This window comes from Bacillus sp. SIMBA_005, assembly GCF_046535585.1.
Classification (GTDB): domain Bacteria; phylum Bacillota; class Bacilli; order Bacillales; family Bacillaceae; genus Bacillus; species Bacillus pumilus.
Genome location: NZ_JAWRWI010000007.1, coordinates 173015 through 230685 on the forward strand (window position 1 = coordinate 173015; position 57671 = coordinate 230685).

The 57671-nt window shown below is 41.6% G+C and carries 55 protein-coding genes, 1 riboswitch and 1 other annotated feature (2 of these 57 running past the window's edge); of the genes, 43 read left to right on the plus strand and 12 right to left on the minus strand.

What is annotated here, in order from left to right; all coding sequences use genetic code 11:
- The 3 genes from SB660_RS13480 to SB660_RS13490 all read left to right on the plus strand — a co-directional run.
- Positions 1-12, plus strand: partial view of a GNAT family N-acetyltransferase gene (locus SB660_RS13480; protein WP_339165459.1) — the final stretch only. The gene continues 549 nt to the left of window position 1, outside the view; only the last 12 of its 561 coding nucleotides appear in the window; its start codon lies beyond the left edge, outside the window; its stop codon occupies positions 10-12.
- A gap of 68 nt (positions 13-80) precedes the next feature.
- Complete coding sequence (locus tag SB660_RS13485) at positions 81-347, plus strand: hypothetical protein (protein ID WP_339165461.1); 267 nt, start codon at positions 81-83, stop codon at positions 345-347.
- Between the two features lie 36 nt (positions 348-383).
- Positions 384-644 carry a hypothetical protein gene (locus tag SB660_RS13490; protein WP_081042294.1) on the plus strand — a complete coding sequence of 87 codons (261 nt, stop codon included), beginning with the start codon at positions 384-386 and terminating at the stop codon, positions 642-644.
- On the opposite strand, the gene SB660_RS13495 is transcribed toward SB660_RS13490, so the two are convergent.
- Positions 639-1178, minus strand: coding sequence for a serine O-acetyltransferase (locus SB660_RS13495; RefSeq protein ID WP_235567023.1), 540 nt, complete (start codon positions 1176-1178; stop codon positions 639-641). The two genes, SB660_RS13490 and SB660_RS13495, sit on opposite strands and share 6 nt — an antisense overlap.
- Before the next feature lie 383 nt (positions 1179-1561).
- Here SB660_RS13495 and SB660_RS13500 point away from each other — a divergent pair, with 383 nt between their 5' ends.
- From SB660_RS13500 to SB660_RS13525, 6 genes are read left to right on the plus strand one after another with little or no spacing between them, the layout of a single operon-like run.
- A complete protein-coding gene (locus SB660_RS13500) occupies positions 1562-2908 on the plus strand; it encodes an aspartate aminotransferase family protein (RefSeq protein WP_058014339.1) in 1347 nt (448 codons plus the stop codon).
- Complete coding sequence (locus SB660_RS13505) at positions 2895-4391, plus strand: pyridoxal phosphate-dependent decarboxylase family protein (protein WP_306011972.1); 1497 nt, start codon at positions 2895-2897, stop codon at positions 4389-4391. Before SB660_RS13500 ends, SB660_RS13505 begins: the two co-directional genes overlap by 14 nt.
- On the plus strand, positions 4388-6169 hold the full coding sequence (locus SB660_RS13510) for an IucA/IucC family protein (protein WP_323640128.1): 1782 nt from the start codon (positions 4388-4390) through the stop codon (positions 6167-6169). The genes SB660_RS13505 and SB660_RS13510 overlap by 4 nt, the downstream gene beginning before the upstream one ends.
- On the plus strand, positions 6166-6720 hold the full coding sequence (locus SB660_RS13515; protein WP_410582904.1) for a GNAT family N-acetyltransferase: 555 nt from the start codon (positions 6166-6168) through the stop codon (positions 6718-6720). Before SB660_RS13510 ends, SB660_RS13515 begins: the two co-directional genes overlap by 4 nt.
- A complete protein-coding gene (locus SB660_RS13520) occupies positions 6695-8044 on the plus strand; it encodes a lysine N(6)-hydroxylase/L-ornithine N(5)-oxygenase family protein (protein ID WP_410582906.1) in 1350 nt (449 codons plus the stop codon). Before SB660_RS13515 ends, SB660_RS13520 begins: the two co-directional genes overlap by 26 nt.
- A 13-nt stretch (positions 8045-8057) precedes the next feature.
- Positions 8058-9872: an IucA/IucC family protein gene (locus SB660_RS13525; protein ID WP_410582908.1), complete on the plus strand. Its 1815-nt coding sequence runs from the start codon at positions 8058-8060 to the stop codon at positions 9870-9872.
- A 41-nt stretch (positions 9873-9913) separates the two neighbouring features.
- Here SB660_RS13525 and SB660_RS13530 read toward each other — a convergent pair whose 3' ends face one another.
- From SB660_RS13530 to SB660_RS13545, 4 genes are all read right to left on the minus strand, one after another.
- Positions 9914-10771 (minus strand): GNAT family N-acetyltransferase, encoded by an 858-nt coding sequence (locus SB660_RS13530; RefSeq protein ID WP_410582910.1) that lies wholly within the window; start codon positions 10769-10771, stop codon positions 9914-9916.
- Positions 10772-10896: 125 nt separating this feature from the next.
- Complete coding sequence (gene metH, locus SB660_RS13535; RefSeq protein ID WP_410582912.1) at positions 10897-14325, minus strand: methionine synthase; 3429 nt, start codon at positions 14323-14325, stop codon at positions 10897-10899.
- Positions 14309-16150 carry a bifunctional homocysteine S-methyltransferase/methylenetetrahydrofolate reductase gene (locus SB660_RS13540; protein WP_268498106.1) on the minus strand — a complete coding sequence of 614 codons (1842 nt, stop codon included), beginning with the start codon at positions 16148-16150 and terminating at the stop codon, positions 14309-14311. The genes metH and SB660_RS13540 overlap by 17 nt, the downstream gene beginning before the upstream one ends.
- Before the next feature lie 78 nt (positions 16151-16228).
- A riboswitch (SAM riboswitch) is annotated at positions 16229-16347 on the minus strand.
- 81 nt (positions 16348-16428) lie between these two features.
- Positions 16429-16920, minus strand: a complete 492-nt coding sequence (locus SB660_RS13545) for a YajQ family cyclic di-GMP-binding protein (protein WP_003211707.1) — start codon at positions 16918-16920, stop codon at positions 16429-16431.
- A 237-nt stretch (positions 16921-17157) separates the two neighbouring features.
- Here SB660_RS13545 and SB660_RS13550 point away from each other — a divergent pair, with 237 nt between their 5' ends.
- The 3 genes from SB660_RS13550 to SB660_RS13560 all read left to right on the plus strand — a co-directional run bounded on the left by SB660_RS13550 (position 17158) and on the right by SB660_RS13560 (position 20861).
- On the plus strand, positions 17158-18006 hold the full coding sequence (locus SB660_RS13550; protein WP_410582915.1) for a CvfB family protein: 849 nt from the start codon (positions 17158-17160) through the stop codon (positions 18004-18006).
- Between the two features lie 231 nt (positions 18007-18237).
- Positions 18238-19215 carry a BMP family lipoprotein gene (locus tag SB660_RS13555; protein WP_306011979.1) on the plus strand — a complete coding sequence of 326 codons (978 nt, stop codon included), beginning with the start codon at positions 18238-18240 and terminating at the stop codon, positions 19213-19215.
- A complete protein-coding gene (locus SB660_RS13560; protein WP_410582917.1) occupies positions 19212-20861 on the plus strand; it encodes a methyl-accepting chemotaxis protein in 1650 nt (549 codons plus the stop codon). Before SB660_RS13555 ends, SB660_RS13560 begins: the two co-directional genes overlap by 4 nt.
- A 48-nt stretch (positions 20862-20909) precedes the next feature.
- Here SB660_RS13560 and SB660_RS13565 read toward each other — a convergent pair whose 3' ends face one another.
- On the minus strand, positions 20910-21767 hold the full coding sequence (locus tag SB660_RS13565; RefSeq protein WP_061407345.1) for a DegV family protein: 858 nt from the start codon (positions 21765-21767) through the stop codon (positions 20910-20912).
- Positions 21768-21907: 140 nt separating this feature from the next.
- On the opposite strand from SB660_RS13565, the gene SB660_RS13570 reads away from it, so the two are divergent.
- Both SB660_RS13570 and SB660_RS13575 read left to right on the plus strand, forming a co-directional pair.
- Positions 21908-22750: a YitT family protein gene (locus tag SB660_RS13570; RefSeq protein ID WP_003211320.1), complete on the plus strand. Its 843-nt coding sequence runs from the start codon at positions 21908-21910 to the stop codon at positions 22748-22750.
- Between the two features lie 14 nt (positions 22751-22764).
- On the plus strand, positions 22765-23220 hold the full coding sequence (locus SB660_RS13575) for a BsuPI-related putative proteinase inhibitor (protein ID WP_058014326.1): 456 nt from the start codon (positions 22765-22767) through the stop codon (positions 23218-23220).
- Positions 23221-23279: 59 nt separating this feature from the next.
- On the opposite strand, the gene SB660_RS13580 is transcribed toward SB660_RS13575, so the two are convergent.
- From SB660_RS13580 to SB660_RS13590, 3 genes are all read right to left on the minus strand, one after another.
- Positions 23280-23471, minus strand: coding sequence for a DUF3813 domain-containing protein (locus SB660_RS13580; protein WP_024425070.1), 192 nt, complete (start codon positions 23469-23471; stop codon positions 23280-23282).
- Complete coding sequence (locus SB660_RS13585; RefSeq protein ID WP_058014325.1) at positions 23468-23617, minus strand: hypothetical protein; 150 nt, start codon at positions 23615-23617, stop codon at positions 23468-23470. The genes SB660_RS13580 and SB660_RS13585 overlap by 4 nt, the downstream gene beginning before the upstream one ends.
- 88 nt (positions 23618-23705) lie before the next feature.
- Positions 23706-24518 carry a Cof-type HAD-IIB family hydrolase gene (locus tag SB660_RS13590; RefSeq protein ID WP_117729925.1) on the minus strand — a complete coding sequence of 271 codons (813 nt, stop codon included), beginning with the start codon at positions 24516-24518 and terminating at the stop codon, positions 23706-23708.
- A 136-nt stretch (positions 24519-24654) separates the two neighbouring features.
- Between SB660_RS13590 and SB660_RS13595 the strand changes: the two genes are divergently transcribed.
- From SB660_RS13595 to SB660_RS13655, 13 genes are all read left to right on the plus strand, one after another.
- Complete coding sequence (locus SB660_RS13595; RefSeq protein WP_058014323.1) at positions 24655-25440, plus strand: alpha/beta fold hydrolase; 786 nt, start codon at positions 24655-24657, stop codon at positions 25438-25440.
- Between the two features lie 45 nt (positions 25441-25485).
- A complete protein-coding gene (locus tag SB660_RS13600) occupies positions 25486-25794 on the plus strand; it encodes a metal-sulfur cluster assembly factor (protein ID WP_003211530.1) in 309 nt (102 codons plus the stop codon).
- Between the two features lie 122 nt (positions 25795-25916).
- A complete protein-coding gene (locus SB660_RS13605; RefSeq protein ID WP_410582922.1) occupies positions 25917-27362 on the plus strand; it encodes an FAD-binding protein in 1446 nt (481 codons plus the stop codon).
- On the plus strand, positions 27359-27907 hold the full coding sequence (locus tag SB660_RS13610; RefSeq protein ID WP_012009539.1) for an MFS transporter: 549 nt from the start codon (positions 27359-27361) through the stop codon (positions 27905-27907). Before SB660_RS13605 ends, SB660_RS13610 begins: the two co-directional genes overlap by 4 nt.
- A gap of 137 nt (positions 27908-28044) precedes the next feature.
- Complete coding sequence (gene argC, locus SB660_RS13615) at positions 28045-29082, plus strand: N-acetyl-gamma-glutamyl-phosphate reductase (RefSeq protein ID WP_410582924.1); 1038 nt, start codon at positions 28045-28047, stop codon at positions 29080-29082.
- A 20-nt stretch (positions 29083-29102) separates the two neighbouring features.
- Complete coding sequence (gene argJ / locus SB660_RS13620) at positions 29103-30323, plus strand: bifunctional ornithine acetyltransferase/N-acetylglutamate synthase (protein ID WP_410582926.1); 1221 nt, start codon at positions 29103-29105, stop codon at positions 30321-30323.
- A 14-nt stretch (positions 30324-30337) separates the two neighbouring features.
- Positions 30338-31114: an acetylglutamate kinase gene (argB, locus tag SB660_RS13625; RefSeq protein ID WP_180309245.1), complete on the plus strand. Its 777-nt coding sequence runs from the start codon at positions 30338-30340 to the stop codon at positions 31112-31114.
- Positions 31111-32262 (plus strand): acetylornithine transaminase, encoded by a 1152-nt coding sequence (argD, locus tag SB660_RS13630; RefSeq protein ID WP_180309244.1) that lies wholly within the window; start codon positions 31111-31113, stop codon positions 32260-32262. Before argB ends, argD begins: the two co-directional genes overlap by 4 nt.
- Positions 32263-32331: 69 nt before the next feature.
- A complete protein-coding gene (locus tag SB660_RS13635) occupies positions 32332-33393 on the plus strand; it encodes a carbamoyl phosphate synthase small subunit (RefSeq protein WP_180309243.1) in 1062 nt (353 codons plus the stop codon).
- Positions 33386-36466, plus strand: a complete 3081-nt coding sequence (gene carB, locus SB660_RS13640) for a carbamoyl-phosphate synthase (glutamine-hydrolyzing) large subunit (RefSeq protein ID WP_410582928.1) — start codon at positions 33386-33388, stop codon at positions 36464-36466. Before SB660_RS13635 ends, carB begins: the two co-directional genes overlap by 8 nt.
- The gene (argF, locus tag SB660_RS13645; RefSeq protein ID WP_410582930.1) at positions 36463-37413 is read left to right on the plus strand and encodes an ornithine carbamoyltransferase; all 951 of its coding nucleotides are present in this window, start codon (positions 36463-36465) and stop codon (positions 37411-37413) included. The genes carB and argF overlap by 4 nt, the downstream gene beginning before the upstream one ends.
- 102 nt (positions 37414-37515) lie before the next feature.
- Positions 37516-37695 carry a YjzC family protein gene (locus SB660_RS13650; RefSeq protein WP_410582932.1) on the plus strand — a complete coding sequence of 60 codons (180 nt, stop codon included), beginning with the start codon at positions 37516-37518 and terminating at the stop codon, positions 37693-37695.
- 169 nt (positions 37696-37864) lie between these two features.
- Entirely contained in the window at positions 37865-39130 is a 1266-nt protein-coding gene (locus SB660_RS13655; RefSeq protein ID WP_058014315.1) for an MFS transporter, read from the plus strand.
- Positions 39131-39244: 114 nt separating this feature from the next.
- Here the strand turns inward: SB660_RS13655 and SB660_RS13660 are convergent, their stop codons facing one another.
- Positions 39245-39439 carry a YjzD family protein gene (locus tag SB660_RS13660; protein WP_003211779.1) on the minus strand — a complete coding sequence of 65 codons (195 nt, stop codon included), beginning with the start codon at positions 39437-39439 and terminating at the stop codon, positions 39245-39247.
- 211 nt (positions 39440-39650) lie between these two features.
- Between SB660_RS13660 and SB660_RS13665 the strand changes: the two genes are divergently transcribed.
- The 4 genes from SB660_RS13665 (at position 39651) to SB660_RS13680 (ending at position 42303) form a co-directional block, all read left to right on the plus strand.
- On the plus strand, positions 39651-40391 hold the full coding sequence (locus SB660_RS13665; RefSeq protein ID WP_058014314.1) for an alpha/beta fold hydrolase: 741 nt from the start codon (positions 39651-39653) through the stop codon (positions 40389-40391).
- Positions 40392-40466: 75 nt separating this feature from the next.
- Complete coding sequence (locus tag SB660_RS13670; RefSeq protein WP_410582934.1) at positions 40467-41042, plus strand: nad binding enzyme; 576 nt, start codon at positions 40467-40469, stop codon at positions 41040-41042.
- A gap of 90 nt (positions 41043-41132) precedes the next feature.
- Entirely contained in the window at positions 41133-42095 is a 963-nt protein-coding gene (locus tag SB660_RS13675; RefSeq protein ID WP_058014312.1) for a BMP family ABC transporter substrate-binding protein, read from the plus strand.
- 10 nt (positions 42096-42105) lie between these two features.
- A complete protein-coding gene (locus SB660_RS13680) occupies positions 42106-42303 on the plus strand; it encodes a ComZ family protein (protein WP_169056285.1) in 198 nt (65 codons plus the stop codon).
- Between the two features lie 10 nt (positions 42304-42313).
- Here SB660_RS13680 and SB660_RS13685 read toward each other — a convergent pair whose 3' ends face one another.
- Positions 42314-42547, minus strand: a complete 234-nt coding sequence (locus SB660_RS13685) for a hypothetical protein (RefSeq protein WP_058014311.1) — start codon at positions 42545-42547, stop codon at positions 42314-42316.
- A gap of 169 nt (positions 42548-42716) precedes the next feature.
- Between SB660_RS13685 and SB660_RS13690 the strand changes: the two genes are divergently transcribed.
- The 11 genes from SB660_RS13690 (at position 42717) to SB660_RS13740 (ending at position 54899) form a co-directional block, all read left to right on the plus strand.
- Entirely contained in the window at positions 42717-43655 is a 939-nt protein-coding gene (locus SB660_RS13690) for a beta-ketoacyl-ACP synthase III (RefSeq protein ID WP_012009552.1), read from the plus strand.
- Between the two features lie 21 nt (positions 43656-43676).
- Complete coding sequence (fabF, locus tag SB660_RS13695) at positions 43677-44918, plus strand: beta-ketoacyl-ACP synthase II (protein WP_012009553.1); 1242 nt, start codon at positions 43677-43679, stop codon at positions 44916-44918.
- Between the two features lie 76 nt (positions 44919-44994).
- A complete protein-coding gene (locus SB660_RS13700) occupies positions 44995-45798 on the plus strand; it encodes a DUF2268 domain-containing putative Zn-dependent protease (RefSeq protein ID WP_410582937.1) in 804 nt (267 codons plus the stop codon).
- A gap of 160 nt (positions 45799-45958) precedes the next feature.
- Complete coding sequence (locus SB660_RS13705) at positions 45959-46939, plus strand: ABC transporter ATP-binding protein (RefSeq protein WP_180309236.1); 981 nt, start codon at positions 45959-45961, stop codon at positions 46937-46939.
- The gene (locus SB660_RS13710) at positions 46936-47958 is read left to right on the plus strand and encodes an ABC transporter ATP-binding protein (RefSeq protein WP_169056289.1); all 1023 of its coding nucleotides are present in this window, start codon (positions 46936-46938) and stop codon (positions 47956-47958) included. The genes SB660_RS13705 and SB660_RS13710 overlap by 4 nt, the downstream gene beginning before the upstream one ends.
- An 83-nt stretch (positions 47959-48041) precedes the next feature.
- On the plus strand, positions 48042-49676 hold the full coding sequence (locus SB660_RS13715; RefSeq protein ID WP_058014306.1) for a peptide-binding protein: 1635 nt from the start codon (positions 48042-48044) through the stop codon (positions 49674-49676).
- A gap of 214 nt (positions 49677-49890) precedes the next feature.
- The gene (locus SB660_RS13720) at positions 49891-50841 is read left to right on the plus strand and encodes an ABC transporter permease (RefSeq protein ID WP_044139928.1); all 951 of its coding nucleotides are present in this window, start codon (positions 49891-49893) and stop codon (positions 50839-50841) included.
- A gap of 33 nt (positions 50842-50874) precedes the next feature.
- Positions 50875-51774: an oligopeptide ABC transporter permease gene (gene opp4C, locus SB660_RS13725; RefSeq protein WP_180310816.1), complete on the plus strand. Its 900-nt coding sequence runs from the start codon at positions 50875-50877 to the stop codon at positions 51772-51774.
- A 117-nt stretch (positions 51775-51891) separates the two neighbouring features.
- Entirely contained in the window at positions 51892-52644 is a 753-nt protein-coding gene (locus SB660_RS13730) for an SAM-dependent methyltransferase (RefSeq protein ID WP_180309234.1), read from the plus strand.
- A 143-nt stretch (positions 52645-52787) separates the two neighbouring features.
- Entirely contained in the window at positions 52788-54074 is a 1287-nt protein-coding gene (locus tag SB660_RS13735; protein ID WP_410582940.1) for an MFS transporter, read from the plus strand.
- A 72-nt stretch (positions 54075-54146) separates the two neighbouring features.
- On the plus strand, positions 54147-54899 hold the full coding sequence (locus tag SB660_RS13740; protein ID WP_169056292.1) for a YjbA family protein: 753 nt from the start codon (positions 54147-54149) through the stop codon (positions 54897-54899).
- Positions 54900-54934: 35 nt separating this feature from the next.
- Here SB660_RS13740 and trpS read toward each other — a convergent pair whose 3' ends face one another.
- Entirely contained in the window at positions 54935-55930 is a 996-nt protein-coding gene (gene trpS, locus SB660_RS13745) for a tryptophan--tRNA ligase (protein WP_410582943.1), read from the minus strand.
- A gap of 53 nt (positions 55931-55983) precedes the next feature.
- Positions 55984-56202, minus strand: a binding site (T-box leader).
- A 482-nt stretch (positions 56203-56684) separates the two neighbouring features.
- Between trpS and SB660_RS13750 the strand changes: the two genes are divergently transcribed.
- Positions 56685-57671, plus strand: the 5' portion of a protein-coding gene (locus SB660_RS13750; protein WP_106072468.1) for a peptide ABC transporter substrate-binding protein. It continues 651 nt past the right edge of the window; only the first 987 of its 1638 coding nucleotides appear in the window; the start codon lies at positions 56685-56687; its stop codon lies beyond the right edge, outside the window.

Genomic DNA, 57671 nt, shown 5'->3' on the forward strand with positions numbered 1-57671 from the left:
TCAACAGAATAATTCCTTTTCTTTTTAGTACAAAAGTAGCTTATGATTGAATAATCTAAAAAAGAAGGGCGGCGAATGAGTTGCGTTGGATTACCGGATGGTTTGTGTCGATCATAGTGGGCGCTTACCTATTTGTAGATGCGCCTAAACAAGGAAAGAATAAATGGCTGTGGGCGATTTTAGGCCTTTTATTCGGGCTCTTTACATTTGGAATATACCTGATCAAAACAGGAAGAAAAGGATTGGGCTGGACGGTTCTGATCGTGTCCATTATCATCTATTCTATTTTCATTCTAGTCTATGTTTTTTATTTCTTATTGCTGATTATCGGATATTCAAACGCATAATAGAAAGCACGAGTGTACATAAGGAGGAGTTTGGACGTGAGACTTACAGGGTTATTCGTTTCACTTGCTGTTGCCATTTATTTATGGTTTGATGCGCCAAAGCATGATAAAGACAAATGGCTGTGGGCCATTTTAGGTATATTATTTAGTACGATCGTTCTCGGTATTTATTTGATCAAGACAGAGAGGAAGGGACTTGGCTGGACCATTCTTATTTTAACGATTTTGTTTTACCTCATGCTGCTCATCTCTGTTTTGATCGGTATCATTCTTTTTTATCAGGTAGGTCCTTCATGATGAAGGGCTTTTTTCTTTTACCTTTTGCGCCGGCACACCTGCAATCACAATTTTCTCCTCGTGGAAGGAACGGTTTACCACAGCATTTGCTCCAATTGAAATATGATCTGCAATATAGATATCCCCAAACAGCTTAGCACCTGGGCCGATCCACACATGATCCCCAATGGTTGGTACATCTTTTTCATGATGATTCTGACCAATATTCACCCCTTGATGAATATCACAAAATGCCCCAATTTTTGCATGCTTGTTCACAATTAAGAGACCCGTATGATTGATTCTAAGACCGGGGCCGAAGACACCAATCGGGATATCAAAACCAAGCTGCATGCCTTTCTTTTTATGTAAATAGCGATAAAGCCATTTGCGAATTGTAGCACCACTATTAGAATAGTATTCATATTTTCGTAAAATCCTTTGATATTTCCATATATCATCTCCAAACCGCTTAGGTCGTTTGCGCTTAATGGCTAATGCTTTCTTGTCCTGAGCTAAGTAGTGGTGAAGATCATGCTTTGTTAAAATCATCATATCCCTCTCCATCCCCTTTTGTTTCAGAGAAATTATACCATTATAACCATTTATATCAATTTAGAATGACGTTTCTTTTTTTCCTTTTCTACATCACTTTCATCCACTTTCCCATATAAAATAAGTGCTTTGTCATGAATAGAACAAAAGAACCAGGAAAAATGATTTGTAATTTTTTTCTACATTATTCCGTCTCACGCGTTTATTCTCCTTATAGCAGTAGAGGTTTGTCAAAATGACACGAAATTACTCGTTAAATAGAGAATATAGCATTCATATGCTTTTAGAATCATCTTTTTGAATACAATTGACTTTCATATCTCACATCCTCTAGGCTAGTAAATGAAAATGATAATCTTTATCAATTGGAGGAGTGTTTTATTATGTCCATCAAAACCGTTTCTAAAAATCAGCAATTTTTGGAGCAGCAAAGTCAAAGAGAATCGAATGCAAGGTCTTATCCGAGACGGTTCCCATTAGCCATGCAAAAAGCCGAAGGTATGATCGTGACAGATGCGGATGGTAGAGAGTTTTACGACTGTCTGGCAGGCGCAGGAACACTTGCACTTGGTCACAATCATCCAGTTGTTATAGATGCAATTGAACGTATGCTTCATGAAAAAAGACCATTGCATACGCTGGACATAACCTCAGAAATTAAAGAAGAATTTGTGAATGAAATTTTTTCTCACTTGCCAGAAGAGTTTGCAAAAAGAGCCAAAATTCAATTTTGTGGACCAACTGGTGGTGATGCCATAGAAGCAGCGATTAAATTAGTCAAAACAGCGACAGGGAATCGAAGCATTCTATCATTCCATGGTGCGTATCACGGTGCGACACATGCCACGATGTCATTAAGTGGGAATTTATCTCCGAAGGAAAGAGTGCAAGGGTTAATACCTGATGTTCATTTTATGCCTTACCCATATGAATATCGCTGCCCATTTGGCATTGGTGGGAGGGATTCGCACCGCATTTCAAGTTCGTATATTGAGCGCGTATTAAATGATCCTGAAAGTGGTATTCTTCCGCCAGCCGGCATGATCTTTGAAGCAGTGCAAGGCGAGGGGGGCTCCATTCCAGCATCGATTGAATGGATGAAAGAAATGAGAAGAATCACAAAAGAAAAAGGGATCCCACTCATTATTGATGAGGTTCAATCAGGCATCGGCCGAACAGGGAAGATGTTTGCCTTTGAACATGCAGGAATTGTACCTGACGTTATTGTGCTGTCAAAAGCCATTGGTGGAAGCCTGCCGCTTTCAGTGGTGATTTATGATCAAGATTTAGATCAATGGAATCCAGGTGCACATATCGGAACATTTAGAGGAAATCAAATGGCAATGGCTGCTGGAACCGCTACGCTTAAATTTATCAAAGAAAATAACCTGCTTGATCATGTAGAACGGTTAGGAGATCGTATGCAGGCGCATCTCAAAGACATCCAAAAACAAGTCCCTGCTCTCGGTGATGTTCGAGGAAGAGGTTTAATGATTGGCGTTGAAGTAGTCAATCCAAATGAGAAACAGGATGTTGACGGAAGCTATCCAGCGAATCCAGAGCTGGCCAGTCTTATTCAAAAGAATTGCTTCGACAAAGGGTTAATTGTGGAGACAGGAGGCCGTTTCGGAAGTGTCATTCGATTCCTGCCACCACTCATTATGACAGAAGAACAGCTTGAAAAAGTCATCGCTATTTTTAAAGAGGCCGTGTACGATGCAATCAACTAAGGCTTCAGTGGATTCATTATTTATTAATCAAAGCCAGCTTGGAAGAGAGTCCTTCCAAGCGGCTCTTCATACATCTATCGACAGCTTACTGGATCAATGGCAAAAAGACACAGGACCATATAGTGGAATATTGCCTGGGAAATTAGCGGCTAGTGTCGAATCACTATTTCGATTTCAACCGTCTGGTGAATCCATTGAATCTGTCTTTCAAGATATAAAAGAACATCTTTTGCCGCATTTGATTGATGTATCGCATCCTAAATGCTTGGCACATCTGCATTGTCCACCGCTCATTCCTGCACTTGCCGCAGAGGTGATGGTAAGTTCCTTTAACCAATCAATGGATTCCTTTGATCAAAGCGGTATTGCTTCTTTGGTTGAGGAAGAAATTCTCGAGTGGCTATGTGCGAAGTTTTCTTATGGCGGGCAAGCAGATGGGACATTTACAAGCGGTGGAACCCAATCTAACTACATGGGGCTGCTTCTGGCGAGAGATGCCTTTTGTGAAAACACATGGCAGTGGAATGTTCAGCAGAAAGGCTTACCAAGTGAATCTTACCGCCTGAGAATCCTTTGCTCAAAGAATGCTCACTTCACTGTGAAAAAATCTGCCTCCCAGTTAGGTTTAGGAGAACAGGCAGTCGTACTAGTCGAGACAGATGAGCATCATCGAATGGACCTCAATGATTTGAAAAAGAAGCTGGCTGAGTTGAAGGAGCAGAACTTGCTGCCTTTTGCGGTAGTAGCCACTTGCGGGACAACGGATTTTGGCAGTATTGACCCAGTTCGAGAGGTATATGACCTCGTCAAGCCATACGGTCTTTGGATTCACGCAGATGCTGCCTACGGCGGAGCACTTGTATTAAGCGAAACCTACCGTAAGAAGTTAGAAGGTATTGAGCTTGCTGATTCAATCACGATTGACTTTCACAAACAATTTTATCAGCCGATATCCTGCGGGGCATTTTTGCTAAAGGATAAGAGACATTTTGGTTTGATCAATTATCATGCCGATTATCTTAATCCAAAGGAAGACGAGCTCGATGGTATTCTACATCTCGTCAATAAATCTGTCCAAACGACGCGCCGGTTTGATGCTCTGAAATTACTTCTTTCTCTTCGTTTAATTGGAGAAGAAGGCTTTGGGGACATCATTGACCATACCATTCATTTTGCAAAGGATGTGGCTGCGCTTATTGAGAGAAATGATGACCTTGAAGTGATCAATCCTGAGCCAGAAATCAATGCAGTTGTGTTCCGGTTTAAGGACGACGACCAAGCAGATGACGTCAATAAAATCATTCATCGGACATTATTCAAAACAGGAACTGCTGTCATTGCAAAAACAGTGGTTAATGACCGAACATGCTTAAAATTCACTTTGTTAAATCCGAGAACGACAATCACACATATTGAGGAAATCCTTTCTGACATCGTTGATATCGGGATTGCTCATATTCAATCCGGGAGGGTACTACGTTGAGTCAATATAAACAAATGGCTGAAAATGCAACCATGCAAAGCTTTTTAAACTGTTTTTTACGCGAAACAGGAATCGATCGATCTGCTAAAAAAGAGGTGAGAGCAGATGGCTCGCTTGTCTTTATCGCAGAACTAGCAAAACAAGATCTAGAGCTTGTGATTCCGATCCGATATGTTTCATCTGTTGGCCGTCATCTCTTTGATTTTCCGATTCGCTTTCGCCCGCAAGGCAGTGAACAAGAGGGCGCAATCGTCGATTACACGACACTTGTTGCTTTATGTTCAAAGGAGCTTCTCATTGAATATGGCCGTACAGATGCAGAGGATGAATTCATGCTTCGCATCATTTTAAGCTGCCGAAATATTGAACGGTTCTTAAAGGAGCGAGAAAGTGATCGATCCGCTCTTTCTGAAGCCGATTTTGAGTATATCGAGGCTGAGCAGTCACTTCTACTTGGTCATTTAACGCATCCTACCCCAAAAAGCAGACAAGGAATGACAGAGGAGGAGGAAGCAATCTATTCTCCTGAGCTGAAAGGGACTTTCCAGCTTCATTACTTTAAAGCGCATCATTCGATTGTGCTTCAGGATTCGTCTATTACACAGTCTGCGGCTAGTCTCATGCTAGAGGAGCTCTTGCGCCAAGTGCCAGAAGAAAAAGAGAGACTGAATACGTTAGTAGAAAACGGAGAATATGTGCTCATTCCGATTCATCCGCTTCAAGTGAAGGTGGTCATGGAGAAAGCGTTCGTGAACCGTTATATAGAGGAAGGGAAACTCTCTTATTTAGGACCGATGGGATCTGAATACACAGCGACCTCATCTTTCAGAACCGTCTATCAAAAGGATTCTGCTTACATGCTCAAATTCTCTGTTCCTGTGAAAATTACAAACTCCTTACGTGTTAATAAACAAAAGGAACTGGATCGCGGTGTAGAGATGTCGCGCATTTTAAAAACAGAATTAGGCGTTTCTTTATACGACAAATTTTCTGGATTCCGGGTCATTGAAGATCCCGCCTATTTATCCATTCAAGGAGAAGAGGCGGAATCTGGCTTTGAAGTAGTCATTCGTCAAAATCCATTTTTACATCGTGAAAAAGGGGCAAGCTTAATTGCTGGATTGTGTCAGGATCATGCGTATGGTGGAAAATCGCGATTAGCAGGGATCATTCATGACCTTGCAGACGCAGAAGGTCGATCAACGAATGATGTAAGCCAAGATTGGTTTAAGCAATATTTAACCATTTCGTTAGAACCGATGCTTTGGCTGTTTGAAACGTATGGTCTTGCGCTTGAAGCCCATCAGCAAAACGCTGTTGTGCAAATGAAGGATGGTTACCCGCACACCTTCTATTATCGTGACAACCAAGGCTACTATTATAGTGAATCGAAAAAGGATAAACTCGCAAATCTTGTTCAAAACCTGAGCGTGAGAAGTGAAACGATTTGTGCAGATGAAGTAGCCGTTGAGAGACTGCGTTATTATTTCTTCTTTAATCATATATTTGGTCTTATTAACGGCTTTGGTACAGAAGGTCTGGCGAAAGAAGAAGACTTGCTCGCGCTTGTGAGAGACACATTGCTCGCTCATGAGGAAACATACGGTGCATCTGAACTGACAAACAGCCTACTTCGCTCAAAGGAACTCCCTTCAAAAGCGAATTTGCTGACACGGTTTGAAGATATGGATGAGCTGACAGGATCTCTGGAAACACAGTCTCGTTACACAGCTGTCTTGAATCCGCTCTTTTTACATAAGGAGGCGCTGATTGGATGAGGCATCGTATTCATTTTATTCGGGCTGAATATGAAAGGGACGTCCGGCTTGTCCACAAGTGGATGCAAGAGGAGTATGTTCACCCATTTTGGCATTTGAATATTCCGTTTCCTGCTTTTGAAAAGCATTTTTATCAGGCAATTCATGATCCGCATCAAACCCTTTATTTAGGCACAATTGATGGGACACCCATGAGTTATTTTGAGGCGTACAACGTCAAAGGTGACATCATTGAATCCTACTATGAGCCTTCTCCGCATGATCAAGGAATCCATCTATTAATAGGGGAGCCGGATTATGTGGGAAAAGGTTTTGCTGCTCCGCTGCTTCAGGCCATGACAGCATTCCAATTTGAGCAGAACAAACGAACAGAAAAAATCGTCGCTGAGCCGGATATTCGCAATGAAAAAATGATCCATGTATTTGAAAAATGCGGCTTTGAACGTGTAAAACCAGTCAAATTACCCGATAAAACCGGTCTTTTGATGTTTTGTGATCGAGAACGATTCGAAAGGAAGTATAACCATGACGCGGTTCAACAAGCAAAATAATGTAGTGGATGTAATAGGAATCGGCATTGGTCCGTTTAACTTAGGTCTTGCCGCATTATCTGAAGAGGTAAATGAAATTGACGCTTTGTTTTTTGAAAGAAGTGAAGCCTTTCATTGGCACCCAGGGATGCTTATTGAGGGGACAACACTGCAGGTTCCCTTTTTAGCGGACCTTGTCAGTATGGCAGATGTGAAAAGTAAATATAGCTTTCTTAACTACTTACAGGAACAAAACCGTTTGTATTCATTTTACTTTCTAGAGGATTTTCATATCCCGCGCAAGGAATATAGTCATTATTGCCGCTGGGTCGCAGACCAGTTAGACTCTTGCCGATTTGGCATGAATGTCGAATCTGTCTCATTGATCGAGAAAGCAGGAGAAAAGCGTTATGAAGTGCATGTTCGTCATGTGAAAGACAAAACGGTAGAGGTGTTTGAAAGTAAGCATCTCGTCTTAGGAATTGGTACACAGCCGGCGATACCAGCATCGCTCCAGCCAGCTTTAGGAGAGAAGGTTTTTCATTCCGCCGACTATTTAAAACGAAAAAAAGAAGGCTGTTTCAAAGGGAAATCTGTGACAGTGATCGGCTCTGGTCAAAGTGCGGCAGAAGTGTTCTATGATATTTTATCAGATGATGAGGCGAAGGATATTCACTGGTTCACACGCTCTAAAGGATTTTTCCCAATGGAATATTCAAACCTTGGTCTTGAATATTTCTCTCCAGATTATATTGATTTTTTTTATGAGCTTCCGCAAACAAAAAAGGATGCGTTGTTAAAGCAGCAGGACTTGCTGTATAAGGGCATCAGCTCTGCAATGATCCGTGATATTTATCATTTGCTATATGAACGTTCTGCCTGCGGAAAGCAGTTGAACACAGTGCTTCAAGCGATGACAGAGGTTAACTTGATTGAGGAAACATCTCGCGGCTTGTCTCTTTCATGCACGCAATGGGTCAAGGAGGATACCTTTACCCATGAGACAGATATTGTCGTGCTGGCGACGGGCTATCAATCGGTACTGCCCCCGTTTATCAACCCAATTTCTCATCACATTCAATGGGACGATCAAGGGCGGTTCCAAGTTGAACGTGAATATCGCTTGAAAACAAATACAATGGGTGAAAATGATATTTTTGTCCAAAATGCAGAGCTTCATACACATGGCGTTGGCGCTCCGGATTTAGGGCTTGGTGCTTACCGAAATAGTGTGATTATCAATGAACTTGCTCGTCAAACTGTGTATCCACTTTATCAAAAGCACGTCTTCCAGACATTTGGTACACATATGAACGTCAACACATTTGAAGCAATCAAAGGTTAAGGAGGATGAAGCGATGAGTGTACAAGATGAATTGAAAAAAGCGGTGAATCCTGCTGCTTGGAAAAAGGCAAACCAGCGAATGGTGGCAAAAATGCTGTCTGAATATATGTATGAGGATATGCTTCATCCCGTGCAGCTAGATCATAAGGATGGCATTGCTCAGTATGAATTAATCATTCACGAACAGAAGAAATATCGCTATCTTGCAAAACCTCGTTTGTTTGATAGTTTTGATACAATCGCTGAATCAATCGAGTGCTGTCAAGATGGAAAATGGTCAAAGGATGTCAGTGCAATCGTGTTTTTACTAGACATTCAGCCGCTCATTCCAATGTCTTCTGAGACAACAGGACATCTTATAAAAGAGCTTCACCATACCCTGTTAGCGGATGTCCATTTGCTTTCGAAAAAAGCACTTAGTGCGGATGAGTTAACAGATACTGATTATGCATGGATTGAAGGAGAGATGACAGGCCATCCTTGGATTGTGTATAACAAAGGACGCATTGGATTCAGTTACGATGACTACCTAGCCTATGCACCTGAAAGGCAAGAAAGTGTGCAGCTGTCTTGGATTGCTGTTCACCGGGACCTTGCGACATTCCATGCAGTCGATCATGAAAACTATGAGCAGGTAATCGCCAAAGAGTTAGATGAAGTCACGATCCGTCAATTTCACCGCGTGCTAAAGGATGAAGGATTGATTGCAGCTGATTATTATTTGATGCCTGTTCATAAGTGGCAGTGGACACACATGATTATTCAGCATTTCCCGGAAGATTTGGCGATGCGCCGGATTGTGTATGTAGGAGAGGGACTGGACCAATATATCCCGCAGCAGTCGATCAGAACCTTTACGAACATCTCAAATAAAGGCAAGCATCATATTAAACTGCCAATGAGTATTTTAAATACGCTTGTGTACCGGGGACTTCCGTCAGAACGGACAGTCATTGCTCCTCGTATTACAGCGCATATTAAAGGGATTGCGGACCAAGATTCATTTTTATCTGATGTTTGCCGCGTGATATTACCTGGTGAGAATGCAAGTATTAATGTCGATCATCCTTACTATAGCAAACTCCCTGGTGCGCCGTATCAATATCTTGAGATGCTCGGTGTGATTTTTAGAGAAAGCATTTACTCGTACTTAGATGAAGGAGAGACCCCTGTTACACTTGCGGCACTCACCTATGAGGATCATGAAGGTGAGCCATATGTGAAACAGCTGATTGAAAAATCAGGTCTCTCAGCTAAAGAGTGGATGGCGAAATTTTTCCATGTGGTCATGCCGCCGCTGCTGCATTTTATGTATCAATACGGCACCGTCTTTTCACCGCACGGACAAAATACGATTCTTGTGTTAAAAGATCATCAGCCTCATCGTTTGGCGATCAAAGATTTTGTTGACGATGTGAACATTAGTGATCAGCCGCTGCCTGAATTGGCTTCTCTAGGAGACGATTTAAAAGAAGTGCTGCGGAGTGAACCGCCGGAAGGCTTAGTGCAGTTTATCTTTACAGGATTGTTTATTTGCAACCTGCGTTACGTATCAAACGTGTTAGAGAACCATCAGCTATTAGATGAAGTGACACTTTGGAGCTTGCTTGCCGAAGAAATTCAGCAGTATCAAAAGCAATTCCCACAGCTGAAGGACCGTTTTGAACTATTTGATCTATTCCAGCCGAAGCTGACAAAGCTGTGCTTAAATCGTAATCGAATGATTGATTATGGGTATGGAGACGGAGATGACCGCCCGCATGCATCAGAGCATGGAAAGGTCACAAATGCACTCGCGCATGTTCTTTCGTCCACCTGTGAGAAGTAATAGAAAAGCTGTAGACACAAGTGTCTACAGCTTTTTATATATTACGAAAATGCTTGAGAGGCAAGGAAATAAAGAAGGGAGGGATCGTTCAGCTTTTCTTTTCCGCGAATCATCATAAAATGAGCTTTGTTTGTTTTCGTAAAACCTGCTTCAACAAGTGATTCATGGAGGCGCTCAGCTGTTTCTTCCTGCATATCTAAACGAATCGGACCCGAATAAGACGAAATGAGCGAACGAATCAGCGAGAGAGCTGTAAGTTCATCATTTGCAGCAAGCGGTCCAATCATTAAATTGGCAGGTGTTTTAACGCCAAACGCAAAGCCCGTTGTTTCATGATGTTTATTCTTTGCAATGATACGCTGCGCTGCCCGATTCATCCGGTTTTTTAAAAAGCTTGAACGATTTGTGCCCGCGGCTTTTTCATCAAGTGCTTCCATACACGGAAGGTGCGATTCATCGGCAGGAGACAGGTAAATGTCATCTGACACACGAAGCGGCTCTTGGTTGGGGTTTTGTGCTTTGTAAGTCGTAATGTAACCAGCCGTGTGAAATCCGATTTTTTCGTAAACAGGCCGCCCCTGAACAGTCGCGGTTAAAACGACTGGAATGCTTTCATCACATTGATCTAGCAGAGTGTCAATCATTTTCCTTGCAAGACCTAAGCCGCGATGTGTCCTAGATACAATGACGGCGCCAATTGATGCCATTCGTTCATATTGGAAAAGTCCTGCACATGAGATGACTTGTCCATCCGCCGTTGAAAAACCTGTGAAATACCCACTTGTTAAAAGAGATGTGAGCTCTTCCGCATTGTAATCAGGCCAGTCTACCTCTTGTGACAATGCGATAAGATCTGGTATGTCATCGAGTGTTAATGCTCGTTGAACAACGTTTGTCATGACATGCAACTCCTTCTTAGCTGAATTCATCTATGTGTATCGTACCATAAGAAGGTATACTGTAAAAATTGAAGTTTATCTAATCTTCCCATCAAAAAAGGACCTCCAATTTCGGAGGTCCTGCATTAATGAACATTAAAATATCGAGCTTCAGGATGAGAAACGACGATTGCTGAAACAGATGCTTCAGGTTCCATCATAAATCCTTCTGTCAGATGGATGCCGATTTTTTCAGGCTGAAGCAGCTTGAACAGCTTTTCTTGGTCTTCAAGATTTGGGCAAGCGGGATAACCAAAGGAATAGCGCTGCCCTTGATATTTCGCTTGGAATCGTTTTTCCATTGTGAAATCGACCGGGTCAGGGAAGCCCCATTTGTCACGAATCACTTGGTGGGTTCTTTCGGCTAATCCTTCTGCAAGCTCAAGCGCCAGAGCTTGAACCGCATGCATTTTTAAATAATCTCCTTCTTGCTTAAATTGCTGCGCGACTTCACGTATACGCGCTCCGGTTGTGACAGCAAATAAGGCAATATAATCTTTCTCCTTTTCACCGCTTCCCCGCACATAATCAGAAATGGAGCGATATGGAAGCTTCTCCTGTCTTGGGAATTGGAACGTTTCAATGATACGGTCAGGCGCTTTGGGATCATAAATATGCAGATCATTTCCGTTAGAACTGGCAGGATAAAATTGATAGACAAATGCAGGCGCAAACCAGTTTTTCTCTCTGCCTTCGTTTAGAAGATCTGTGACAAGCTGCTTTAATTCCAATGCTTTTGGATGCTGTTCGGCCAACAGCTTTTTCACCTTTCCTTTTAATCCAAGGTGGTGGCCAATGAGCATTTGTTCATTCACATAAGGCATAATGTGATGCAGGTCGATGTCTCTTACATAATGACGTGCCGTATTTTCTGGTGTGAAAATAGGTGCCTCAGGGAGTGCCGCACGTTTTTCTAGTAATTCAATGACAGCTTGTGGCTGCTTTGTTTCTTTCTCTTTGACAGGAGCCACAGGCTCTTCATCTGGCTTTATTTGAAACTGAAGAGGATTTGCTTTTAACTCATTGGCTAAAGATAAGCCGTCCATCGCATCTTTTGCGTAAAGGACCGGTCCGTCATAATGAGGCGAAATCTTCATTTTCGTAAATTTCCGAGAAAGTGCAGCACCGCCGACCAAAATGGGCACTGAAATATTCGCCTTTTGTAAATCCTGAGCGGTGAGGACCATTTGCTGGGCTGACTTCACGAGTAATCCTGATAATCCAATCATATCTGGCTTTTCTTTTTGCACAGCTTCGATCAATGTTTGCGGTGTCACCTTGATTCCGAGGTCGACCACTTGAAAGCCGTTATTACTCAAAATGATGTCGACAAGGTTTTTCCCAATATCATGGACATCTCCTTTTACAGTGGCAAGTAGAATTTTACCTTTCCCGCTTGCATGCTGCTTTTCCATATATTGTTCGAGATACGATACAGAAGCCTTCATGACCTCTGCCGATTGAAGCACTTCCGCCACAATCAGTTCGTTTTGATTAAAAAGACGACCAACCTCAGCCATTCCCTGCATTAACGGACCATTGATGATATGAAGTGGTGATTCAAATTGCTGTAGAGCAAGGGATAAATCATCGATAAGACCTTCTTTTGTTCCTTCGACGACATAGAGTGCCAGCCTTTCATCAAGTGATAAGGAGATCTTTGGTTTTTTCTCCGTTTTCTTTTTGCCGCGGTAAAATTGGGTGAATTCAGCAAGGGTTTGATCATTTGTTTCATAGAGCAACATTTCAGCGAGCTTGATTTCTTCCTTTGGAATAGAAGCGAAGCGTTCAAGCTTTTCTGTATTCACAATGGCGTAGTCAAGTCCTGCTTGGACGCAGTGATACAAGTAGACAGCATTCAAGATTTCTCTCCCAAGAGGCGGGAGTCCAAAAGACACGTTGCTGATGCCTAAAATCGTCAGACACTCAGGCAGTTTTTCCTTGATCATTTTGATGCCTTTGATCGTTTCTTCGGCAGCGCCAATATACTGCTCGTCTCCAGTCCCCACTGGAAAGACAAGTGGATCAAAAATGATGTCACTTGCGGGAATGCCATATTTCTTCGTTAATAGATCATGAGAGCGTACCGCAATCTCGAGCTTTCGTTCTGCTGTTACAGCCATCCCTGTTTCATCGATCGTGCCGACAACAAGTGCACCACCGTACAGCTTCACAAGTGGAAGAATTTCTTCAAAGCGTTCTTCGCCATCCTCAAGGTTAATAGAATTGATGATGGCTTTCCCTTGGGAATATGTCAGCGCCTTTTCGATCACGTGTTTATCCGTTGAATCAATGACAAAAGGGGCTTTGACTTTTTTCATAGCCTCTTGTAAAAAACCTTCCATGTCTGCCGCCTCATCGCGGTCTGGATCAGCGAGACACACATCAATCACGTGAGCACCGTTTTTTACCTGTGCACGAGCAACTTCTGACGCTTCTTCAAACTTTTGTTCCGCAATGAGTCGTTTGAATTTGCGTGAACCAATCACGTTGGTCCGTTCTCCTACAAAAAGAGGTCGCATTGATTCCTCATATAGTAGGGGCTCAATTCCTGATACAGTATGCTGAGACGATTCATGCGTGATGTGACGCGGCTGAATCGTGCGTACTTCATCTGACAATGCCTGTATATGTGCAGGTGTTGTTCCGCAGCAGCCGCCAACAATATTTAACCAGCCTTCCTTGGCAAAGGCGGAAATTTTTTTAGCAAGTGAAGCTGGGGATTCATGATATTGACCTTCTTCATCTGGGAGACCAGCATTTGGATAGCAGCTAACCGCTGACTTGGCGATGGAGGATAGCGTGCGGATATGGTCTGTCATAAATTCAGGACCCGTCGCACAGTTCAGACCGACACTCATCGGTTTCATATGCTCAAGAGAAATATAAAAGGCTTCAATATCCTGACCAGCAAGGGTCGTGCCCATCGGTTCAATCGTACCTGATACCATGAGAGGCAGCTCAATACCTGTCTGCTTGAAGGCTTCCTGAATGCCTTTGAAACCAGCTTTTACATTCAGCATGTCTTGACTTGTTTCTAAAAGAAGGGCATCACATTTGCCATCAATCAGGGCGCGTGCTTGCTCTTCATAGTTTCTGACGAGCTCATCGAAGGTTGTGCCGCCTGTCACAGATAATGTTTTCGTAGTGGGACCCATCGCACCTACAACAAATCGAGGCTGCTCCGGCGTGGAGAAACGGTCAGCTTCTTCCTTTGCCAGCTGGGCAGCCCGTGCATTGAGTTCATAGGCAAGGTGGCCAAGCCCGTATTCGTCAAGGACAAGCTTTGTAGCCCCGAACGTATTTGTTTCAATGAGATCGGCGCTTGCCTCAAGGTATTCTCTATGAATCGTGCGGATGATGTGAGGGGCTGTCACATTCAAATACTCGTTACAGCCCTCATACTCCTCGCCGCCAAAGTCTTCTGCTGTGAGATTGGCATTTTGAATCATGGTCCCCATTGCACCATCAAGGACGAGGATGCGTTTCTTCAGCTGTTCAGTGATAGTTGACATGGATGTTTGACTCCTTTTCTTTCTGATGAATGTAGGTGGTTAGTTCTGCTGTTAAGTCTGATCGAAGGAAAGGGGTAATTAAATAAATGCCATTAAACAATTCACAGGCTGTATCTAATAAAGAGCGGGCAATCGCTAAGCCTTCTGCTCGCTGCTTTTCTTTATCCTCACCAGCCCTCGCCATAATGTCACGAATGGAATCAGATAATTTGATGCCTGGAATTTCATGATGAATAAACTCCGCATTTCGACTGCTTGTTAACGGCATAATGCCAATATAAATCGGTTTATCTAAATGACGGCTCTCCTCATGAATTTTCACAAGCTGTTCCTCAGAATAAACAGGCTGTGAAATAAAATAATCAGCACCGTATTCGATTTTTTTCTCAAGACGTTTGACCGCTTTATCAATGTGACGAACATTCGGATTAAACGCGCCAGCTACTGAAAAATTGGTCTTTTTGCCAAGCGGTTTCCCTGAGAAAGAAAGGCCTTCGTTAAACTGCTTGATCAGCCGGATTAAATCAAAGGAGGTTAAATCATAAACCGACGTTGCACCTGGGAAATCCCCAATCTTAGAAGGATCGCCTGTAATGGCTAAAATATCAGTTAAACCAAGGGTGTCAAGACCCATCAAATGGGATTGAAGCCCAATTAAATTACGATCACGGCATGTGATATGGACGAGTGAACGCATATCAAGCTGCTGTTTCAATAATGCCCCGCAAGCCACATTGCTAATGCGCGGGGTTGCAAGAGAATTATCAGCTAATGTCAAGGCATCAATGCCTGCATTCTTTAACTCATTTGCCGCGACGAGAAATTTTTCGAAGTTCAGCTTCTTCGGCGGATCAAGCTCTACAATAATCGTCCGTTTTTTCGTAGCGAGCTCATCAAGACCTGGTTCAGTCCGCTGATCTTGAATCGAAATGATTTCTTCTTTTAAAACTTTCACTTCTTTTTCAGTGATCGGTGCTAAATCCTTGACCGCTTCAGCCATTGCTTGAATATGCTGAGGCGTTGTTCCGCAGCAGCCGCCGATAATACGTGCGCCTTGATTTCTAAATTCAAGTGCACTTTTTCGGAAATAATCGTTATCTGTATCATAGACGAGTCTGCCTTCTTCAAGAGAGGGAAGACTGCTGTTAGGATAGACTGATAAATGGGAATTTTCTAAAATTGGAACGCCTTCGAGTGCCTGAATCATATGATAAGGGCCCAGCCGGCAGTTGATGCCAACGACGTCTGCACCAAGAGAAGACAATTCAGATAAACTATCCTTGAGCGGTGTTCCATCCTGCAACACACCTTGTTCATGCATGGAGACGTTCATGACAATTGGGAGAGTCGTTTCTTTACGTGCAATTTGGAGAACGGCCTTCGCTTCTTCCATGTCATAATACGTTTCTAGCAATAATCCATCAGGCTGCTCGTTTAATAGAATGTATAGCTGCTCTCTAAAGCTTCGTTTAATTTCTTCAATCGTGTAGGCATTTTTGTTAAACGTTCGAATACCGCCGATCGTTCCAAGGACATAAGCGGAGCCTGCGGCTGCTTTTGCGATTTGTACCGCCTTTGTATTGATACGCTTTGTTTCTTCCTCTAAGCCGTAGCGGGATAGTTTAATATAATTTGCGCCGTACGTATTTGTTTGAATGATGTCTGCACCAGCCTGCACATATGCTTCGTGCACGCGCTTTACCTCATCTTCTTTCGATAAATTTAATTCTTCAAAGCAGCGGTCAATGCCGTAAGAGTATAAAAGTGTTCCCATTGCACCGTCAGCAATCAGTACGCGGTTTTGTAAATCTTGTAATAGGCCCATTGGTTTCCTCCTTATTTCTATGTAACAAAAAAAGCCTTCTGATAAGAAGAAGACTTTTTGGCTGTATCGTTATTCTTCTTCTTATCTTCCAAGCAGTTGCTTGCTGGATTTAGCACCTTGGTCATAGAAAATATTTTTCTACTACACCGGTTGCTGAGGCTTCACAGGGCCAGTCCCTCTGCCTCTCTTGATAAGAAAGCGATATGAACATGTCAATGAATTGAACTTCCATCCACTGTATCGAAAAAATCGGAAATAATCAATGGAAAATTTGAAATTTATCGAAAATTTATAAATTGAACGTCAATCGGTAAATCTGCCTTGCGCATAAGAGAGATAACCTCTTGTAAATCATCTTTATTTTTCCCTGTTACACGCACTTGGTCATCTTGAAATTGTGACTTCACTTTGATGCCAGATTGCTTAATGAGTGCATTGATCTTTTTAGCGTTGTCTTGATCAATTCCGCTGATCAGCTTCGCGCGCTGGCGCACTGTTCCGCCAAGGGCATGCTCAGTTTTTCCGTAATCGATGTTTTTAGTTGGAACGTTTCGTTTAATCAGCTTTGACACAAGGACATCTTTTAGCTGCTCCAGCTTGAAGTCATCATCAGAGATGAGAACGAGCTCTTCTTTTTCAAGAGAAATATCACTTTTACTTCCTTTAAAATCATAACGGTTTTTAATTTCCTTGAGCGCTGCTTGAACGGCGTTTTGCACCTCTGGCAGTTCCACCTTCGATACAATGTCAAATGAGCTTTCTTTTGCCATAACACATGACCTCCATGTATAGATATTGCGTTTATTTTATCATGCAACGTGGAGAAGAAGAAACTTTATCGAAGAGACGAGTCAAAGAGTTCTGCCAGTAGCGGTATAAATCGTGTTCGGTTTGTCCACTTTAGCTAACAGAACTAGAGATGTTCATGTGAGGAGAAGTATAGTAGAATAAAGTGAATCAAAAGATGAACGAACGCTCTTTTAAGAGCAGATAGGAAGGAAGAGAACATGAGACCAGGTGAGCAACTGACCTTGCAAATAGAGAACGAGATGGAATACGGTTACTTTTTGACAGATGGTGAAGATTCGGTCCTTTTGCACCGCAGTGAAATGACAGAAGATATTGGTGACCAGGATGAAGTAGAGGTCTACTTATACGTAGATCATGAAGAAAGACTAGCTGCGACGATGAAAATACCTACAATCAATGCGCATACATATGGCTGGGTAGAAGTCGTAGACGTCGTAGAAGACATGGGTGCATTTGTGGATGTCGGGCTTTCAAAGGATGCACTTGTTGCAACAGAACATCTACCGCCTTTTGAGGAAGCATGGCCGAAAAAAGGAGACAAACTTTACTGTATGCTGAAAGTCACAAGCTACGGCAGAATGTTCGCAAAGCCAGCCACTGAAGATGTGATCAGTGAATTGTTTACTGAGGCATCTGAAACCTTAATGAACAAAGAAATCACTGGAACGATTTACCGCTTAATTGCGACAGGCTCGTTTATGCTGACAGATACAGGCGTGCGAGGGTTTATCCACCGTACGGAACGAAAGGAAGAACCAAGATTAGGATCGACCGTGACAGGACGCGTCATTGCAGTGAAAGAGGATGGAACTGTAAACGTGTCTCTGCTTCCTAGAAAACAGGAAGCGTTATCTGTCGATGCAGAAGAAATCTTAACCTATATGCGAACGAGAAATGGCGCTATGCCTTATGGAGACAAAAGTGATCCAGAAGACATCCGCGAACGATTCCAAATGAGCAAGGCAGCCTTTAAACGAGCATTAGGTCATTTGATGAAAAACGGCCTAGTCTACCAAAAAGAGGGCTGGACATACGAGAAAAAATGAGCAGCGTGAAAGAGAACTCTAACCTCATGGGTTTTCACATTACACTGAAATGAAGAAAAAGGGATAAAATCATGATGATTTTATCCCTTTTTTTATATTTGTTATAAATAATGGTTTTTTTCAGTGAAAAAAGTCATAAAAAATCTGGAAAACCTTCACATAATCATTGAAACAACGCCTCTCAAATCCGATAAGAAAGGAGTAAGGATGATAAAAGGAGTGTGTGTTTGGATGAAAGTGAAAATTTCATTACTTCTGTTGGTAGCCATGCTTATGGTGTTAGCTGCATGCAGCAATCAACAAGGGAAACCACCAGCATCAAATGCGAAGCATATTGGCGTTATGCTCACAGATGATGGTCTTGGTGATCAATCATTTAACGATTCGTCATTTAAAGGATTAGAAAAAGCACGTGATGACCTAGGAATTGAATTTGATTATAGAGAAATTGCAGAAACCGATACATATGAAAAAGGGCTGACCGAGCTCGTAAAAGCTGGCAATGACCTCGTCATCGGGGTAGGCTTTAGTATGCAAGAAGACTTAGAAAAAGTCGCAAAGAAATATCCGAAGAAGCAGTTCTTGCTCATTGATGCTGTATCTGAGCTAAAAAACGTAACCTCCGTGACGTTTAAAGAAGAGCAGGGCAGCTATTTAGCAGGCGCACTTGCTGCGATGACAACGAAAAGTGATGTCATTGGATTTGTTGGCGGTGTCGATGCGGATGTGATTCATCGTTTTGAAAAGGGGTTCCAAAAAGGCGCCAAATCAGTGAATCCGAAAATTAAGATCTTATCCACCTATGCCAATACGTTTAGTGATGCGGGCAAAGGCAGTAAAATAGCCAAAGACATGATCAAAAAGAAAGCAGATGTTTTATATGCCGCAGCAGGCTATACAGGTGTTGGTGTATTAAAAGAAGCACAATCAGAGGGCAAGTATGCCATTGGTGTAGATAGTGATCAGTACTACACCGCTGAAAAAGCGGTGATTTCGTCCATGGTAAAAAATGTCGACGAAGTGGTCTATCAATTCAGCGAACAGCTCGTCAAGAGCAACAAAATCAAAAATGGGCATGTTATTTACGACTTAAGCAATGACGGAATCGATATGGCAAGAATTCGGGTGCTGAAGAATGCTGAAGCATTGACCAAAAAAGTAAATGAACTGAAGCAGAAATTGCTAAAAGAAGAGGGGGACGCATCATGAGCTTGCGCATCAAAATTTTACTCAACTCACTCGTCTCACTTCTTTTAGCAGTTGGCGTCATCGCCTTTATCATAGTGAGTATGACAAAGATCCAATCATCAAATGAAACAGAAGTTCAAACCTTATTAAACGTTCAAAAAACAAAAGCAAGCTTTGAAAGTGTCGAACAAGCCATGACCAATTACTCAATGACACTGTCTGATGAACAGCTAGAAGTTGTTCAAACCGATATTTCTACAGCAAAAAAACAGCTGCAATCGTTAAACAAAAACGCAGGTAATATGAGCAAAGATGCATTAACAAGGTTAAATGCAAAATATGATACGTGGACCAAGGAAGCGAATGGTGCCATTGGTGAAAAAAATGCATCCGATGCAAGACGGGTAGCAGCAAGAATTGATGGCGTCTTAAACGACGTGCATACAATGAATAAAAGAGCGGAAGAAGCGTATAAACAAAATCTAGAGAATACAGCGGATAATGTGCAATGGATCATCACAAGTGCACTCGTCGCAGCCCTTACACTGATTGTCATTGCTGTCTTTTTAAATATTGGATTAACAAGATCCATCGTGACACCGATTAAATCACTTTCCTACAGAGCGAAGCAGATTGCAGAAGGCAACCTTGCTGTCGAGCGGATGGACATTCAGCGTAAGGATGAAATCGGCGGCTTGAATGAATCCTTTAATCAAATGACAGATCAGCTGATTAGTTTGATTAAAGAAATCAGTAATGTCTCAAGTCAAGTAGAGACATTCTCGATCCAGTTAGATGATGAAAACAAAAAGCTGATGGAATCTGCAAATCAAGTTTCTGTCTCGACAGACGAAATGGCAAATGGGTCACAAGCCATTTCAGAGGATCTCCAGCATGGCGTCAGCTTGATTGAAAAGATGGATCAACATGGACGTAAAAATTCCGAACGTTCACAAACAGTCATCCAAAGTACAGAGGATGCGATAGAAGCAGTAGAAAGTGGAAAGCACACGTTAACAGAAACCAAAACGGCGATTGAAAAAAACACACATGCCACAAGACAAATCGAACAGTCGGCAGGAGAATTCACGCAATATGCCAGCGGGATCTCGGCTATGGCCAAAACAGTTTCTGACATTGCGGATCAGACAAACTTACTTTCGCTAAATGCGGCGATCGAAGCGGCAAGAGCAGGTGAGGCTGGAAAAGGCTTTGCCGTTGTCGCAGATGAAATTCGTAAGCTTGCCGACGAATCATCTAACGCTACAAGACAAATCTTTGATATGGTCAGTCATATTGAAAGAGGCATTCAATCCATTAGTCAAACTGTTAAAGAAGGAGTCAAACTTTCACTTCAGCAGCAGGATGCGATGGACAAAACCTCACACTCCTTTGAAGATATAGAAACAAAAGCGCAGCACATTAAACAAGAAATGGCGGTCTTAAATGACCAAATTGTTCAATCAACAGAGCTTGGCGGACAAGTGCTCAACTCGATTGAAAATATTAGTGCGGTTGTAGAAGAAACAGCAGCTGGCAGTGAAGAAATTTCTGCCTCTGCCAATGAACAGCTGCAATCATTCCATCAAATGAACAAACAAGTAGAAGAACTCATGAGTATGACGGCAAGGCTAAATGAAACCGTCCACCGTTTTAAACTTTCATAAGTCATAAGAAAAGCACCCTTCCCGTGATGTGTCAGGGAAGGGTGCTTTTTATGATGGTTTGCCTGTAAAGAAGATGGCAAGCGTGCCTGGTCCTGAATGGGACCCAACAGCTGCGCCGACAATCTGAATATCAATTTCCTTTGGATGAAATTCGGCTTCAATCAATTCTCTCATGTCTTCTGCAAGTGCAGGATCATCACCATGACTAATGCCAACAGTTTGATTTGACCAATCCGTTCCACGTTCTTTCATCAGTTCAATAATGCGTTTCAACAGCTTTTTACGTCCGCGGATTTTCTCAAGGGGGATGAGCTTTCCGTCCTCGACGTGTAAAATGGGCTTAATACTCAATAAACCACCAACAAATGCGGACGCTTTACTGATTCTTCCGCCTCTTGCTAAATACGATAAATCGTCTACAGTAAAAATATGTTGTAAAGATTCGCAAAAATGCTTTACAGACGTTTCAATTTCTTGTATTGTATTTCCGTCAATGGCAAGTGATTGAGCGTGTTTGACAGCAAGCCCATAGCCGAGTGAAGCACATTTAGAATCAATGATTCGTAAATCAAAATCAGGGTATTCTTCCTTCACTTCGTTTGCCATCATCACAGCCGTTTGGTATGTACCGGAAAGCTCTGATGAAAAGGCAACATAGATTGCAGATGTATGGTTTTGTGCGAGAGAAACAAAGGCTTCTTTGATTCGGTTTGGTGAAGCTTGTGACGTTTTTGGGCTGGCGCCTTGTCTCATCGCATCAAATACTTGTTTTGGTTCAATGGTGATCAAATCTTCAAATTCCTCTTCGCCAAGCAATACACGGAGCGGAATAAGCGTCATGTTATGTTCATCATAATAAGAAAGAGGCAGATCAGCAGCACTGTCTGCTATGATATGAACAGTCATCAAAATCCCTTCTTTCTAAAAAAATCAGCCATATTTTGCAACTTTTTAGCCTAACTATATCACAGAAATCACTTTTTCGTGTTCAAATTCTAAATTTTAGGGAAAACCATAGAGAGAATGGTAAGTGGAGGAATGACAATATGTTCATCGGAGAAGCAAAAAAACTCATTGTCGTCGTCATTGGTGCACTGCTCAATGCGATTGGACTGAATCTATTCTTAATCCCAGCTGATGTATACGCGAGCGGGTTTACAGGGGTAGCCCAGCTGTTATCCAGCTTAATGGATCAATATGCCCCATTTTATGTATCCACAGGAATTCTATTATTTATTTTAAATATTCCAGTCGGCATTTTAGGCTGGATGAAAGTGGGCCGTTCCTTTACGTTTTACAGCATCATCAGTGTTGCCCTGACGACCATTTTCCTCGGCATCTTACCAGAAACGAGTGTTTCACATGATATTTTACTAAATGCTGTGTTTGGCGGCGTGATATCTGCAGTAGGGATTGGGATCACGCTCAAATTTGGGGCATCGACAGGCGGACTCGACATCATAGCCATGATCTTGGCGAAGTGGAAGGATAAACCAGTCGGTACGTATTTCTTCATTTTAAATGGTATCATCATTTTTACAGCAGGATTATTACAAGGTTGGGAGAAAGCATTATATACCCTTGTCACATTATATGTGACCACAAGGGTCATTGATGCCATCCATACAAGACATGAGAAGCTGACCGCGATGATTGTGACAAAGAAGGCTGATGAAATTAAGGAAGCCATTTATGGAAAAATGGTCAGAGGCATTACGACGGTACCTGCAAAGGGGGCTTTTACCAACGAGCCAAAAGAAATGATGGTGATCGTCATTACAAGGTATGAGCTGTATGAACTTGAACAAATTATTAAAGAAGTCGATCCAAAAGCTTTTACAAATATTGTGCAAACAACTAATATTCTTGGATTTTTCAGACGAGATTAAAAGGTGGGTAGCGTATGAAAAAAGGGTTGGTGCTTCTTCTCGTTGTATTGATTTTAACCGCTTGTGGACAACAAAAAAAGGATGAACCAGACAAGGAGGTATCCGGTCAAATGGGAGAAAAAACGGTTGTACTCACAGTAGACCCCGTCCAGAAAGGTTCTTCGGTTCAATTTAACATGTCACTGAAAAATGAATCAGATCGAGATATTGAATTTACCTTTAACACAAGCCAAAAATTCGAGCTCAGTGTGTATGACGAAAACGGAAATGAACAATACCGCTATTCAAAAGACCGTATGTTCACTCAGGCCATCCAATCGTTTGTGCTAAAGAAAGGCGAAGCCTATGATTTTCAAGATACGTGGTCAAATGGTGTCAAGCCGGGAACGTATGAAGCGGTCGTCACATTTAAAGGAAAAGCAGAAGGGCTGAAGCAAATCACGGAAAAGAAAACATTCCAAGTGAAATAAGTGCTTTCAGCTTCATGAGAATCAGAAAAAGCTGTCCTTAATGGACAGCTTCTTTTATGTTAGAGATCATCGAGCAAGTCTTGGAAGGTGTGTAGCTGGTTTCTTTCTGCATCTGTCGAATTGGCAAATGCAGAAGATACGGCATTTTTGGCTCGTTTGACCGCCTGTTGACGCTCTAACCCAGATGAAAATGAAGAAGTAAGGGCTTCTTCAGTAAATGATTTGGCTTGATCAAAAAGTTCGTTTCTCACAATGAACCTCCAGAAGCATCAGTCTTCATATTTTCTTTGTCTGACACTTCTTCAAGTGTAGAACGATAAGGAAAACGTGCATCATGCAGACTGACTGAATCTTTACCTTGTTGTATAAAGCGTTTCGATTTGCTTCTTTTACCCATTCGGAATCCGCCCCTTTACACAAGCTGACAGGACAACCTGTCTAACGGTAGTATGCCCGCTTCCATCTGCTATGTATGAATGGAAAAATTAAAGCGAGAAGTAATTCGTTAGAAACTTTGCAATCCCATCTTGTTCATTCGTATCAGTGACTTCATTTGAGACACGTTTCACGGCATCAATTCCGTTGCCCATTGCCACACCGCATCCGGCAAATTCAAGCATTTCTAAATCATTGTCTTCATCTCCGAATGCCACAATCCGCTCCTGTGGAACGCCGTAATAATCACTGATCTTTTGCAGTCCAACGGCCTTGTTCATGCCTGTTTTAATGATCTCAATCACGTGCCACGGGGCAGCCCATCGCCTATGATCAATCACTTCTGCATGAACATCTGATAAATAGCTTCGAATAGCTCCAACGTCCTCTTCTTTTGCGTGAATTAACACGCTCGTCACATTCTCTCCAAGGTTGTCCCGAAGGTCTCCAACAGTCACTTTATTTGCATTCATATTAAATATATCAATGAGTTTCTCATCATGATAATGGAAATACAAATCGTCTAACACTTCAGCTAGCACATTGTGTACTTTATACTCCTCACTAATGTCTACAAGCTGTTTAACGACTTGAAGATCAAGTGACGTATGAAATCTGCCCCATTTTTCATCAAGAGGATGATGGACAAACGCTCCATTAAAATTCACAATGGGTGAATCAAGCTGTAATTGCTGATAATAAGGAGAGCTGGAACGAAATGGCCGGCCGGTTGAAATACAGACATGATGCCCGCTGTCTTTCACTTTTTGAATGACGTCAAGTGTATGCGCAGAGATGGTTTTATCATCTTTTAATAACGTGCCATCCAGGTCAAGTGCGATTAGATAAGGTTTAGTCTCCATAAAATCTCCTTTGATCTGTAAGTGATAGGAGGCAGTTCGTGCGGCGCCTCTACCTATAGTGTATCTTTATCACATCTTTGTTGTCTACATGTTAAAATAAACAAAGACGGGAATGATAAAGGAGGATTCATAGGTTGTGATCACCATTGATGAGCAAATTACGCGCGATATTCCATTTTTACATATCGTAAAAGCTGAAAATAAAGACAAACCGCTGCCGCTTGTATTTTTTATACACGGATTTACAAGTGCACGCGAGCACAATTTACACTTCGCCTTTCATTTGGCGGAAAAAGGCATGAGAGTCATTTTGCCTGACTGTGCTTATCATGGTGTAAGATCAGAAAACCTCAGCTTAGAGGAACTGGCGTCAAGGTTCTGGGAAATTGTCCTGAACGAAATACGTGAAATCGATATACTCAAAACATACTTTCAAGAAAAACATTTGATTGAAGCCGATCTGATCGGTGTTGCAGGTACTTCCATGGGCGGCATCACGACCTTTGGTGCACTCGCAAAACATGATTGGATTAAAGCGGCAGTCAGCTTGATGGGCAGTCCGAAATATACGACATTCCTACAAGCACAAATTATGGACATGCGGCACAAAGGGTTGATGAAAGAGATTACAGACGAAGAGGTTCATCAGCAATTAGACGCGCTGCGTCCTTATGATTTAACGCTGCAAACAGATCGATTAAACAAAAGACCGCTGTTATTCTGGCATGCAGAAAACGATCCAGTTGTCCCTTACAGACATGCAAAAGCTCTTTATGACGAGTTGGCAGCAACCCAATATAAAGAAGATCCGCACCTGATTCGTTTTATCACAGATGGACAGGCTGGCCATAAGGTCTCAAGACAAGCAATGTTTGAAACGATTGAGTGGTTTGTGACACATCTGAAAAGCACAAACGTTTAGTCAAAAGAAAAAGTACGTTATACTAATGGAAAAGGAGTGGATATCATGGATGAAGCATTGAAAGAAAATATTTTAGGCGCCCTAGAACAGGTGATTGACCCTGAACTGAATGTCGACATCGTCAACCTTGGACTTGTCTATGATGTCGATCTTGATGAGAATGGAAAAGCGGATATCACGATGACCTTAACATCAATGGGGTGTCCCCTTGCACCAGTTATCGTGGATGAAGTGAAAAAAGCATTAAGTGATCTTCCAGAAGTGAAAGAAACAGAAGTTCACATCGTATGGAATCCGCCTTGGACACGAGACAAAATGTCAAGATATGCAAAAATTGCGCTCGGTATTCAATAAGCACAAATAAAAATGCCTGGTATGAGTTGAACTCATGCCAGGCATTTTTTATGAAAAAATAAGGTGGAGGAAGAGAATAGTACGATATAATGGGTGTAATTTCATAGAACGGAGTACCTATAATGAAACGAAAATGGTTATGGATTGTTCTTTTCATGGGATACGCAGCTGCATTTTTTGCGTCAATCACCATTCGTGAGGAGCAAGCACACAAAAGCCAAGATCTAGAAGCTTTTACAGATGTCAGTCATCTCATGCCTGTCAAAATAAAAAAAATCGTTCAAGGAAAAGAAATAGATACTTTAAAAGAAGTATTAAAAGAAGCGAAAGCAAAAAGCCTGCCGATATCAATTGCAGGGAAACAGCATAGCATGGGTGGCCACACGTATTATGAAAATGGCATCGTGCTCGATATGACCAAATTCCGTCAGATTTTAGCATTTGATGAAAAAAAGAAAACGATTAGGGTCCAAAGCGGCGTTACATGGGATGATATACAAAAATATGTGAACCCATATGGCCTTGCCGTGAAGGTCATGCAATCACAGAATATCTTCACGATTGGCGGTTCTCTCAGTGCAAACGCACATGGACGTGACATTCGCTACGGCTCACTCATAGACACAGTTCGTTCCTTCAGGCTGCTTCAGGCAGATGGGGACATCGTTACAGTGAAGCCGGGCGATGATTTGTTTACTGCCGTGATTGGCGGATATGGTTTGTTCGGCGTCATTTTAGATGTTGAGCTTTCGTTAACGAAAGATGAGTTATACAAAATGGAGACAACCTCTCTTGATTATCGCGAATACAGCAATTATTTTCAAAAACATGTCAAACAAAATAAAGAAGTACGCATGCATCTTGCCAGAATCTCAACAGCGAAAACAAACTTTTTGAAAGAGATGTATGTAACGAATTATTCCCTCACTTCACAACAAGAGATCGAATCATATCAAGAGCTGAAAGAGGATCAACTCGTCATGCCACTCAAATTTATGCTCGGCCTTTCAAGAAGATTTGACATGGGGAAAGATCTGCTCTGGCATTTACAAAAGAAGTATTTCCAAAGTCAAAATGATCAGTTGATCACAAGAAACAATGTGATGCGCTCAGATTCTGCTTTTTTAGAATATGAAAATGAGTCAGATACAGATGTGCTTCAGGAATATTTCGTCCCAGTGGACCGCTTTCGTGCGTACATTGATGACATGAGAAGCTATTTACAACAGGAAGAATTGAATTTAATGAACATTACGATACGATACGTACAAAAAAATGAAAAAGCGGATCTCTCATATGCGAAAGAAGATATGTTTGCCCTTGTTCTTTTAGTGAATTATGGTTTTGAGAAAGAAAAGAAGGCAGAAGCAGAGCGGATCATCCGGCAAATGACAGATATCACGCTTCGGCACCATGGAAGCTATTACTTACCGTACATGCCTTATCAAACGAAAGCGCAAATGAAGCGGGCCTATCCTAAAACCGATGTATTCTTCCAAAAGAAACAGCAAGCAGATCCAGATGGCAGATTTATCAATTACTTTTATGAAAGGTACAATACACAATGAATGCAAAAGCAATGAAATGGTTCGTCTACTCACAAAGCCTGCTGTTTTTCGCCAGCAGTTTGATTTTCCCTTTTTACATTCTTTTTATTAAAAATGTTGGTTCAAGCTATTCACAGTTTGGTCTTGCCTATGGCTTGTTTGGTTTAAGCGGAGCGTTTATTCATTTACTCTTAGGAAAACTGCCCGAAACTACTGACAGGCGGCTCTTTTTAATTATTCATTCGTTCGGTATGGCATTTCTTTTACTGCTATTTCCGCATATAACAGAAGTGGAGCAGGTGTATATGATTCAGCTTGCACTTGGTGCGCTTGGCGGCTTTCAAAAGCACGGGGAAAAACTGCTTGTCACGGAACTGACAACAGAGAACAAAAGAATGAAAGAGGTCGGCCGCTATCATTTTTGGACAGCTCTTTTTTCATCGATAGCCATTATGCTTGGCGGCCTGTTTGCAGATTTCTTCACCGTTTATTTCATTTTTTATGCAAGCTCCATATTATATTTATGCAGTGCTCTCATAGTCATCATGATGAAATATGAAAGATAAATCCGCATGTCTCATGAAGATATGTGGATTTTTTTATGAAAAAAAATGACAAGAAATATTAAATATACAATTGAATTAATTTTTATACATGTTATAATGTTAAATAATTTCACAAAGATCAAGAGGGTGTATTGACGTTGAAAATAGGTATTATAGGTGCTACGGGATACGGTGGTGCGGAATTAGTTCGTATCTTCAAGCAGCATCCACATGTCGATGAATGTATATTGTATTCATCGAGTGGTGATGGGCAATTATACAGTCAATCTTATCCGCATCTAACAACGATTACTGATCAAACATTAAAAGCCATTGATCCTGCTGCCATTGTGCGAGAAACAGATGCTGTGTTTTTAGCGACACCAGCAGGCGTATCAAGTGAACTCACACCGAAGCTCATGAACCAAGGAGTGCCTATCATTGATTTATCAGGTGATTTGCGTATTCAAGACGGTGCAACCTATGAAGCTTGGTATAAACGAAGGGCAGCTGATCAAGCATCTGTTCAACAAGCTGTGTATGGGTTATCGGAATTGAATCGTGAAACGATTGAGCAGGCTGAAGTCATTGCAAACCCAGGGTGCTTCCCTACCGCAGTTCTTCTCGGTTTAGCACCGCTGATGAAACAGAATCTAATCGATGAATCTATGATCATCATAGATGCAAAAACAGGAGTGTCCGGTGCAGGACGATCTGCCTCAGTTGGAACGCATTTTTCAGAGCTAAACGACAACTTCAAAATTTATAAGGTAAATGAACATCAACATACACCTGAAATAGAGCAAATATTAAGAGAATGGAATCCGCAAACGGCGAACATCACATTTTCAACGCACCTTGTCCCGATGACAAGGGGGATTATGGCGACGATGTATACTCAGCTGAAATCAGATATCACAAAAGAGGAATTGATGAAGCATATGAAAGGCTTTTATGAAGATTCCTATTTTGTCAGAGTGAGAGATCACGAAGTATATCCGCAAACAAGGGAAGTATACGGCAGTAATTTCTGTGACATTGGCTTTCATTTAGATGAACGTACAGGCAGACTCACAATTGTGTCTGTGATCGACAATCTCATGAAGGGCGCAGCCGGTCAAGCGGTTCAAAACTTCAACATCATCAAAGGCTTAGATGAAGAGGCGGGCCTCACAATGACACCTCTCTATCCATAAGAACAAGGGAGACAACAAACATGATCGAATTGAATGAAAAAAGCATTGTTAAAATAGACGGTGACGTATCATCACCAAAAGGCTTTGAAGCAAAGGGGATTCATATTGGATTACGTTATTCAAAAAAAGACCTTGGACTGATCGTCAGTGAAGTGCCAGCAGCGAGTGCAGCGGTATACACACAAAGTCACTTTCAAGCTGCGCCTCTACAAGTCACTCAGAAAAGCTTAAAAAAGACAGGGCAATTAAAAGGTGTCATTGTCAATAGTGCCATCGCCAATGCATGTACCGGTGAGCAAGGGTTGAAAGACGCATACGAAATGCAGGCAGCCTGCGCAGATATGTTAGGGATAGAACCTGATTACATTGCTGTTTCTTCTACTGGTGTCATTGGAGAGTATCTGGATATGGATAAAATCAAAAAAGGCATCACTCAGCTGAAAGAAGCAAAAGCAGAGAATGGTCATTTTGAAGAGGCCATCTTAACGACAGATACAGTCATTAAAAACACAACATACACCCTGACGATAAACGGAAAAGAGATTCTCATTTCAGGTGCAGCGAAAGGCTCTGGCATGATTCATCCGAACATGGCAACAATGCTTGGCTTCGTGACAACAGATGCAAATGTCGAACAAGAAGCTCTGCAAAACGCACTTCGTGATATTACAGATGTAACCTTTAATCAAATTACCGTCGACGGAGAAACATCGACAAACGATATGGTACTCGTGATGGCAAATGGCATGGCAGAAAATGAAATTCTAAATGAAGAGCATCCAGAATGGCCATTGTTCAAAGAAGGATTAAAGCTGGCTTGTGAGGATCTTGCCAAAGATATTGCTAGAGACGGAGAAGGTGCAACGAAATTAATTGAAGCGCAAGTCACTGGCGCTAAAAATCATTTAGAAGCCGGCATCATAGCGAAGAAAATCGTCGGTTCAAGTCTAGTGAAAACAGCCGTATATGGCACCGACGCCAACTGGGGGCGTATCATCGGAGCGATTGGTCATAGCGCAGCGTCCGTCACACCTCAAGAGGTAGAAGTGTATTTAGGCGGGCAATGTCTGTTTAAACATAATGAACCGCAGCCATTCTCAGAAGAGGAAGCAAAAGCGTATCTAGAGCAGGATGAGATCACGATTTTAATTCAAATGAATGAGGGAAATAGTGAAGCAGCGGCATGGGGCTGTGACCTTACTTATGATTATGTGAAAATTAACGCGAGCTATCGCACATAATGAAGGAGATAGACATGGATAAAACGATCGTATTCAAGTGTGGCGGCAGTGTCATTCGAGAACTTTCAGATACCTTTTATGAAAATGTCCGCTCACTTCAAGCTGCTGGGTTTAAGCTGGCTATCGTCCATGGCGGAGGCCCTGAAATCACGAACATGCTTCAAAAATTAGAAGTGAAAACAGAATTTGTTGACGGGCAGCGCAAAACAACGAAGCCAGTATTAGAGGTAGCCGAAATGGTCCTTTCAGGAACGGTCAATAAATACTTTGTATCAGAGCTCGCAAAGCATGATATCTCATCTGTTGGCGTGTCTGGCAAAGATGGACGGATGCTTGTCGCTGATTTTCTTGATCAAGACGTCTACGGGTACGTTGGTGAAATCAAAGAAGTGCATCCAGAAATGGCAGAAGCATTAATGGAGAAACAATTTATTCCTGTGATTGCACCACTGTCTATGACAGAAGAATGCCAAACGTTAAACGTAAACGCTGATTTAGCAGCATCAGCTGTCGCAGGAGCGATGAAAGCTGATAAGCTCATGTTTGTGACAGATGTCGAAGGCATTTTAAAAAATGGTGAATTATTAGATGTCGTCACCGAACAAGAAGCTCTCACGCTCATTGATGAAGGCATTATTTCCGGGGGAATGATTCCAAAAGTACAATCCGCTTTGAGTGCTTTATCAGGAGATGTGGATGAAGTCATGATCGTCAATGGCAAAGGCAGTATCTTTACAGGGGAAACCTTTAAAGGAACAAGAATTGTGAAGGAAAAGGAGGCGGTCCTGTGAGTCATCTCTTTCAAACATATGGACGGTGGAATATTGAAATTAAAGAGGCAGCAGGTTCTTGGGCAGTCGATACAAATGGGAAAAAATATTTAGACTTTATACAAGGCATAGCAGTCACAAATCTCGGTCACAATCACCAAAAGGTCAATCAAGCCATCAAGAAACAGCTTGATCACGTCTGGCATGTATCGAATCTATTTGAAAATGGACTTCAAGAAAAAGCAGCAGAAAAACTGGCTGCAAATAGTTCAGGGGATCTCGTGTTTTTCTGTAATAGCGGGGCTGAGGCAAATGAAGGTGCAATCAAATTAGCGCGTAAAGCAACAGGGAAAACAAACATCGTGACATTTTTGCACTCTTTTCATGGGCGTACGTATGCTGGTATGGCTGCTACAGGTCAAGATAAAATCAAAACGGGTTTTGGCCCCATGCTGGAAGGCTTTCATTATGTACCGTTTAATGACCCAGAAGCGATTGCCGCATGTGAAGTCGATGATGTGGCAGCGGTGATGCTCGAGGTTGTGCAAGGAGAAGGTGGCGTAAATCCAGCGACAACAGAATTTCTAGAAGCTGTTCAAGCGTTTTGCCACAAGCATGAAGCACTTCTGATCGTAGATGAGATTCAAACGGGTATAGGACGTACAGGAACAGCATTTGCATATGAACAAACGGAACTTGATCCTGATATTATCTCTTCTGCAAAAGGATTAGGAAATGGCTTCCCAGTCGGTGCAGTCATCGGGAAAAAGGCTTTAGGAGACGCATTCTCACCAGGTTCACACGGAACAACCTTCGGTGGCAACATGCTTGCCATGGCAGCAGTGAATGCAACACTCGATGTCATTTTCAAAGATGAGTTTCTGACAGAAGTGAAAGAAAAAGGCGCTTATCTGTTAGAAAAGCTGCAAGATCTGAAACAACTGAACATCGTAAAAGAAGTACGCGGAAAAGGATTGATGGCAGGGATTGAATGTCATCAGCCAGTTGGTGATTATATCACAGCTTTGAGAGAACAAGGATTGCTAGTACTTCCAGCTGGTCCGAATGTGATTCGGTTATTGCCTCCGCTGAATGTAGAAACAGCAGAAATAGATCAAGCAATAGAAGCGATTACTCATGTTTTAGCAAATGAAACAGTGACGGTATAAATTTTTTTGCACCAAAACGCATAAAAATGCATTTATATTACTAATTATTCAATTTGGGGTGACACAAGCATGAAAGGTTATTTAAATTTAGAAGATGGAGCCTCTTTTGAAGGAGATCTGACAGGAGAAGCTGGCAAGACAGGTGAAGTGGTTTTCTTTACAGGGATGACAGGTTACCAAGAGGTACTCACAGATCCTTCCTATAAGGGACAAATCATTGTTTTCACATATCCACTCATCGGAAATTACGGCATTAATCATGAAGACTTTGAGAGCAAAAAACCACAAGTGAAAGCGGTCGTTGTGTATGAAGCAGCCGATCATTTCTCTCACCATCTTGCTGCGGTTAGCTTAAAAGATTATTTACAGAAGTGGAACATCCCGCTTCTGACACATACAGATACACGTGCAGTCGTGCAAAACATTCGGGCAAATGGAACGATGAACGCTGTGATCAGTGTAGACGAAAACGAAACACCGCCGGCCATGAAACAAGACAATGTGGTTGCACAGGTGACAGACGAGGAAATCTACACTCAAGGCAGCGGCGAGGAACATGTAGCGCTTATTGATTTTGGCTTTAAAAAATCAATAGCAGATTCGCTTGAAGCGCGCGGCTGTAAAGTAACCGTCATTCCGTACAAACAGCTGGAAAAGGTGTTTGAAATGAAGCCAGATGCGGTCCTGTTATCAAATGGACCTGGAGATCCCAAAACATTGAAGCCATATTTAAAAACCATTCATGACATCATGATGACCTTCCCGACACTTGGGATCTGCTTAGGTCATCAATTAATCGCTCTTGCACTTGGCGGGGATACGTATAAACTTCCATTTGGCCACCGCGGGGCGAATCATCCTGTACAAGATACAGAATCCAAACGTGTGTTCATGACAAGTCAGAATCACAGCTATGTGGTGAATGAAAAAAGCATGAATGACAAAGAAGTGGACGTGAAATTCCTTCATGTTAATGATGGATCTGTCGAAGGATTCATTCATAAAGAGAAGCTCATTATGTCAGTTCAATTTCATCCAGAAGCACACCCAGGGCCTGCTGAAAGTGAATGGGTATTCGATGATTTTATTGAGAAAGTGAAACAAGCAAGGAGAGAAGTCGCACATGCCTAAAGATCAAAGCATACAAACCATTCTAGTCATCGGGTCTGGTCCAATCATCATTGGTCAGGCAGCAGAATTTGATTACTCAGGAACACAAGGATGTATGGCCCTAAAAGAAGAGGGCTACAAAGTGATTTTAGTGAATAACAACCCAGCAACCATTATGACAGACGAATCATTTGCTGATGAAATCTATTTTGAACCGCTTTCAGTTGATTCAGTGACAAGAATCATCGAAAAGGAAAAACCAGATGGTCTTTTAGCCAACCTTGGCGGACAGACCGCTTTAAACCTTGCTGTCGAGCTAGAAAAAGCCGGTGTGCTGAAAAAGCACGGAGTAACCCTGCTCGGAACGTCAGTTGAAACAATTGAAAACGGTGAAGATCGAGAGAAATTCCGTGCTCTCATGAAGCAGTTGAACGAACCTGTACCAGATAGTGAAATTGTGGATAATGCAAAGGATGCCCTTCAATTTGCAAAAGAAGTAGGCTTCCCAGTCATTCTAAGACCAGCATACACACTTGGCGGTAAGGGCGGCGGAATCGCTTTAACAGAAGAAGCGTTTAAACCACTTATTGAAGGAGCCCTTTTAGCGAGCCCGATTCATCAGTGTTTAGTTGAAAAAAGCATCGCGGGCTTTAAAGAAGTGGAATATGAGGTCATGAGAGACCGTCAAAATACGTGTATCACGGTTTGTAATATGGAAAATATCGATCCAGTTGGTGTGCATACAGGAGACTCGATTGTCGTTGCACCTTCGCAAACATTAACGGATCAGGATTATCAAATGCTTCGTTCAGCGAGCCTGAAAATCATTTCAGCACTCGATGTAGTCGGTGGATGTAATATCCAATTCGCCCTTGATCCGCTTAGTAAAGAATACTTTGTCATAGAGGTGAATCCGCGGGTTAGCCGTTCATCCGCTCTTGCCTCAAAAGCAACGGGCTATCCGATTGCTAAAATGGCAGCAAAGCTTGCGGTAGGCTATACACTAGACGAACTCAAAAACCCGCTTACAGGCACAACTTATGCTAGTTTTGAGCCGGCACTCGATTATGTCGTCGTGAAATTCCCGCGCTGGCCGTTTGATAAATTTAAACAGGCAGATCGTCAATTAGGTACAAAAATGAAAGCGACGGGCGAAGTCATGGCGATTGACCGTAATTTAGAGTCAGCCATCCAGAAAGCCGTTGCCTCCCTTGAAATTAAAACAAAGGGCTTCCACCTGCCAGAATTGAAAGGTCAATCCACTGAACAACTATTTGAGCTTGTCAAAACACCAGACGATCGACGTTTCTTCGCTGTTATGGAGCTTCTTTCAAGAAAGGAAACGGTTGAAGCGATCCATCAAGCGACGAAAATCGATCTATTCTTCTTACATGTGTTCAACAATATGATCACGCTCGAACAGGAATTGAAGAACCATGATGGAACGCTCTCTAAAGACACCTTGAAAAAGGTAAAGGAAAAGGGGTTCCTTGATGAAACGATTGCTTATCTAACAGGCAATAGTGAAGAAGCTATTAGACATCTTCGTCAAGAGTATGGCATTACGGCTTCATTTAAAATTGTCGACACATGTGCAGCGGAATTTGATGCAAAAACGAACTATTTCTATTCCACATACTTTGGTAAAAGTGATGGAGAGCATCAAGAGAAAACAAAACAGCGTGCACTCATCATTGGCTCTGGTCCAATTCGAATTGGGCAAGGAGTCGAGTTTGACTATAGTGCGGTGCATGGCGTTCTTACCTTGCAAAAGCTTGGCTTTGAAACCATCATGATGAACAACAATCCCGAGACGGTCAGTACGGATTATGAAATTGCAGATCGTTTATATTTTGAGCCCATTACATTAGAGCACATCTTAAACGTTGTGGAAGCAGAGCAAATTGATTTTGTGATCGTTCAATTTGGCGGACAGACTGCCATCAATGTAGCAGAAGGCTTAGAAAAAGCGGGCATTACGTTGTTAGGTACATCCTTTGACACGCTAGATGCGCTGGAAGATCGTGATCTGTTCTATCAGCTTCTTGATGAACTGAACCTACCTCATGCAAAAGGAGATACAGCTCATTCTAAAGAAGAAGCACTCACGCATGCTAAAAGCATCGGTTACCCTGTGTTAATTCGCCCATCGTATGTCATTGGCGGAATGGGAATGATGGTTGTCCAGTCAGAAGCGCATTTGACGTCACTACTTGATCAGCCAGATCATTTGCCATACCCAATTTTAATTGATGAGTATGTCACTGGAAAAGAAGTTGAAGTGGATCTGATTTCTGACGGAAAAACGACCTTCATCCCAACGATCGTCGAGCATATTGAGAAAGCGGGCGTCCATTCAGGTGACAGCTTTGCCATCCTACCAAGTGTCTCCATCAGTGAAGACATCAAACAGCAGGTGCATACTGCGTCCGAACAAATAGCGAATAAATTAGCGTTTAAGGGCATTATGAATATCCAATTTGTGATCAAAGGGGATCAGGCGCTTGTACTAGAAGTGAACCCGAGGGCAAGCCGGACCGTTCCAGTTGTCAGCAAGGTAATGGGCATTGACATGATTCCGCTTGCGACTCAATTATTAGCGGGTGCAACGCTTCAAGAACTGAACCCAGTAACGAAAAACAAAGGGGGAACAGCGGTCAAATTCCCAGTTTTCTCATCACATGCCATTCAAGATATTGACTTAAAGCTGACACCTGAAATGAAAGCGACAGGAGAAGGAATGTGTGTAGGTAAGAACGCCGAAAGCGCCTTGAAAAAAGTGTTTGCGTCAATCTGGCATCAGAAAGGCAGCTTATTTATAAAAGGCAGTGAACAATTGGTAGATGAAGCAAAACATGCAGGTTTTGATGTCTGGACGGACAGCTTTGACACTTGGCTGCAAAACGAAGATAAATCCCTTCATATCCATTTAGGCGAAGATGAAGAGGCAAAAGAGCAACGCGTAAAAGCACTCACACATGGCGTCCAAGTTCTAACCGAATATGAAACCGTTGAAGCATTCCTGCAAGGGAAAAATGGAGATGTATCACCAGTATCGCTCCAAGAATTATACAAAAAGGAAGTGACGGCATGAGTCAAGTTGACCTGCAACCGACATTATACGGAAAAGACTTTTTATCATTAAAAGATTTCTCAATCAATGACATTGCTTATTTAATTGAAAAAGCGGAAGAAATGAAACAAAACCCATACCAAGATTTATTCAAAGGGAAAACATTAGCGATGATTTTTGAAAAATCGTCAACTAGAACCCGTGTATCTTTTGAAGCGGGAATGACGCAGCTTGGGGGACATGCGCTCTTCCTCAGCTCAAATGATTTGCAAATCGGCAGAGGAGAAACGATCAGTGATACAGCGCAGGTGCTGTCTGGCTATGTAGACGGCATTATGATTCGAACCTTTGAACATGAGAAGGTCGAGGAGCTGGCACAATATGCGTCCATTCCTGTCATCAATGGACTGACTGACTACTCCCATCCATGCCAGGCACTTGCTGATTTATTGACAATAAAAGAAGCAAAAGGAACATTAAAAGGAATCAAAGTCGCCTACATCGGTGACGGAAATAATGTGGCGCACTCCTTGATGATTGGCTGTGCGCAGCTAGGCTGTGATATTGCAGTTGCATCTCCGAAAGGCTATGAACCACTTCAAGAAGTAACAGACACAGCACGTGAGTTTGCAAAACAATCAGGTGCAGAAGTCATCGTTACGACAGATCCTGTCGCTGCTGTCCAAAATGCAGATGTCATTTATTCTGATGTGTTTACAAGCATGGGGCAGGAAGCAGAAACAGAGAAACGCCTTGCTGAATTTAAAGAATATCAAGTCAATGATGAACTAATGCGTCATGCAGCAAAAGATTATATTTTCCTTCATTGTCTCCCAGCACACCGCGGAGAAGAAGTGACAGCAGACATTATTGACGGACCGCACTCAAAAGTATTTCAGCAGGCAGAAAACCGCCTGCATGTACAAAAAGCATTAATCAAAGAGCTCATGTATCAACAAACCAAATAAATGAAAAGCATCCCTGACTCGTAGGAGCAGGGACTTTTTGCATAAAGGATTGGAGAGGCAAGTCACGGGACATAATAACATCATTGAGAAAGGAGGATGGAAATGGGTCAGAAGCATCAATTTAAATCAGGGAATAAAGCACCAAATAATGGTGTATATGTCGAGATCGGTGAAACCGGCAGTATGGTGAAAGATCCTTTAAAGATTAAGCTTCAAGCAGGCGACGTCTTTCCGGATAACTCGAACCATAACCGTGTTTGGACCTATCAGAGAAAGCCGTAAGCAATTGACTAAGAGTCGGTTGGAATAAGTCTTTAGAGGCATGTGTCATGCCTCTTTTTTCTTTATAATAAAAAACAATTAAGTTCAAATTTTCAAATAAATAGTATGAATAAAAGAGAAAATAAGGTAAAATATGTAATTGTAATATATTGTTGAAAGGATTTGTGTGATGGAAAAGACGAATCTCAGTGAAAGTGTTTGGAATAAACGCTTCACCTCATTATTCATATCAAGACTCATTAAAAACACAGGAGAAAGTTTTGCTTTTACATCCGTCCTTTGGCTATTGATTTTGAGAGGGGATGGAGCGCTCGGTACAGGACTTCTCCTAGCAGTAACCGTACTTCCTTCATCTTTGCTAGCCCCAATACTAGGACCTCTTATGAAAAAGCACCATTTGTCTAAATGGATGTTCGCTTCAGACGTCGTTCGAGCAACCATTGTACTCATTATTCCGCTACTGCATTTTTCGCATCTATTGCCTTTATGGTTATTGATCTCATTAATGGTTATTCAATCGGCAACTGGTGCAGCGTATAACCCAGCTTCTGTGGCGATTTTACCTCAGATTGTACCGAAGCATCTGATTCAAAAAGCAAACGCCATCCTGCAATCTTCTTTTGAAATTGTTGCACTTGCAGCAGTCATGGTGGCTGGTCTCTTAGTCAAATTAATCGGACCTGCAGATACCCTGCTTATCACCACTGCCTTATTTATCATATCCGGCCTGTTTATTATCGGCGTTAAATTAAAGAAAACCGATGAAGACAAAGCAGCAGGCATTAAACAAGCAAAGAATACATATTTGTATAACTTAAAAAGAGGGTTTCTCGTCGTTAAAAATCATCATATTTTATTTGCGCTGACGTTGTATTGTATTTTAATGAATGTCGCCGCAGCTCCGTGGCAGGCACTTTCTGCTGTATATGTAGCAGAAGCATTGCAAAGCGATTCCATGGTGTATTCCATTTTAAGAGGAGTTGCTGCAGTAGGTGCCTTTATGATGGGCTTTGCTCTAGCGAAAGTGAAAATTAAGAGATTTGGTTTGTTCTTTATTGTCGCTGGTATGATTGAAGGGGCTGCATTCTTTATCACAGGGATGAGTACATGGCTGCCGGTCGTTTTACTTGCTTCCTTTATATTCGGTGCCGCCGTTAGTGCGATTAATGTACCTGAAATGGTCATTATTCAAACGTCTGTCGACCAAGATGATCAGCCGCAAGTATACGCAGTGATCAATGCTTCATCAAATGTTTTCCTCCCGCTTGCAGCTGTCGTATCAGGCGTCCTGGCAGAAAGATTTGGAGCGGGACCTGTCATTGCTGGTGGTGGGGTCCTTGAAATTTTATCAGGTATCGCAATCTTCCTGTTTACAGGGCTTGCGAAAAGCCATTTGACAGCAGACAAACAGAAGTCCGAAACCGTCGAGGTGTAGGCAATAAAAAACCCCCTGTGGCTGCAGGGGGTTTTAGCGTACCTCTTTTCATAAAAAGAAAAAGAGCTAAAATCAAGATCATTTTAGCTCTTTCTCACATTCATCTCTTACGTATTAAGAGTGTTTTGTTGAACTTTCCGTTTCTTTCATTGGACTTACTTCAGCAAAGATGAATAAAATAACCGTAAACACCACTGCAAGAATAGAAGTCAAAGTAAAGTCATAAGCAGCGCCATTCATCGAAGCAACGATGTAACCAGCCATATGTGTCAGCAGAAAAGTCCAAATGAGGGTGATAATATAATGCATAATCCCACCGTCCTTTATGTAACAATCTATTGATTATCATACCATAGATACGAGTGAGGGGAAAAGACTGTTTTAGCCTTTATGTGACCATTTTTAGACCTTCTGCTATAAAAATAAAAAGAATTCTTCTGTCATTAGGGGATTTCCTTATTCCTACAAGAGTTGTTGTTCATATCATAGAAAGCAGAATCACTGAAAGGAGGCTGGCCATATGGGTGTAAGCGAACGGTTTTTCCAGCTTGGTTCCCAGTGGAACGTCATTCACCTTCCTCAAAAACCAAATGGCTTTGGCATTCTTATCCTCGGTGACCGAAATCACTTTGTGCAGGAAAATACATCATTCTGGCTTCAGCACTATGGAAGAAACCAGCTTTTAACTGCCTTAAAGGATGAAGGATATACATTGTTTAATAGTCATCTTCATGGGAATCACTGGGGATGCGAAGATGCTGTTTTTAGTGCAAAGCAGCTCGTTCATCACACATTAAAACAAGAAATATTAAACCGAGAAATTCATGTGCTGGCAGAGGGGATGGGCGCACTCGTTGCTATGAGTCTTGCAGAAGAGATGCCAGAAGTGCTAAGATCCATTGCACTGGTGAATCCATGTCTGCATCTCCATGCACAACGAGAAAGAGAAAAGGAACACAAATTCTTTTATAAACAGCTAATCAAAGAATTAGCGAAGAGCTACGGCTGTTCTGAAAAGGAAGCGGAAACGTATCAGCTCCCGGCTTGCCCTGTTCATTCTGCTCATGTACCCATTCACATATGGCAAAGACTAAACGGTGCACCCTATGCATATGAACTGCATGCAAAGCCTTTTATTGATCAGCACATGAAGAATCCAGAGCATTGTCAGATCGATCTCACCTTGCATATGTTTGATCATCCGAGAAGAATCTTTCAATCCATTCACAAGTTTTATAAATCGCATGAAAAAGAATTGTGATGAATAGGATGATAACAGCCCTTCATGGAAAGGGCTCTTCTTTTTATTCGATAAGCTAAAAAAGGGGACATGAACATGGAGACAGGACTGATCATAGGGGCAGATGAATTTTTTGGCCTAGCGCTGTGTGAATATATGATGAAAGAGGGCATTCAAGTGGACATCACATGTCCTCATGATCAAACAGAAGAGCAAAAGATGTTATTAGAAGAACGAATGATGTGGCTTGGCAGAAATGATCTTTTCCGTGTCATTGACCTTCAGGATGGAAAAGACACGTATGATCTGATCTTTATTCAATCAGAAGAATCAGATAAAAGACAGAAAGACTTGAAAGCGGCGCATGGCATGTACCGTGTTCTTTACGAAAAAACCGAAGACAAATCATCCAATCAGGATGTGCCGGCAGTTATTCTACCGCGCATGTTTGGACCATGGACACTTGATGAAGAAAGAACGAAGCGTGAAGAAGCATTTTTTGTAGAAGATATAGCTAGGGATTTGTTCAAGTGGGCATCGGGCTCTGAACAAAGACAGGAAATGACACATGAATTGAAGGTAGAAAGACAAATAGATGACAAACAAGCAGAAGAAATGATAGCAGAATGGAAAAGACAAAACTCAACATTTTTCGACAAAAAGCAAGAATGATCTTCCATCTTATCTTTTTTCAGTATAAAATAAACCTATATTTAACATACAGGTTCACGCCTGCATGTGGCAAAGGGAGTTGAACATGGCATGAAGTATCAGCGGCTTGTCATGATCTTTTCGTTCCTTCTCCTATTATCTGCCTGCTCACAGGCACCTTTAAAAGGACAGATTGAGAAGGTGGGTTTACTCGTCCCCGATACTATTAATGATCAAGTTTGGGGAACGAAAGGTTATAAAGGCTTATTAAATATTCAATCAACATTTGGTGTAGATGTTTATTATAAGGAAGGAATGGTCGACAAAGAGAAAATCGTTGATGCCATTGAAGAATTTCACAAAAAAGGAGTCAATTTGATTATTGGCCATGGCAATGAATACAGCGAAATTTTCAATTTAATCAGTGAAGATTATCCGAAAACACAATTTATCACGGTAAATGGAAACAAGCCTCAGGCGGATAATGTTGCGAATGTGACGTTTAAAGGTGAAGCGATGGGCTTTTTCGGAGGCATGACAGCAGCACATATGTCAAAATCAAAAAAGATTGGTATTCTTGCTACATATGATTGGCAAAGCGAAGTAGACGGCTTTATCAAAGGTGCAAAATATCAAGATGAACATGTACAAGTGCTTGCTGAGTTTGTCGAAAACTGGGATGATGCGGACAAAGCCGTGGAGCTCTATCAAAAATTGAAAAAACAAGGCGTAGATGTTGTATATCCAGCAGGTGATGGTTATAATATCCCTGTCATTGAACAAATCAAAGCCGATAATTTATCAGCGATCGGATATGTCACCGATCAATCCAACCTCGGCAGCCATACCGTTTTAACAAGCACAGTCCAGCATGTGGATAAAGCGTACGGTATTATTGCGAAGAAATTTAATGAAGGCAAGCTAAATGCACAAGGTGAGTACTCCTTTGACTTTAAAGAAGGAGTGATCGAAATGGGGAAATTTAGTTCTACCATTGACCGTGCTTTTTTGAAAGACATTGAAAGTGATATTGCGACTTACAAAAAAACTGGCAAACTGCCAAATGAAAAGTGAGGATACGACGATGCAGCACGAAAAGTCGATGGAGTTTTTACAAATTGCCATGAAGTATTTTCCTCAGGCAAAAGAAGAATTAGATAAAGCAGGTATTCAGCTTGAGCCCGAAGCTCTTCAGCCGCTTTTATCATTGTTTACATCTGTCATGCAAGAGGCATATGAGCTTGGAAAAGCAGATGCAGAATCAGGAAAAGCCACAGAATAGTGGCTTTTTTTTATGATAATTTTTTTTTGAAGGCACTAATCATAGGCCCAACATCTTTAAACACAGGCTTCAATTCATCGATGGAGTTCATAATGTTCCCAATTTGATTCATGACATGCATGTAGTCAATGGAGTCTTCACTTGAAGTTGTTTCTGCTCGTTCCTCCTTTGCTTCTGTCTTGCCTTTCTCCTTTTCAAGCGGCTGTCCAAACATCATCGCCGAAAAAATATCTTTTTGTGCCATATCAAATGCTCCTTTCTACTATCGGTATATCAATAATCTATGAAAAAAGTGAGAGGAAAGGTTAGACGTTTGTATTGCCAAGGAGAAAAAAATAAGGTAAAATTAGTACCAGATACTAATATAAGATCACAATATCACATGCTCGTATGAGTAAAAGGAGTCTTATTCAATGAATGCTGGAATTATTGGCCTTGGCCGCTACATACCTGAAAAAGTGTTAACAAATCTTGATTTAGAAAAAATGGTTGAAACTTCTGACGAATGGATTCGTACTAGAACAGGTATAGAAGAAAGAAGAATTGCTTCTGATGATGTCAATACATCACATATGGCGCTTGCTGCTGCAAAAAAAGCATTAGCTGACGCAGATGTAGCTGCAGAAGATATCGATATGATTCTTGTGGCAACAGTCACGCCAGATCAAGCATTTCCGACAGTCGCTTGTATGATTCAAGAGCAGCTCGGTGCACATAAAGCATGTGCAATGGATATTAGCGCTGCGTGTGCTGGCTTTATGTATGGGCTTGTTACTGGAAAACAATTTATCGAATCAGGTACGTTCAAGCACGTGCTCGTTGTTGGCGTTGAAAAACTTTCTCGTATTACCGACTGGGATGACCGCAATACTGCTGTTCTGTTTGGAGATGGAGCAGGTGCTGCTGTGTTAGGAGAGGTCAGCGAAGGGAAAGGAATTCTCTCATTTGAGCTTGGAGCCGACGGAAGAGGCGGTAAGCACTTGTACTTAGATGAAAAAGATCATACAATCATGAATGGACGAGAAGTATTTAAATTTGCTGTAAGACAAATGGGCGAGTCAAGCGTAAACGTCATCGAAAAAGCTGGACTATCAAAAGAAGACGTTGACTTCTTGATCCCGCATCAAGCAAATATTCGCATTATGGAAGCAGCCCGCGAACGCCTAGAGCTGCCAGTTGAAAAAATGTCGAAGACAGTCCATAAATATGGAAACACATCAGCAGCATCTATTCCAATTTCACTATGTGAAGAAATCGAAGCCGGAAAAATTCATGACGGCGATGTGATTGTAATGGTAGGTTTTGGTGGCGGATTAACGTGGGGCGCAATCGCTATGCGATGGGGCCGATAAAAGAGTGAGGTGCACAAATTAATGGATAAAAAACGAGTAGTTGTTACAGGGTTGGGTGCTTTGACACCTCTTGGCAACGATGTAGAATCAACATGGAAAAATGCTTTAGCAGGTGTATCAGGAGTTGGACCAATCACACGTGTCGACTCAAGTGAATATACAGCAAAAGTGGCTGCAGAATTAAAAGATTTTAACATTGAAGATTACATGGAGAAAAAAGAAGCACGAAAAATGGCACGCTTCACGCAATATGCAGTTGTTGCTGCTCAAAAGGCTTTAGAAGATTCACGTCTTGAAATCACAGATGAAATCGCACCGCGTGTTGGTGTATGGGTTGGATCTGGTATTGGTGGACTTGAAACATTTGAAGAGCAGTTTGAAGTGTATTCAAATAAAGGGGCAAGACGCGTAAGCCCGTTCTTCGTTCCAATGATGATTCCAGATATGGCAACAGGCCAAATTTCAATTGCACTTGGCGCAAAAGGAGTTAACTCTTGTACTGTAACAGCATGTGCAACAGGTACAAACTCAATTGGTGATGCATTTAAAGTCATTCAGCGCGGAGATGCAGATGCGATGATCACAGGCGGAACAGAAGCGCCGTTAACAAAAATGTCGTTTGCTGGTTTCTGTGCGAACAAAGCGCTTTCGACAAATCCTGATCCAGAGACAGCAAGCCGTCCATTTGATAAAAACCGTGACGGATTTGTTATGGGTGAGGGTGCAGGGATTGTCGTTCTTGAAGAACTTGAGCATGCATTAAAACGTGGCGCGACGATTTATGCAGAAATCGTTGGATATGGATCAACTGGAGATGCGTATCATATTACAGCACCGGCTCCAAACGGAGAAGGCGGCGTCCGCGCAATGAAAGAAGCGATTCGAGATGCTGGTTTGTCTGTGGAAGAAATTGATTATATCAATGCCCACGGAACAAGCACACCGTACAATGATAAGTTTGAAACAATGGCGATTAAAGAAGTGTTCGGAGAGCATGCGAATCAGCTTGCGATCAGTTCGACAAAATCGATGACAGGTCACTTACTTGGCGCAGCAGGCGGAGTAGAAGCTATTTTCTCTGTACTTGCAATTAAAGACAGCGTCATTCCTCCAACCATTAACCTTGAAACACCGGATGAAGAATGTGATCTTGATTATGTGGCAAATGAAGCACGTTCAAAAGAAGTACAAGTGGCTCTAAGTAACTCACTTGGCTTTGGCGGACATAATGCGACAATTATCTTTAAAAAATACGAAGCATAATATTTTCTAAGAGGCGGCGATCTATAAACAGATCGCCGCTTTTTTGCATATGATGAAAATGGAGGTGTTTAGCAGTATGGGTCTAGTCAATACACAATATCTCATTCATCAATCTTCATCATTTCAGGAGCTTGCGTCGCGCTTTGTTCCTTATTTTAAAGGGGCGGAGGAAAAAGAATGGTCCTCTATTCTCTCCCACCTGCAGCATCACGGCATGATTCGGTCTTTTAGATCATGCATAGACATGATCGACAAGCTCAAAGAAAAAGGGTACTTCCAGCTCGTCATGAAAGAATACCGGGCGCTCCAAAAGCAGTGGAAAGGCCCTGACATTCCAGTCTTTATTTTGCCAGTCAATGAGAGCAGCAAAGAAATTAGAGAGCAATTTTATTATCAATCCGGCATGGCATTTGACGACAAGGTCTTTCTCTTTTTGTCGCCAAATACCCCGAAAGAACGTATCGGAACATTGCTGACTCATGAATATCACCATGTATGCAGGTTGCATTTTCTCACGAAAGAAGAAAAAGATTTTACATTCCTTGATACAATCATGATGGAGGGGCTCGCTGAATATGCTGTGTATCATAGATACGGAGAAAGCTATACAGCCAAATGGACCACTCTCTATGACGAAACGCAGCTTCAGCGTATGTACCAGAAATGGGTATCCAGTCATCTTGATCAAAAAGTGCAGGACGACGAAAGACTGATACAGAACCTCCTTTATGGAAAAGGGAACTACCCCAAAATGCTTGGTTACGCCACTGGATTTTATATCGTGAAAAAGTATTTCAGTGAACACAGAATCAGCGAGGAGTCTATGATTGCAGAGCCGTCCGAAACTTTTTTAAAGGCGATAGACTCAAAAAGTGAATGATTCACATAAAAAGAGACATATTACAAATTTACTAAATTCTTCTTGATTTCGTCATAACAATGTAATAATATACAAATATAAATTTTGATAATTCTTTTTATTCAAAAAAGGCTGAATTTTAGATCCATTTCTATTAATTGATGGTGAAAGGGGCGAATAAATGACCACACTGCTTGAAGTGCAGAACTTAAAAACCTATTTTTTTCGAAAAAAAGAAGCGATACCTGCTGTGGATGGCGTTGATTTCAGCATCAACAAAGGAGAAACTGTTGCATTAGTCGGTGAGTCTGGATCTGGTAAAAGCATTACGTCCTTATCTATTATGGGCTTGATTAACGGCACTGGTGGAAAAATTATGGACGGTTCCATCAAGCTAAATGGTAAGGATCTCGTTACATATGGTGAAAAGGAATTATGCAGCATTCGTGGTAATGACGTATCGATGATCTTTCAGGAGCCCATGACCTCACTTAATCCCGTCCTAACTATCGGGGAACAAATAACAGAAATCCTCATCTATCACAAAAAATTTTCAAAAAAAGAAGCGACGAAAAAAGCGATTGACCTGCTGAAGCTTGTTGGTTTTTCCAGACCGGAACAAATCATCAAAGATTATCCGCACCGTTTATCAGGCGGCATGCGGCAAAGAGTGATGATTGCCATTGCGCTAAGCTGTGACCCGAAGCTTCTCATTGCAGACGAACCGACAACTGCCTTAGATGTTACGATTCAAGCCCAGGTGCTCACATTGATGAAAGATTTATGCACGACATTTGGTACATCGATTCTCCTCATTACGCATGATCTAGGTGTCGTGTCTGAAGTGGCAGATCGAGTCATTGTCATGTACTGCGGACAGGTTGTTGAAAATGGGACCGTCGAAGAATTATTTGATCAGCCGCTTCATCCTTACACAGAAGGGCTGCTTGAATCGATTCCTGTCATTGACGGAGACATAAAGCCGTTAACGGCGATAAAAGGGAATGTCCCTGCGCCAGATCAGCTTCCAGCCGGCTGCCGCTTTGCTCCTAGATGCCCGCAAGTGAAGGAGCGATGCCTAGGTGAACTGCCTAAGCTGAGGACTTTTGAAAATGGCAGAAGCGTCAGATGCTTCTTATATGAGGAGGCAGACCGAACATGACCCTTGCTCAAAATCAGCCACATGCAACAGATCTAATAGAGAAAGAAACCATTCTTGAACTGAAACAGATTAAAAAACATTTTCCGATTAAAGCAGGCGTCTTTCAGAAGAAAGTCGGTGCGGTCAAAGCTGTTGACGGCATAGATTTGAAGATTTATAAAGGTGAAACGTTAGGGATAGTGGGGGAATCAGGATGCGGTAAATCGACATTAGGCCGGACCATGATTCGTTTATATGAGCCAACTGACGGTCAAATCCTTTTTAAAGGGCAAGATATCTCCCGCGTATCGGAATCAAAGCTAAGACAATCAACACGAAAAAACATCCAAATGGTTTTTCAAGATCCCTTTGCATCACTCAACCCTAGAAAAACACTTCGAAGCATCATCAAAGAACCCTACAAAACACACCACTTATATTCCTTAAAAGAAAGAAATGAAAAAGTAGAACAGCTTTTATCAAAGGTGGGCCTTCATCCAAGCTTTGCAAATCGCTATCCCCACGAATTTTCTGGCGGGCAGAGGCAGCGAATCGGCATTGCTCGTGCGCTTGCCATGAATCCCGAAATGATCATCGCAGATGAGCCGGTTTCAGCACTTGATGTATCCATTCAGGCGCAGGTGATTAATCTGATGGAGGAACTACAGGATGAATTTGACCTGACATATCTATTTATCTCTCATGACTTAAGTGTGGTCAGGCATATTAGTGATCGAGTCGGCGTGATGTATCTCGGTAAAATGATGGAGCTTGCCGATAAGCACAGCCTGTACGATGAACCGCTCCACCCATATACACAGGCATTGCTTTCTTCTGTCCCTGTTACCCGTAAAAAAGGTCAGATCAAAAGAGAACGGATCATGCTTCAAGGCGATCTGCCAAGTCCTGCAAATCCGCCGAAAGGGTGCGTATTTCATACGAGATGCCCGTATGCGAAACAAATCTGTAAAGAAAAAATACCAGCATTTCAAGAATTAAAACCAAACCACTTCGTTGCCTGTCACCTCTACGACGCTTAATCGGCTTGGATGAATTCATCTTTGAGAGGGGGGATGAAGCGGCTTCTGTCGTCATTTCTAAAAAAGGATAGGGGGAATTGTATATGAAAGGTAGAAATAGAAAATCCATATTGATCAGTTTACTGCTGATCTTCACGCTCATGCTTGCGGCTTGCTCTAGTGGAAATAAAACCTCTGGAGACAGTGAAAAGAAATCCACCGGTAAACCTGTACAGGGCGGAGATCTTGTTATCGGTTCCATTGCAGAACCAACATTATTTAACTCGCTTTATTCAACGGATGTGGCTAGCTCAGATATTGAAGAAAGAATCTACAGCTTTTTACTTCAAACTGACGGAAAGCTGAACCCTCAGCTATCACTCGCAGAGGATATTAAAGAATCTAATGACGGCAAGCAGTTTGATGTGACCATTAGAAAAGGCGTAAAGTTTCATGATGGAGAAGAACTGACAGCTGATGATGTTGTGTTTACATACAGCATTCCGATCAATAAGGACTACAACGGGGAGCGCGGATCAGGCTTTGAAGTATTAGATTCTGTTAAAAAGACAGGGGATTACTCAATCGAATTCAAGCTCAATAAAAAAGATCCCTATTTTTATAATGTCACACTAGGAAGCTACGGCATTTTACCTAAGCATATTTTAGGTGATGTGCCTATAAAAGATCTCGGTGAAAACGAATTTAACCGAAAAAAACCAATTGGTTCTGGTCCATTTAAATTTGCCGAGTGGAAAGAAGGCGACTACGTGAAACTAGAAGCCTTTGACGATTATTGGGATGGGCGTCCATATCTTGATACTGTCACGATTAAAACCATTCCTGATCAGAACGCTGCAATCGCCCAGCTTTCAGCAGGTGATATTGATTTCTTTGCTGTACCGGGATCTGAGCTGCAAACAGCCGAAAAAGTCAGCAACATTAAAATTGAATCTGATCTCGGACTCAATTATTCATACATTGGCTGGAACCAGAAAAATGAACTCTTTAAAAGTAAAAAGGTCCGCCAGGCGCTGACACATGCCATTGACCGCCAAACGATTGTCGATCAAGTGTTGGATGGAGACGGCAAAGTAGCCAACATTCCAGAAAGTCCACTGTCATGGAACTATCCAAAGACTGATCGTGTTCCAGTATTTGAGTTTGATCAAGAAAAAGCGAAAAAGATGCTGAAAGAAGAGGGCTGGGAGGATACAGATGGAGATGGCTATCTTGATAAGGATGGCAAAAAATTCTCCTTTGTCATAAAGACCAACCAAGGAAACAAAGTCCGTGAAGACATTGCTGTCGTTGTCCAGCAGCAGCTCAAGGAAATTGGTGTGGAAGCGAAGCCACAAATTGTGGAATTCAGCGCACTCATTGAACAGACGACACCGCCTAAATGGGATTATGATGCACTGCTGCTCGGCTGGAGCCTTGCGACATTCCCTGATCAATACAGCATCTTCCACTCAAGCCAGTCAGAAAAAGGCTTGAATAACATTTGGTATAAAAATAAAGAGGTCGATAAGCTGTTAGTAGATGCCAAGAATTTAAGTGATCGAAAAGAATACTCAAAGGCATATGAAAAAATTTATGAACTGATCGCAGAGGATCAACCATATACGTTCCTTTACTATGCCAACTCACATCGCGCGATGCCATCTAATCTCCAAGGCTACTCATACCACCCGAAAGATGAGTATTACAAAATCGAGAAATGGTGGATTGAACAGTAGGCTGCTAGTGAACGAAGAGGAAAGTTCTCTCAGATAACCCCTTTCATTCGGTGTCAATCAGGCGTGTTGGCGCTCACAATTTTATTCACCGAGCACCAGCTAGATTGAGAGGGTTCTCATATCACGATGCAATGAAGACAGAGGGCTAAAAGAAAGATCATTTTAGCCCTTTTTCATCACAGTATGGCGATCCGATGAAAAAGGAGTTGTGCATATGGTTACATATATCATTAGAAGGACATTGCTTTCCATTCCCATCTTATTCGGGATTACCATTTTGTCCTTCGCCATCATGAAAGCAGCACCAGGCGATCCGATGTCACTTATGATGGACCCTACCATTAGTGCGGCAGACCGGGAAGCCTTTATTGATAAGTACGGCTTGAACGATCCTGAATATGTGCAATATATGAAATGGCTTGGCAATATGCTTCAAGGTGATTTTGGCACCTCCATTGTTAAAAAGGGAACGCCAGTGGCAGATTTGATTTTTGCAAGGCTGCCAAATACCCTCATCCTCATGATCTTTTCTACATTAGTTGCCCTGATCATCGCCATCCCATTCGGTGTTCTTTCAGCAAAACGTCCATATACAAAGCTAGACTATGGTATTACAGTTACATCTTTTATCGGACTGGCTATTCCGAACTTTTGGTTTGGACTCATCCTCATTATGGTGTTATCTGTGAATTTAGGATGGTTCCCGACAGGCGGCGTCTCTACCTTAAACGCCGATTTTAATGTATTTGACCGGCTCCATCACATCATTTTACCAGCCTTTGTTTTAGCAACGGCTGATATGGCAGGGCTCACTCGGTACACAAGGTCGAGTATGCTTGATGTCATGAGGCAGGATTACATTCGTACCGCAAGAGCGAAAGGCTTTCGAGAAAACAAGGTCATTTTCAAGCATGGGTTAAGAAACGGTCTTATGCCTGTCATTACGATTTTCGGATTGATGATTCCATCCTTTATTGGTGGTGCAGTCGTGGTGGAGCAAATTTTCACTTGGCCAGGGCTAGGGAAGCTGTTTATTGATTCTGCTTTTTCGAGAGATTATCCGGTCATTATGGCGATGACTGTTATTTCCGCAGTGCTCGTGGTGGTTGGAAATTTAATTGCGGATATTCTCTATGCGATCGTTGATCCGCGTATTGAATATTAGAAGGGAGCTGAAGCACAATTGGCACAGCCTAATATGGGAACACCTCCTGTTGATCTCAAATTAAAGGAGGGTCTTCCGCCAAAGCCAGAGACGATGCTGCGTTTATTTTGTGAGAAGTTTTTCAAAAATAAATTGGCGGTTGCCGGCTCCGTGATCTTATTGGTCATTATCTTTTCAGCCATTTTCGCTCCAGTGATTGCCCCTTACGCACCAGAGCAGCAAGATTTATTAAAACGGCTCCAGCCGCCAAGTGCTGAGCATTTGATGGGAACTGACAAGTTTGGCCGCGATATTTTCTCAAGGGTGCTATATGGCGCGAGGGTCTCTTTATTAGTCGGTTTCGTCTCGGTGGTCGGTGCGATTACCATTGGTACTGTGGTAGGAGCGGTAGCAGGGTATTTCAAAGGATTTGTTGATTCCTTGTTAATGAGATTTGTGGATGTCGTGTTGTCGATTCCCGATATTTTTCTCTTGATCACGCTCGTTACCATTTTCAAACCGGGTATTGATAAATTGATTTTAATCTTTGCTTTGACTGGATGGACCACAACCGCGAGACTAATCCGCAGTGAATTTTTATCACTGCGAACAAGAGAATTCGTACTCGCAGCAAGAACCATTGGAACGAAAAACCATGTCATCATCTTTTCGCATATTTTACCGAACTGTATCGGTCCTATTATTGTATCAGCTACATTAAAAGTAGGTTCCGTCATTTTAGCCGAATCAACGCTGAGCTATCTAGGGTTTGGCATACAGCCGCCAACGGCGAGCTGGGGCAACATGCTGCAAGATGCACAAAATTTCTCGATTATGGTGCAGGCGTGGTGGTATCCATTGTTTCCAGGTTTACTGATTCTACTGACCGTTTTATGCTTTAACTTTTTAGGTGATGGACTTAGAGATGCCATTGATCCTAAAAAATTAAAATAATCGGACGTACTTAAGTAACAAAAAATGTATTTTTATATCAAAAAAGGTTGAAAAAGGAAATTTAATATAGTACCATAGATTTACAGTAAATAAAGAGATTGAGAGGGGGGCTCCTTATTGTCTACTAAAGTGGAAACACCCATTTCAGATGATGGTACAAACTTTTTTGGTTTCCAGTATAAAGAGATTTACTCACGTCTTTTATCTCAAAATGTAGATGTGGAAATTGACTTCATTCAAAGGGAAATTCTTCAAAACTATGATCATCCGCACATTTTAGATTTTTGTTGTGGACATGGAAGACACCTGCTTAAACTTTGGCAGGCAGGTTTTCAAATAGATGGACTGGATATTAATCAGGATTTTTTGGCGCATATTGAAAAAGAGTCAAATCACCAAGTGACAACATTTTTAGAAGATGGAAGAGACTTTCATCCCCCTAGAACGTATGATGTTGTGCTTAATATGGAAACATCGATTGTCTATATGTCAGATGAGGAGAACATGAAAATGCTCAGGTCCATGTATTCATGTTTAAATGAAGGTGGAACATTACTTCTTCACCTTGCCAATCGAGAATTTCTTATCAAGTATTTCCATCCACTTATCTGGTTTGGAGACGAAAAGACAGGCTATGCCTTAGAAAAAAGACAGTTAGATATAGTAAACAGTACTATTAAAATAGAACAAACAAGAATAGTGAATTACAAAACAACTAACCATGTCATCACAATGCGTTTATATAGTGTAGCTGAAATCACAAATATGCTAAAAGATGCTGGTTTTATCGTCAAACATATTTATGGAGATTTTGAAAGTAATTCATATAACGTAGAAGCTCACAACACGATACTTTTATGCACAAAATGAAGCATTAAAGGGGGTGAGTCATATGCAAACAAACGTTATTATCATCATCACAAAATAATTGACTTTTATATTCATTCTGAGAAGTGCGTGTTCAATCACACGCACTTTCTTTCGTAAATAGTTCAGACGAGAAGATTGAGAGGTTGATTTTATTGATCGCTATCCTGAAGCAGCCACAATTCCTTATGTTTTGTATGGCACAATTATTTTCCCGTTTTGGGGACGGTCTTACAACTATTGTCATCCTTTATGTGGTTGGAACTACATCGAATGATCCGTTATTAATTGGATTTGTGTTATTTTGTCAATATTCACCAATGTTTTTCTTTGGCTTAATTGGTGGTGTTGCGGCAGACCGATTCAAAAAACATCATATTATGATTGCAGCCGATTTATTTCGGTCTTTCATATTAATAGGAATGATCTTTAGTTTACACCATCCAGTGTATGTCATTATCCTCGTTTTTTTATCAGGTATAGGAAGTGCTTTTTTTTATCCAGCGCGCTCCTCGTATATTCCGGTTGTAGTGGGAGAAAAAAATATTACAGAAGCGATGGGGGTTTCTCAAAGTATTTATTCCGTTATGCAAATTGCGGGTCCTGGGATTGCAGGCCTACTTCTTCTTTTCTTTTCACCGACAGCTCTACTCATTATCGATATTTTTACTTATAGTCTATCCGCATGTTTTATCTTACTGACGGCTGTACTTGTGAAAAAGAACAATAAAGATGAGGAATCGAGCCTTCCAACTTCTAAAGAAAAACAATGGACGGCGATCAAGGAAGGATTGAAGGTCGTATTTCAATCAGCGCCACTTGCTTTTTTAATCCTTTTATTAACACAAGTCATGTTTATTGCAGGAATTTTTAATACCACATCCAACTCTATTTTGCTGCACGAGTTTCAAGTATCAGGTTTTCATTTTGGCATGATTGAAGCATTTTCGGGTATCGGAGCCGTCATCGGTTCCATTTTAGGTCCTTACTTGCTTGGGAAATTCAAACCTGGTTATATTTTAATGACAACGACGATCTTTATGGGAATTTGGATGATGGTCATCATACCGATTGAGTTTTTAGAAACACTGTTTGGGTTACCACCAGTCTACCTTTGGGTGTTTGGTATCGGCTTAATGAATGCTTTCTTGAATGTGCCGATTAGCAGTTTATTTCTAGGGCTGACTCCAAATGCTTATAGAGGACGTGCAATGTCCATCTTACAAATGTTCTCTAACTTCGGTATCATTCTTGGGTTAATCATCGCCGGTATGTTTTCAAAATATATTGGTGTCATTTGGATTACAGCCATCTCTGGCTTAGTACTGCTCGCTATCAGTTTATTCTCAATGAGGATGAAAGGTTTTTCCGCCTTATTAACTGTCACGAGAAAAAATAAAGAGAAACCATCAGTTGCCCAGCTTGAAGTTTAATAAAGTTGGAATAATTTCTCTATCCCTTGCCCATACTGTGGACAACAGTTTTTATAAAGTGAGGGATTGGTTATGTTATTTCTTCATGACGTATGGGTGAATTGGTTTGAAGGGGAAGAAAATGGCTACAATGTGTGTCATTTTCATGAGTGGCGTAAGGAGGACAGCGTGGAGCTGTTAGATCAAGTACCTTTACTCAAGGTGCAGAGTCCTTTGTATGATTACATAGAGAATGATCTTTCAGAACTGCCAAAGACGCTGCTAGAAGCAGTATTTGAGAAATCATATATTCGAAAAAATCATGAACGGCGCAAATTAGAGTATTGTTTTGTGGTGACGGACGGTATACGAATTATTGCTGTGGATACGATTGGGTATTCCATTCCTGTGAGGAAAAGCCGCTTAATCCCAAGGCAGGAGCAATTGGTGTATGAAATGGTGAAAGATGTGAGGGCTGAGGAATATGAATTCTCTCAGGACAGTCTTGAGTCAGCGAAGGAGTATCATATTTTGTCTTTGCCGCCGCAGCACATCTGTGGATTAACGAGAAAAGAAAGACAGTTGAAGCAGCTCATGTTTATGGCGCTCGATCAATTAAAAGGTCTTCAAAACAGGGCGGAGATTGCGTATTGGTATACGGAATGGAACCCTCGCATGTACAATCAAATTAAACGAATGTCATTCGAAGAGATTTGGAACATGCTTTACAATGAAACCATTGATGGATGGTCAGAAAATCATTTAGCATTTTGTGAAAAAATGATTAAGGGACAGCCATTTTTTGAAAAGCTTTGGGAAATGGAAAACGAATCAAAGGTGAATTAGAAAAAGCTTGCAGCGTGATGTGCTGCAAGCCTTTTTTATTTGCGTTTTCTGCCAAGACCCATTGCATTCTCCATTTTTTTCAGCATTTTATTTGCTGCGCGGTTTGCTTTTTCAGCACCTTCGTCAAGAATACGATCAAGCTCGTCTGACTCAAAGAGCTCATAGTATCGATCTTGAATTGGTTTTAAAGCATCAACGACGACGTTCGCAAGATCTCCCTTAAACTCACCATACCCTTTGCCTTCATACTTTTGCTCAAGCTCTGCAATCGATATGTTACCTAATACAGAGTAAATCGTCAGCAAGTTGGCAATTCCAGGCTTGTTCTCTTTGTCATACTTAACGATACCTTCTGAATCCGTCACAGCACTTTTGATTTTCTTTTCAAGCTGCTTTGGTTCATCTAATAAAGTAATGAAGGATTTTTGGTTCGGATCGGATTTGCTCATCTTTTTCGTTGGATCTGCTAAAGACATAATCCGAGCGCCTTCTTTTGGAATCTTCACTTCAGGTACAGTGAAAATGTCATTGTATTTTCGGTTAAAACGTTCAGCAAGCGTTCTAGTCAATTCAAGATGCTGTTTTTGATCTTCTCCGACAGGAACTAAATCAGTACCATATAATAAGATATCGCCAGCCATTAATGGAGGATACGTTAATAGTCCTGAAACAACCGCTTCCTTACCAGCGGATTTATCCTTAAATTGGGTCATTCTCTCTAATTCCCCAATATAAGCAACACATTGCAGCATCCATCCTGCCTGGGCGTGAGCAGGTACCTCTGATTGGATAAACAATGTCGCCTTCTCAGGATCAAGTCCCACTGCTAAATACAGAGCTGCTAAGCTTCTAATATTTTGTCGAAGGGCTAAACGATCCTGATTCACCGTGATGGCATGCTGATCGACTACACAAAAGTAGCCATTATAATCATGCTGGAGATCGACAAATTGCTTCATCGCTCCAATATAGTTCCCCAATGTGACCGAACCGCTCGGCTGAATGCCTGAAAAAATCGTCTTCTTTGTCATACTAAAACCTCTTTTCCTCAATATAAAAAGGCCCACCCGTCACTTTTCAACAGAAAAGGGACGAATGAACCGTGGTACCACCCTTGTTATTTCACATGGAAATCACTCAAGACGTTGATATCGGAGACTGCTCCGTCTAAGCCTACTTACTTTCAAAAGTGTTCGGTTAGCTGCTCCAAAGCCCATTCCATATATGCCATTGTCTGCTCGCACCGGCCGCAGACTCTCTGTTAATGGTGAATATATGTACTCTTCTTTTTCATCGCAACAGTATGTCTATCTATTATAAAGGATGACCATAAAAAAGTCACGAAGCCCCTTATGTGACCTTCTCATCATGTCGTTTGACACTTAAAATTTTAGGTAAAATACCAACAATCTGTCAGAATTTTTTAAAAAGGGATGATTAATTATATGTATAAAACATTATTCCTGCTGAATTTGTTAAATTATTTTAATCAATTTCCGCTTTAATTTGTTGAAGTGATTGAGACTTTAGTTTATAAAAATCCCTCTTTATCCCCATTTACGTTTTTTAAAAATATATGAAATTGATATTGCAATAAATTATTCTATTCATTATAATTAATTTGTTCACACGTTTGTGCTAGGCTCTTTACATAGTGAAAATTCAGAAAAAACAAAAGAAATAGAAAGTAAGCTATTTAGGGACTTTTTTACGCTATTTCTTAAATCTGAATCTCATCTTCTATCGAGACCTTTGAACTAAAACATATTATAAGGGGGAATACAGTTGAAAAAGCGTTGGTCTGTTGTTACTTTAATGCTTATTTTCACACTTGTATTAAGCGCTTGTGGTTTCAGCGGAAACAAATCAGGCGACAGCACGAGCAGTTCTGGAGAGGCTAAAACAACACTAAATGTGAATATCTCCACTGAGCCTTTTTCTCTACATCCGGGATTGGCAAATGATTCAACTTCAGGAAGTGTCATTCGTCAGACTTTTGAGGGATTAACAAGAATTAACGCTGAAGGTAAGCCGGAAAATGCAATGGCTTCTGATATCAAAACAAGTGCTGATGGTAAAACATACACATTCACAATTCGTGATGCAAAATGGTCTAATGGTGACCCTGTTAAAGCAGAAGATTTCGAATATGCTTGGAAATGGGCATTAGATCCTAAAAATGAATCTCAATATGCTTACCAGCTTTACTATATTAAAGGTGCTGAAGCAGCGAACAAAGGAGAAGCAAAAACTTCTGATGTTGGTGTGAAAGCTAAAGACGACAAGACGCTTGTAGTTGAGCTAGAGAACCCAACACCGTTCTTTACTGAACTAACTGCATTCTATACGTATATGCCAGTCAACAAAAAAGTGGCTGAAAAGAATAAAAACTGGTACACAAATGCTGGTGAAAACTACGTATCTAACGGACCATTTGCTCTTACTAAATGGAAACATGGCGGTTCTATCACGCTTGAAAAGAACAATGAATACTGGGATAAAGATACTGTGAAATTGAAAAAGATTAACATGTCTATGATCAAAGATACAAACACTGAGCTTAGCATGTTCGAAAAAGGCGAGCTTGACTGGGCTGGTTCTCCAACTGGTAACCTTCCTACTGAGTCTCTAAAATCATTGAAAAATAAAGGTAATCTTAAGATCCAAACGATTGCAGGTGTTTATAATTATAAATTTAACACTGAAGTAAAACCTTTAAACAATGCAAACATCCGTAAGGCACTTGCTTACTCAATTAATCGTCAAGCGATT

What these genes read in the sequence shown, in the direction of transcription:
- SB660_RS13610 (WP_012009539.1), top strand. Translation starts at nt 27,359, where the DNA reads ATGAATGCAAAAGCAATGAAATGGTTCGTCTACTCACAAAGCCTGCTG.
- SB660_RS13740 (WP_169056292.1), top strand. Translation starts at nt 54,147, where the DNA reads ATGTTATTTCTTCATGACGTATGGGTGAATTGGTTTGAAGGGGAAGAA.
- SB660_RS13555 (WP_306011979.1), top strand. Translation starts at nt 18,238, where the DNA reads ATGAAAGTGAAAATTTCATTACTTCTGTTGGTAGCCATGCTTATGGTG.
- argB (WP_180309245.1), top strand. Translation starts at nt 30,338, where the DNA reads ATGGATAAAACGATCGTATTCAAGTGTGGCGGCAGTGTCATTCGAGAA.
- SB660_RS13600 (WP_003211530.1), top strand. Translation starts at nt 25,486, where the DNA reads ATGGATGAAGCATTGAAAGAAAATATTTTAGGCGCCCTAGAACAGGTG.
- SB660_RS13705 (WP_180309236.1), top strand. Translation starts at nt 45,959, where the DNA reads ATGACCACACTGCTTGAAGTGCAGAACTTAAAAACCTATTTTTTTCGA.
- argJ (WP_410582926.1), top strand. Translation starts at nt 29,103, where the DNA reads ATGATCGAATTGAATGAAAAAAGCATTGTTAAAATAGACGGTGACGTA.
- SB660_RS13660 (WP_003211779.1), bottom strand. Translation starts at nt 39,439, where the DNA reads ATGCATTATATTATCACCCTCATTTGGACTTTTCTGCTGACACATATG.
- SB660_RS13525 (WP_410582908.1), top strand. Translation starts at nt 8,058, where the DNA reads ATGAGTGTACAAGATGAATTGAAAAAAGCGGTGAATCCTGCTGCTTGG.
- SB660_RS13585 (WP_058014325.1), bottom strand. Translation starts at nt 23,617, where the DNA reads ATGGGTAAAAGAAGCAAATCGAAACGCTTTATACAACAAGGTAAAGAT.
- carB (WP_410582928.1), top strand. Translation starts at nt 33,386, where the DNA reads ATGCCTAAAGATCAAAGCATACAAACCATTCTAGTCATCGGGTCTGGT.
- SB660_RS13590 (WP_117729925.1), bottom strand. Translation starts at nt 24,518, where the DNA reads ATGGAGACTAAACCTTATCTAATCGCACTTGACCTGGATGGCACGTTA.
- SB660_RS13550 (WP_410582915.1), top strand. Translation starts at nt 17,158, where the DNA reads ATGAGACCAGGTGAGCAACTGACCTTGCAAATAGAGAACGAGATGGAA.
- SB660_RS13685 (WP_058014311.1), bottom strand. Translation starts at nt 42,547, where the DNA reads ATGGCACAAAAAGATATTTTTTCGGCGATGATGTTTGGACAGCCGCTT.
- SB660_RS13715 (WP_058014306.1), top strand. Translation starts at nt 48,042, where the DNA reads ATGAAAGGTAGAAATAGAAAATCCATATTGATCAGTTTACTGCTGATC.
- SB660_RS13680 (WP_169056285.1), top strand. Translation starts at nt 42,106, where the DNA reads ATGCAGCACGAAAAGTCGATGGAGTTTTTACAAATTGCCATGAAGTAT.
- SB660_RS13700 (WP_410582937.1), top strand. Translation starts at nt 44,995, where the DNA reads ATGGGTCTAGTCAATACACAATATCTCATTCATCAATCTTCATCATTT.
- SB660_RS13720 (WP_044139928.1), top strand. Translation starts at nt 49,891, where the DNA reads ATGGTTACATATATCATTAGAAGGACATTGCTTTCCATTCCCATCTTA.
- argF (WP_410582930.1), top strand. Translation starts at nt 36,463, where the DNA reads ATGAGTCAAGTTGACCTGCAACCGACATTATACGGAAAAGACTTTTTA.
- SB660_RS13515 (WP_410582904.1), top strand. Translation starts at nt 6,166, where the DNA reads ATGAGGCATCGTATTCATTTTATTCGGGCTGAATATGAAAGGGACGTC.
- SB660_RS13690 (WP_012009552.1), top strand. Translation starts at nt 42,717, where the DNA reads ATGAATGCTGGAATTATTGGCCTTGGCCGCTACATACCTGAAAAAGTG.
- SB660_RS13540 (WP_268498106.1), bottom strand. Translation starts at nt 16,150, where the DNA reads ATGGGCCTATTACAAGATTTACAAAACCGCGTACTGATTGCTGACGGT.
- opp4C (WP_180310816.1), top strand. Translation starts at nt 50,875, where the DNA reads ATGGGAACACCTCCTGTTGATCTCAAATTAAAGGAGGGTCTTCCGCCA.
- SB660_RS13635 (WP_180309243.1), top strand. Translation starts at nt 32,332, where the DNA reads ATGAAAGGTTATTTAAATTTAGAAGATGGAGCCTCTTTTGAAGGAGAT.
- SB660_RS13505 (WP_306011972.1), top strand. Translation starts at nt 2,895, where the DNA reads ATGCAATCAACTAAGGCTTCAGTGGATTCATTATTTATTAATCAAAGC.
- SB660_RS13710 (WP_169056289.1), top strand. Translation starts at nt 46,936, where the DNA reads ATGACCCTTGCTCAAAATCAGCCACATGCAACAGATCTAATAGAGAAA.
- SB660_RS13670 (WP_410582934.1), top strand. Translation starts at nt 40,467, where the DNA reads ATGGAGACAGGACTGATCATAGGGGCAGATGAATTTTTTGGCCTAGCG.
- fabF (WP_012009553.1), top strand. Translation starts at nt 43,677, where the DNA reads ATGGATAAAAAACGAGTAGTTGTTACAGGGTTGGGTGCTTTGACACCT.
- SB660_RS13655 (WP_058014315.1), top strand. Translation starts at nt 37,865, where the DNA reads ATGGAAAAGACGAATCTCAGTGAAAGTGTTTGGAATAAACGCTTCACC.
- SB660_RS13530 (WP_410582910.1), bottom strand. Translation starts at nt 10,771, where the DNA reads ATGACAAACGTTGTTCAACGAGCATTAACACTCGATGACATACCAGAT.
- SB660_RS13500 (WP_058014339.1), top strand. Translation starts at nt 1,562, where the DNA reads ATGTCCATCAAAACCGTTTCTAAAAATCAGCAATTTTTGGAGCAGCAA.
- SB660_RS13605 (WP_410582922.1), top strand. Translation starts at nt 25,917, where the DNA reads ATGAAACGAAAATGGTTATGGATTGTTCTTTTCATGGGATACGCAGCT.
- metH (WP_410582912.1), bottom strand. Translation starts at nt 14,325, where the DNA reads ATGTCAACTATCACTGAACAGCTGAAGAAACGCATCCTCGTCCTTGAT.
- SB660_RS13675 (WP_058014312.1), top strand. Translation starts at nt 41,133, where the DNA reads ATGAAGTATCAGCGGCTTGTCATGATCTTTTCGTTCCTTCTCCTATTA.
- SB660_RS13650 (WP_410582932.1), top strand. Translation starts at nt 37,516, where the DNA reads ATGGGTCAGAAGCATCAATTTAAATCAGGGAATAAAGCACCAAATAAT.
- SB660_RS13570 (WP_003211320.1), top strand. Translation starts at nt 21,908, where the DNA reads ATGTTCATCGGAGAAGCAAAAAAACTCATTGTCGTCGTCATTGGTGCA.
- SB660_RS13565 (WP_061407345.1), bottom strand. Translation starts at nt 21,767, where the DNA reads ATGACTGTTCATATCATAGCAGACAGTGCTGCTGATCTGCCTCTTTCT.
- SB660_RS13575 (WP_058014326.1), top strand. Translation starts at nt 22,765, where the DNA reads ATGAAAAAAGGGTTGGTGCTTCTTCTCGTTGTATTGATTTTAACCGCT.
- SB660_RS13560 (WP_410582917.1), top strand. Translation starts at nt 19,212, where the DNA reads ATGAGCTTGCGCATCAAAATTTTACTCAACTCACTCGTCTCACTTCTT.
- SB660_RS13545 (WP_003211707.1), bottom strand. Translation starts at nt 16,920, where the DNA reads ATGGCAAAAGAAAGCTCATTTGACATTGTATCGAAGGTGGAACTGCCA.
- trpS (WP_410582943.1), bottom strand. Translation starts at nt 55,930, where the DNA reads ATGACAAAGAAGACGATTTTTTCAGGCATTCAGCCGAGCGGTTCGGTC.
- SB660_RS13495 (WP_235567023.1), bottom strand. Translation starts at nt 1,178, where the DNA reads ATGATGATTTTAACAAAGCATGATCTTCACCACTACTTAGCTCAGGAC.
- SB660_RS13665 (WP_058014314.1), top strand. Translation starts at nt 39,651, where the DNA reads ATGGGTGTAAGCGAACGGTTTTTCCAGCTTGGTTCCCAGTGGAACGTC.
- SB660_RS13520 (WP_410582906.1), top strand. Translation starts at nt 6,695, where the DNA reads ATGACGCGGTTCAACAAGCAAAATAATGTAGTGGATGTAATAGGAATC.